Source organism: Lactococcus sp. KTH0-1S, from assembly GCF_052544945.1.
Window position 1 is genome coordinate 2303523 of the sequence record NZ_CP195165.1, and the last position, 57671, is coordinate 2361193.

At 37.0% G+C, this 57671-nt stretch carries 52 protein-coding genes, 8 tRNA genes, 3 rRNA genes and 1 pseudogene (2 of these 64 cut by a window edge); 13 read left to right on the forward strand and 51 right to left on the reverse strand.

The features are described 5' to 3' along the window. A pseudogene (locus ACRYLU_RS11390) lies at positions 1-197 on the forward strand (integrase core domain-containing protein); its annotated part reaches 106 nt to the left of the window's first position; the annotation flags it as partial. A 28-nt stretch (positions 198-225) separates the two neighbouring features. Here the strand turns inward: ACRYLU_RS11390 and ACRYLU_RS11395 are convergent. The 11 genes from ACRYLU_RS11395 to ACRYLU_RS11445 all read right to left on the reverse strand — a co-directional run bounded on the left by ACRYLU_RS11395 (position 226) and on the right by ACRYLU_RS11445 (position 10781). Continuing rightward, positions 226-399 carry a class IIb bacteriocin, lactobin A/cerein 7B family gene (locus tag ACRYLU_RS11395; protein ID WP_445081010.1) on the reverse strand — a complete coding sequence of 58 codons (174 nt, stop codon included), beginning with the start codon at positions 397-399 and terminating at the stop codon, positions 226-228. Positions 400-510: 111 nt separating this feature from the next. Beyond that, positions 511-831: a hypothetical protein gene (locus tag ACRYLU_RS11400; protein WP_445081011.1), complete on the reverse strand. Its 321-nt coding sequence runs from the start codon at positions 829-831 to the stop codon at positions 511-513. Positions 832-881: 50 nt separating this feature from the next. Further along, positions 882-1127, reverse strand: coding sequence for a ComC/BlpC family leader-containing pheromone/bacteriocin (locus tag ACRYLU_RS11405; RefSeq protein WP_445081012.1), 246 nt, complete (start codon positions 1125-1127; stop codon positions 882-884). 185 nt (positions 1128-1312) lie between these two features. Continuing rightward, positions 1313-2197, reverse strand: coding sequence for an XRE/MutR family transcriptional regulator (locus ACRYLU_RS11410; RefSeq protein WP_445081013.1), 885 nt, complete (start codon positions 2195-2197; stop codon positions 1313-1315). Positions 2198-2333: 136 nt separating this feature from the next. Then, positions 2334-3335 carry a Holliday junction branch migration DNA helicase RuvB gene (gene ruvB, locus ACRYLU_RS11415; RefSeq protein ID WP_003131994.1) on the reverse strand — a complete coding sequence of 334 codons (1002 nt, stop codon included), beginning with the start codon at positions 3333-3335 and terminating at the stop codon, positions 2334-2336. Positions 3336-3461: 126 nt separating this feature from the next. Continuing rightward, on the reverse strand, positions 3462-4055 hold the full coding sequence (ruvA, locus tag ACRYLU_RS11420; protein WP_445081014.1) for a Holliday junction branch migration protein RuvA: 594 nt from the start codon (positions 4053-4055) through the stop codon (positions 3462-3464). A gap of 111 nt (positions 4056-4166) precedes the next feature. Continuing rightward, positions 4167-6137, reverse strand: a complete 1971-nt coding sequence (mutL, locus tag ACRYLU_RS11425) for a DNA mismatch repair endonuclease MutL (protein WP_445081015.1) — start codon at positions 6135-6137, stop codon at positions 4167-4169. A gap of 128 nt (positions 6138-6265) precedes the next feature. Continuing rightward, positions 6266-6961 (reverse strand): hypothetical protein, encoded by a 696-nt coding sequence (locus ACRYLU_RS11430; RefSeq protein ID WP_038602492.1) that lies wholly within the window; start codon positions 6959-6961, stop codon positions 6266-6268. Between the two features lie 114 nt (positions 6962-7075). Further along, complete coding sequence (gene mutS, locus ACRYLU_RS11435; protein ID WP_015427219.1) at positions 7076-9598, reverse strand: DNA mismatch repair protein MutS; 2523 nt, start codon at positions 9596-9598, stop codon at positions 7076-7078. A 192-nt stretch (positions 9599-9790) separates the two neighbouring features. Continuing rightward, the gene (locus ACRYLU_RS11440; RefSeq protein WP_012898702.1) at positions 9791-10138 is read right to left on the reverse strand and encodes a RicAFT regulatory complex protein RicA family protein; all 348 of its coding nucleotides are present in this window, start codon (positions 10136-10138) and stop codon (positions 9791-9793) included. A gap of 340 nt (positions 10139-10478) precedes the next feature. Then, complete coding sequence (locus ACRYLU_RS11445) at positions 10479-10781, reverse strand: helix-turn-helix domain-containing protein (RefSeq protein WP_230318011.1); 303 nt, start codon at positions 10779-10781, stop codon at positions 10479-10481. Positions 10782-10916: 135 nt separating this feature from the next. Here ACRYLU_RS11445 and ACRYLU_RS11450 point away from each other — a divergent pair, with 135 nt between their 5' ends. Both ACRYLU_RS11450 and ACRYLU_RS11455 read left to right on the forward strand, forming a co-directional pair. Further along, positions 10917-11231, forward strand: a complete 315-nt coding sequence (locus tag ACRYLU_RS11450) for a hypothetical protein (protein WP_098394237.1) — start codon at positions 10917-10919, stop codon at positions 11229-11231. 11 nt (positions 11232-11242) lie between these two features. Next, positions 11243-11653 (forward strand): DUF6591 domain-containing protein, encoded by a 411-nt coding sequence (locus ACRYLU_RS11455; RefSeq protein WP_260310655.1) that lies wholly within the window; start codon positions 11243-11245, stop codon positions 11651-11653. A gap of 43 nt (positions 11654-11696) precedes the next feature. On the opposite strand, the gene ACRYLU_RS11460 is transcribed toward ACRYLU_RS11455, so the two are convergent. From ACRYLU_RS11460 to ACRYLU_RS11480, 5 genes are all read right to left on the reverse strand, one after another. Continuing rightward, positions 11697-12578: an NAD(P)-dependent oxidoreductase gene (locus ACRYLU_RS11460; RefSeq protein ID WP_445081016.1), complete on the reverse strand. Its 882-nt coding sequence runs from the start codon at positions 12576-12578 to the stop codon at positions 11697-11699. Positions 12579-12619: 41 nt separating this feature from the next. Then, positions 12620-12826, reverse strand: a complete 207-nt coding sequence (locus ACRYLU_RS11465) for a hypothetical protein (protein ID WP_003132002.1) — start codon at positions 12824-12826, stop codon at positions 12620-12622. 71 nt (positions 12827-12897) lie between these two features. Next, a tRNA-Leu gene (locus tag ACRYLU_RS11470) sits at positions 12898-12980 on the reverse strand. A 141-nt stretch (positions 12981-13121) separates the two neighbouring features. Beyond that, positions 13122-13499, reverse strand: coding sequence for a DUF1634 domain-containing protein (locus ACRYLU_RS11475; RefSeq protein WP_058206123.1), 378 nt, complete (start codon positions 13497-13499; stop codon positions 13122-13124). Beyond that, positions 13499-14350 (reverse strand): sulfite exporter TauE/SafE family protein, encoded by an 852-nt coding sequence (locus ACRYLU_RS11480; protein ID WP_445081017.1) that lies wholly within the window; start codon positions 14348-14350, stop codon positions 13499-13501. The genes ACRYLU_RS11475 and ACRYLU_RS11480 overlap by 1 nt, the downstream gene beginning before the upstream one ends. Positions 14351-14535: 185 nt before the next feature. Between ACRYLU_RS11480 and ACRYLU_RS11485 the strand changes: the two genes are divergently transcribed. Beyond that, positions 14536-14715 carry a hypothetical protein gene (locus ACRYLU_RS11485; RefSeq protein ID WP_003132007.1) on the forward strand — a complete coding sequence of 60 codons (180 nt, stop codon included), beginning with the start codon at positions 14536-14538 and terminating at the stop codon, positions 14713-14715. Positions 14716-14785: 70 nt separating this feature from the next. Further along, positions 14786-16297, forward strand: coding sequence for a glucose-6-phosphate dehydrogenase (gene zwf / locus ACRYLU_RS11490; RefSeq protein ID WP_445081018.1), 1512 nt, complete (start codon positions 14786-14788; stop codon positions 16295-16297). A 190-nt stretch (positions 16298-16487) separates the two neighbouring features. Here zwf and ACRYLU_RS11495 read toward each other — a convergent pair whose 3' ends face one another. From ACRYLU_RS11495 to mreC, 9 genes are all read right to left on the reverse strand, one after another. Next, positions 16488-17015, reverse strand: a complete 528-nt coding sequence (locus tag ACRYLU_RS11495; RefSeq protein WP_038602523.1) for a YqeG family HAD IIIA-type phosphatase — start codon at positions 17013-17015, stop codon at positions 16488-16490. A 132-nt stretch (positions 17016-17147) separates the two neighbouring features. Then, the gene (dnaJ, locus tag ACRYLU_RS11500) at positions 17148-18287 is read right to left on the reverse strand and encodes a molecular chaperone DnaJ (RefSeq protein WP_098394240.1); all 1140 of its coding nucleotides are present in this window, start codon (positions 18285-18287) and stop codon (positions 17148-17150) included. Between the two features lie 113 nt (positions 18288-18400). Beyond that, the gene (locus tag ACRYLU_RS11505; RefSeq protein ID WP_445081019.1) at positions 18401-19144 is read right to left on the reverse strand and encodes a C39 family peptidase; all 744 of its coding nucleotides are present in this window, start codon (positions 19142-19144) and stop codon (positions 18401-18403) included. Next, complete coding sequence (locus ACRYLU_RS11510; protein ID WP_058204982.1) at positions 19134-19856, reverse strand: aspartate/glutamate racemase family protein; 723 nt, start codon at positions 19854-19856, stop codon at positions 19134-19136. The genes ACRYLU_RS11505 and ACRYLU_RS11510 overlap by 11 nt, the downstream gene beginning before the upstream one ends. 31 nt (positions 19857-19887) lie before the next feature. Beyond that, positions 19888-21114 (reverse strand): carboxylate--amine ligase, encoded by a 1227-nt coding sequence (locus ACRYLU_RS11515; RefSeq protein WP_038602533.1) that lies wholly within the window; start codon positions 21112-21114, stop codon positions 19888-19890. 11 nt (positions 21115-21125) lie between these two features. Then, on the reverse strand, positions 21126-23003 hold the full coding sequence (gene asnB, locus ACRYLU_RS11520) for an asparagine synthase (glutamine-hydrolyzing) (RefSeq protein WP_038602536.1): 1878 nt from the start codon (positions 23001-23003) through the stop codon (positions 21126-21128). A 122-nt stretch (positions 23004-23125) separates the two neighbouring features. Beyond that, entirely contained in the window at positions 23126-24448 is a 1323-nt protein-coding gene (locus ACRYLU_RS11525; RefSeq protein ID WP_118263632.1) for a CHAP domain-containing protein, read from the reverse strand. Positions 24449-24551: 103 nt separating this feature from the next. Then, complete coding sequence (gene mreD / locus ACRYLU_RS11530; protein ID WP_012898708.1) at positions 24552-25079, reverse strand: rod shape-determining protein MreD; 528 nt, start codon at positions 25077-25079, stop codon at positions 24552-24554. A gap of 90 nt (positions 25080-25169) precedes the next feature. Next, complete coding sequence (gene mreC / locus ACRYLU_RS11535) at positions 25170-26045, reverse strand: rod shape-determining protein MreC (RefSeq protein ID WP_038602544.1); 876 nt, start codon at positions 26043-26045, stop codon at positions 25170-25172. A gap of 292 nt (positions 26046-26337) precedes the next feature. On the opposite strand from mreC, the gene ACRYLU_RS11540 reads away from it, so the two are divergent. After that, on the forward strand, positions 26338-26778 hold the full coding sequence (locus ACRYLU_RS11540; RefSeq protein ID WP_038602547.1) for an NUDIX hydrolase: 441 nt from the start codon (positions 26338-26340) through the stop codon (positions 26776-26778). 29 nt (positions 26779-26807) lie between these two features. On the opposite strand, the gene rpiA is transcribed toward ACRYLU_RS11540, so the two are convergent. The 6 genes from rpiA to ACRYLU_RS11570 form a co-directional block, all read right to left on the reverse strand. After that, entirely contained in the window at positions 26808-27482 is a 675-nt protein-coding gene (gene rpiA, locus ACRYLU_RS11545; protein WP_153241258.1) for a ribose-5-phosphate isomerase RpiA, read from the reverse strand. 83 nt (positions 27483-27565) lie between these two features. After that, entirely contained in the window at positions 27566-28252 is a 687-nt protein-coding gene (locus ACRYLU_RS11550; protein ID WP_012898712.1) for a Crp/Fnr family transcriptional regulator, read from the reverse strand. 82 nt (positions 28253-28334) lie between these two features. Then, positions 28335-29555 carry an MFS transporter gene (locus ACRYLU_RS11555; RefSeq protein WP_445081020.1) on the reverse strand — a complete coding sequence of 407 codons (1221 nt, stop codon included), beginning with the start codon at positions 29553-29555 and terminating at the stop codon, positions 28335-28337. Positions 29556-29617: 62 nt separating this feature from the next. Further along, positions 29618-30055: a universal stress protein gene (locus ACRYLU_RS11560; RefSeq protein WP_003132028.1), complete on the reverse strand. Its 438-nt coding sequence runs from the start codon at positions 30053-30055 to the stop codon at positions 29618-29620. A gap of 19 nt (positions 30056-30074) precedes the next feature. Beyond that, entirely contained in the window at positions 30075-30278 is a 204-nt protein-coding gene (locus ACRYLU_RS11565; RefSeq protein WP_445081021.1) for a hypothetical protein, read from the reverse strand. Between the two features lie 246 nt (positions 30279-30524). After that, positions 30525-34826, reverse strand: coding sequence for an acyl-CoA dehydratase activase-related protein (locus ACRYLU_RS11570; protein WP_445081388.1), 4302 nt, complete (start codon positions 34824-34826; stop codon positions 30525-30527). A 417-nt stretch (positions 34827-35243) separates the two neighbouring features. Here ACRYLU_RS11570 and ACRYLU_RS11575 point away from each other — a divergent pair, with 417 nt between their 5' ends. Beyond that, entirely contained in the window at positions 35244-35858 is a 615-nt protein-coding gene (locus ACRYLU_RS11575) for a TetR/AcrR family transcriptional regulator (protein WP_021723202.1), read from the forward strand. Positions 35859-35942: 84 nt separating this feature from the next. Here the strand turns inward: ACRYLU_RS11575 and ACRYLU_RS11580 are convergent, their stop codons facing one another. Beyond that, positions 35943-36671: a pseudouridine synthase gene (locus tag ACRYLU_RS11580; RefSeq protein WP_025017062.1), complete on the reverse strand. Its 729-nt coding sequence runs from the start codon at positions 36669-36671 to the stop codon at positions 35943-35945. A 95-nt stretch (positions 36672-36766) separates the two neighbouring features. Beyond that, the gene (locus tag ACRYLU_RS11585) at positions 36767-37402 is read right to left on the reverse strand and encodes a hypothetical protein (RefSeq protein ID WP_021723200.1); all 636 of its coding nucleotides are present in this window, start codon (positions 37400-37402) and stop codon (positions 36767-36769) included. Positions 37403-37500: 98 nt separating this feature from the next. Here ACRYLU_RS11585 and mnmE point away from each other — a divergent pair, with 98 nt between their 5' ends. Next, positions 37501-38868 carry a tRNA uridine-5-carboxymethylaminomethyl(34) synthesis GTPase MnmE gene (mnmE, locus tag ACRYLU_RS11590; RefSeq protein WP_445081022.1) on the forward strand — a complete coding sequence of 456 codons (1368 nt, stop codon included), beginning with the start codon at positions 37501-37503 and terminating at the stop codon, positions 38866-38868. Positions 38869-38918: 50 nt separating this feature from the next. Here mnmE and ACRYLU_RS11595 read toward each other — a convergent pair whose 3' ends face one another. The 5 genes from ACRYLU_RS11595 to ACRYLU_RS11615 all read right to left on the reverse strand — a co-directional run bounded on the left by ACRYLU_RS11595 (position 38919) and on the right by ACRYLU_RS11615 (position 43998). Next, on the reverse strand, positions 38919-39665 hold the full coding sequence (locus ACRYLU_RS11595) for a hypothetical protein (RefSeq protein WP_445081023.1): 747 nt from the start codon (positions 39663-39665) through the stop codon (positions 38919-38921). Then, the gene (gene recG, locus ACRYLU_RS11600; protein WP_003131242.1) at positions 39665-41665 is read right to left on the reverse strand and encodes an ATP-dependent DNA helicase RecG; all 2001 of its coding nucleotides are present in this window, start codon (positions 41663-41665) and stop codon (positions 39665-39667) included. The genes ACRYLU_RS11595 and recG overlap by 1 nt, the downstream gene beginning before the upstream one ends. A gap of 109 nt (positions 41666-41774) precedes the next feature. Next, on the reverse strand, positions 41775-42119 hold the full coding sequence (locus ACRYLU_RS11605; RefSeq protein WP_010906411.1) for a zinc ribbon domain-containing protein YjdM: 345 nt from the start codon (positions 42117-42119) through the stop codon (positions 41775-41777). Positions 42120-42188: 69 nt separating this feature from the next. Beyond that, positions 42189-43199, reverse strand: a complete 1011-nt coding sequence (gene gap, locus ACRYLU_RS11610) for a type I glyceraldehyde-3-phosphate dehydrogenase (protein ID WP_003131244.1) — start codon at positions 43197-43199, stop codon at positions 42189-42191. Positions 43200-43476: 277 nt separating this feature from the next. Continuing rightward, a complete protein-coding gene (locus ACRYLU_RS11615; RefSeq protein WP_003131246.1) occupies positions 43477-43998 on the reverse strand; it encodes a DUF536 domain-containing protein in 522 nt (173 codons plus the stop codon). Positions 43999-44126: 128 nt separating this feature from the next. Between ACRYLU_RS11615 and ACRYLU_RS11620 the strand changes: the two genes are divergently transcribed. Then, a complete protein-coding gene (locus tag ACRYLU_RS11620) occupies positions 44127-46820 on the forward strand; it encodes a cation-translocating P-type ATPase (protein WP_445081024.1) in 2694 nt (897 codons plus the stop codon). Positions 46821-46861: 41 nt separating this feature from the next. Here ACRYLU_RS11620 and ACRYLU_RS11625 read toward each other — a convergent pair whose 3' ends face one another. Then, positions 46862-47389, reverse strand: coding sequence for a TetR/AcrR family transcriptional regulator (locus ACRYLU_RS11625; protein ID WP_445081025.1), 528 nt, complete (start codon positions 47387-47389; stop codon positions 46862-46864). A 124-nt stretch (positions 47390-47513) separates the two neighbouring features. Here ACRYLU_RS11625 and ACRYLU_RS11630 point away from each other — a divergent pair, with 124 nt between their 5' ends. The 3 genes from ACRYLU_RS11630 to ACRYLU_RS11640 all read left to right on the forward strand — a co-directional run bounded on the left by ACRYLU_RS11630 (position 47514) and on the right by ACRYLU_RS11640 (position 50018). Continuing rightward, positions 47514-48533, forward strand: a complete 1020-nt coding sequence (locus ACRYLU_RS11630; protein WP_445081026.1) for an SDR family NAD(P)-dependent oxidoreductase — start codon at positions 47514-47516, stop codon at positions 48531-48533. A gap of 302 nt (positions 48534-48835) precedes the next feature. Then, a complete protein-coding gene (locus ACRYLU_RS11635; protein ID WP_445081027.1) occupies positions 48836-49540 on the forward strand; it encodes a lysostaphin resistance A-like protein in 705 nt (234 codons plus the stop codon). A gap of 22 nt (positions 49541-49562) precedes the next feature. Then, positions 49563-50018: a transporter gene (locus ACRYLU_RS11640; RefSeq protein ID WP_104143805.1), complete on the forward strand. Its 456-nt coding sequence runs from the start codon at positions 49563-49565 to the stop codon at positions 50016-50018. A gap of 131 nt (positions 50019-50149) precedes the next feature. Here ACRYLU_RS11640 and ACRYLU_RS11645 read toward each other — a convergent pair. From ACRYLU_RS11645 to rplM, 12 genes are all read right to left on the reverse strand, one after another. Beyond that, positions 50150-50233: transfer RNA gene (locus tag ACRYLU_RS11645), tRNA-Leu, on the reverse strand. Between the two features lie 12 nt (positions 50234-50245). After that, positions 50246-50317, reverse strand: a tRNA-Gln gene (locus ACRYLU_RS11650). Positions 50318-50324: 7 nt separating this feature from the next. Continuing rightward, positions 50325-50397 (reverse strand) — tRNA-His (locus ACRYLU_RS11655). 10 nt (positions 50398-50407) lie between these two features. Beyond that, positions 50408-50478: transfer RNA gene (locus ACRYLU_RS11660), tRNA-Trp, on the reverse strand. Between the two features lie 6 nt (positions 50479-50484). Continuing rightward, positions 50485-50565, reverse strand: a tRNA-Tyr gene (locus ACRYLU_RS11665). 35 nt (positions 50566-50600) lie between these two features. Further along, a tRNA-Val gene (locus ACRYLU_RS11670) sits at positions 50601-50673 on the reverse strand. Positions 50674-50676: 3 nt separating this feature from the next. After that, positions 50677-50792 (reverse strand): 5S ribosomal RNA (gene rrf, locus ACRYLU_RS11675). Between the two features lie 83 nt (positions 50793-50875). Beyond that, positions 50876-53776 (reverse strand): 23S ribosomal RNA (locus ACRYLU_RS11680). Between the two features lie 138 nt (positions 53777-53914). Next, a tRNA-Ala gene (locus tag ACRYLU_RS11685) sits at positions 53915-53987 on the reverse strand. 93 nt (positions 53988-54080) lie between these two features. Then, positions 54081-55627, reverse strand: a 16S ribosomal RNA gene (locus ACRYLU_RS11690). The 16S, 23S and 5S rRNA genes sit together here with 7 tRNA genes alongside, the layout of an rRNA operon. A 405-nt stretch (positions 55628-56032) precedes the next feature. Then, a complete protein-coding gene (rpsI, locus tag ACRYLU_RS11695) occupies positions 56033-56425 on the reverse strand; it encodes a 30S ribosomal protein S9 (protein WP_004254378.1) in 393 nt (130 codons plus the stop codon). Positions 56426-56444: 19 nt separating this feature from the next. After that, the gene (gene rplM / locus ACRYLU_RS11700) at positions 56445-56891 is read right to left on the reverse strand and encodes a 50S ribosomal protein L13 (protein ID WP_010906417.1); all 447 of its coding nucleotides are present in this window, start codon (positions 56889-56891) and stop codon (positions 56445-56447) included. A gap of 369 nt (positions 56892-57260) precedes the next feature. Between rplM and ACRYLU_RS11705 the strand changes: the two genes are divergently transcribed. Continuing rightward, positions 57261-57671, forward strand: partial view of an ABC transporter permease gene (locus ACRYLU_RS11705; protein WP_445081389.1) — the start only. The gene runs 660 nt beyond the window's last position; 411 of the gene's 1071 nt are visible here — the first part of the coding sequence; the start codon lies at positions 57261-57263; its stop codon lies off the right edge, out of view.

The following is a 57671-nucleotide window of genomic DNA, read 5'->3' on the forward strand; positions in this document are numbered from 1 at the left end:
CTGTCACGGAGGTATTTTTTAAGTACCTAAAATTAAGAGAAATTAATCGCAAAAAATTTAATACTGTTCATGAGGTTCAATTGTCTTGTTTTGAATATATTGAGCATTTTTACAATAATTACAACCCACATTCTGCCAATCAGGAACTAACACCTAATCAAAAAGAAGAAATCTATTTTAAAAAGCAGCCAATTTAGTGTCCAAATATTTGATATTTGTCCAATTTTAACCAAAATCAATTTCATAGACACTATCATTATTAATCGTTACAGACCCAGAATGTCCATTGAGCCATTTCAACACATCGTTCATACTTTCCATAACTCCGCCGTTGATATCTTGTAATTCTTCATCCGTAAGCTCTACAAATACTAGAGCATTCATTTTTTCATCAGTCATGATAGACCACCTTTCTGTTTTTGATTTTGTGCTTTAATGATATAGCACTGTTTTAGTCTTTGTATCTATTAATTTATTTGGATATAAAAGCACTCAAAGAACATTAAAAATTCAAAAATAATATTTTTTTAAAAATTTTTCTTTAGATACAACTTTACGATTAGTGATATCTAAATAATCTCCAATATTTCCCATTACATAAACATTGTTCCCTGCCAATCCACCAGCTAAACTTCCAGCAATAGAGCCCATAATTCCTAGCTTTAAAGTACTTTTAGCAGAGGGCTTGATACCATTCAGTAGAATTTTTAATCTATCATCATACCAACAAAGATAATTTTCTTTAAAGGCATCCTTTACCCAATCTGGTTGTACATTCATCCTACTTATTTCCCAGACATCCACAGGCTGACCGTTGTAAATTGCTTTCATGATTATACCTCCTGTTAAATTAGAGAACTTCGATTTTAACGTATTTTTTGTTAATCGTTTAGTGTCCCCCCACTACCATATGGATTATGGTTATAAGCTTGAAATACTGTCACACCGTTTAATTGATTGACTACTTGTTGTGCAGTTTGACCATAATTTACTCCAATTCCTCCTAGCAGTCCTTCTAAAGCAGATGACCAACCACCTGCACCATTTATTTCCATTAATTCTTCATCAGTCAGTTCTTTATACTGTTCCATAAACATTGCATCAAGATTTACGTTTTTCTTAGACATAATAATCAACTTTTCTATTTTTATGATGTCACTAGCAACTTTAAAACTTTACTGACATTTTTATATCATCTTCTTGGCTGCGCTCAGTAGCTTGCGAATTTGTCCATTGGTTTTTCCTCGTTTGTTTTTATTTTTGTCTCCTTAACTTTATTGTAGCACCGATTTCGAAAGCACAAAAAAAAGATTCAAATTGAATCTTTTCCTAGAATATCACTTAACCATTGAGGAAAATTATAGTTTTTCACATATTTATCATAGAGTTTTTGGTAGGTTTTTGCTAAATTTATACTTCCTTCCCAATCAAAAATTTCGATGACCTTTTTCATGCTTTCAATTCCCAGAAGTCGTTCTTCGCCTTGACCATAAAAAATACAATAATAACCTTTAGTAAAGCGATAAATCAATCTAGAATATGCGTCTTTTTCATGACAATATGCTTTGACCAGAGCCAGACATTCTTGCGCTTCCTTTTCTTTCCCTTCTTGGATACAAGTCACTGCTCCGCGACAGGCGATTTGACAAATAATTTTGCGATAACGTGTACGATTGGCTAACCTTTGATGATGATGGCTCAAATCTTGAATAATTGCTTTTATCATTTCTGACGAAAATTGCTCAATGGTATCTGATAAAATGAGAAGTTCATAAAAACTAAATATTTCAATTCCTAAAATAAAAGAACTTAACTCCACCACTTCGCTTTCTGTCAACTTTTCTAAGCGTGCTTTGGCACAAAGAGCAATCAAATGTTCGCCAATTTGCTCACATTGCCAGGTAATGTCTTTTAGTTCTTCAATATTATTATTCGTTGCCGCTTGGTCGATTTTACTAAATATTTCTTCGTAAAAACTATGTTTAAAATTATTGAGATAATAATCATATTCAGAAAGTTCCAAGTGAAGAAATTCAAGCAAAGCATCAATTTGATCAAGATTTAAATAACCTTCTCCACTAAAAAAACGAGAGAGACTACTTTTAGGAATTCCTGTTTTTTTGATAATTTCTTTTTTCGTGATTTCTTTAGCTTCACAGAGTTCTTGAAGTTTTAAACCATAGTATTGATTAACCATTTGTCTTGTCTCTCCAGTCGTAACTTTATGGTCATATTATATACTTTTTTCATTATTGTTACAATGGCAGGAATTTATGTAATATAAAAAAGCCCGTCAAGCTTTGACAAACTTTTTTACTGACAGATACTAACTGTCAATCTTCCTCATTATAAACGTAACCTAGGTGTTCATAGGCTCTTTGAGTCACCTTACGTCCCTGTTTGGTTCTCATCAAAAATCCTTTTTGAATCAAATAAGGTTCATACATATCCTCGACCGTTTCACGGTCTTCGGCAATATTTACCGCCAAAGTTCCAATCCCAACAGGACCACCGTGGTACATTTCAATCATTGTGCGGAGAATTTTTTGGTCAATATAGTCCAAACCAGCGGCATCAACATCAAGAATAGACAAGGCCTTATCGGTAATTGCTTTATCCACTCGGCCATCCCCCATTATTTGAGCAAAATCACGCACTCGTTTAAGTAAACGATTGGCAATCCGCGGAGTCCCTCGACTACGTAAAGCAATCTCTAAAGCGGCATTATCAATAACTTCGACTTCAAAAATATCAGCTGTTCTTTTAACAATTTCTTCCAAATCACGCTCTTGATAATACTCCATATGACTTGAAATCCCAAAACGGGCACGCAATGGATTAGAAAGCATTCCAGCTCTCGTTGTTGCCCCAACTAGAGTAAATGGCGGCAAATCTAAATGAACCGAGCGTGAACCATCACCAGAACCAAGCATAATATCAATGTAGAAATCTTCCATAGCGCTATAAAGAACTTCTTCAACTTGCATTGGCATCCGATGAATTTCATCAATAAATAGCACATCGCCAGGTTCCAATTCATTCAAAATCGCAACTAAATCTCCTGGCTTTTCAATGGCAGGGCCCGCTGTTTGTTTAATATTAACTCCCAACTCATTGGCAATGACAAATGCCATTGTTGTCTTACCAAGTCCCGGAGGACCAAAAAGTAATACGTGATCCAAAACTTCTTCACGCATTTTTGCTGCTTTAATAAAGATTTCTAATTGTTCTTTGACTTTATCTTGACCAATATATTGATTAAAAAATTGCGGACGTAGAGATTTTTCAATACCGTAATCTTCTTCCATTGGCTCTTTGTTTAATATATCGTTCATCTTATCTTATAATTCTCCTTTTAGAGATGATTTTTGATGACTTATGAGAAGCTGTCAGTAAATTTTACTGACAGAAAGACTTGCATGATTGTTTTTGATGTCTGTCAGTTCTTTCTTCAAACTTTTTTATTTCATCATAAGTTTTAAGGCTGATTTGATATATTCTTCGCTGGTCAGACCTGTTTCTTGAGCTAATTTTTTCTCAATTTTCTTCAATTCTGTTGCTTTATAACCCAAAGCTTGCAGCGCTTCAATTGCTTCTTCCAAAGCAAGATTGCCAGCAGGTCCAGCATCAAGAAGAGAAATACCTACAGTTCCTGTCGCATCAAATTTCCCAGCCAAATCAAGCACCATCTGCATGGCTGTTTTTTTACCAACTCCTGGGAATTTAGTTAAATACTTGATATCACTATTGTCAATAGCAGTGATTAAACCTTCGTTATCAGCCGCCGCAATGATGGCCAGAGCTGATTTTGGCCCAATCCCAGAAACGCTGATCAGACGTAAGAATAAAGCTTTTTCGGCCTCGTTAACAAAACCATAGAGACTGTGGGTATCTTCACGAATGACTTGATGAACATAAATTTTTACTTCTGTGTTCATCAAAGCCGACCAAGCGTAAGGGTTAGCTACACTGATAAGATAGCCAATTCCTGCTACATCAATTACAATATTTGTTGGGGAAATTTTTACTAATTTTCCATTAAGATATTCAAACATTTTTTTACTTTTCTAATTTTTTTGATTGACAAACTCCCTTATTCAAGTCTGTCAGTAGTTTTTATCTATTTTTTACTGACCAACTTCATCATTAATCTGTTTAGTCACTTTTTACTCAAAATCTTTCCACGAAGCTGCTTTTGAACGATGCGTTTCTTGGATTCTCCGGAACATTTTTTGAATGTCATCCCCTGAAAAATGAACAATCGTTGGCCGTCCATGCGCACAACTATAAGGATTTTTACAAGTTGCTAATTCTGCGAGTAAAGCTCTAGCTGACTCGGCATCAAGGGGATGATTAGCTTTAATTGAACTTTTACAAGCAACCATTGCAGCTAAATCATGACGATATTTTTTGAGTGAAAATTCTTTTGATGAGAGAATAATATCAATCATTTCATTAATTGATTTCTCTATCTCGGTTTCTTTTAACCAGATTGGATGTTCTCTTAAAATGAATTGATTTTCTCCGTATTCTTCTAAGAAAACACCGGCTTCATGTAACAAATCTTTCTTCTCGGCTAAAACAATAAAATCATTTTTGGCTAAAGTGAACAAATATGGTGCAAGTAAAATTTGTTGCTCCATACTGACCTCACCAATTTTATCTTTCCAATACTCATATTTGATTCGCTCTTGAGCCGCATGTTGGTCAACCAAATAAAGTCCTTCTTTGGACTGACAAAGTAAATAAGTCGCATGCAATTGTGCCAAGTATTCAAGCTGCGGAAAAGTTGATGACTGACTTATCTTTACTTCATTATCAAAATCAATTTCAAAGTTGCTGACAGTATTTTCTAGACTGTTGTCAGTAATTTCAATTGTACTTTCAACAGTTCTGTCAGTCATTTTTTCACTGACAGCATCAGTATTGAGCTGATTTTCTGTAAAATTATCAAAAGTTTGTTCAGTCGAATCATTTGAAGCTTGATTTTTATTGATTTTAAAAGTTGCCTCTTCTCTGACATAAAAATCTTGGCGAATATTATCATAATATAAAGGATTATTTTGCAAAGGAAGTTCCGTTTGAACAGAAAGAATTTCCTTTTCTTTAGCTCTTCCTTGCAAATTTTCCAATGCTTCTGGAATCAAAACACCTTCTGATAAAGCCTCATCAATTGCTTTAGAAATTAAAGCCATCAATTCACGCTCTTTAGACAAACGCACCTCTTGTTTTGTCGGATGAACATTAACATCAGCAAGTGTTGGGTCAATTTTAATCGATAAAATAGCAAAAGGGAACCGTCCCACCATCAATCGATTACCATATCCTTCTAAAATTGCCCGATTCAATAAAAAGTTTTTGATAAATCGACCATTTATTAAAATCGTAATATAATTACGATTAGCCCTTGTCAGCTCTGGTAAGCTGACATAACCTGTTAGTTCAAAATCTAAGTCTGAGCCCTTGATTTGACGCATTTTTTTCGCTGTCCCTATACCATAAATTGCAGCAATAACCTGACGTAAATCACCATTTCCAGCCGTTTTCAAAAATTCTTTACCCTCATTAACTAAAGTAAAGGAAATCTCTGGATGAGCCAGACTCAATCGGTTGATGATGTCTGTGATATGAGAAAGTTCAGCCTGCAAGGACTTGATATACTTGAGTCTTGCTGGTGTATTATAAAAAAGATTAGCAACAGAAATTTTCGTCCCCACGCGCTTAGCAAGTGGTTCTAAAGTTTCGATATTTCCACCTTTAGCAACTAGTTTTGTTCCTGATTCTTCCTCAGCCGTACTTGTTTCAATGGTCATCTGGCTGACAGAAGCGATTGATGGCAGAGCCTCCCCCCGAAAACCGAGTGTTCTAATCCGAAACAAATCTGCCGAATCCTTGATTTTACTTGTTGCATGACGACGTAAAGCCAAAGCCACATCTTCTTTTTCCAAACCCAAACCATTATCAATGACTTCAATTAATCGCAAACCAGCTTCTTCAACATTGATAATAATTTTACTGCTTCCAGCATCAATTGAGTTTTCGACTAATTCTTTGACAACACTAGCAGGCCGTTCAACCACCTCTCCAGCAGCAATTTGATTGGCGAGCGCTTCATTTAGTTCAATAATTTTTCCCATAATAATCTCGCTCTCTTATTTTTTAAAATTAATTCTAATTATAACACAAAAAGCAAGGGCTCGCTTTTCATTTTTTACTGACAAAAAATGATAGACAAGATGAAAATTGTCTATCATTTTTACATTAATTAGTAGTTTCCAAAATTGTGGTAACCATTATCAAAATCATTATAGCTGTTAAAAGCAAAGACTAATACGAAAATAAGAATCAAAATTGCAATCACAAATAATACAATTCCAATGATGAATGCAACGAAACCTGCTCGATTCCAACCGTCCATGACCTTACGGAACTCTTCCTCATCACGATATTTATTATCTCGATTTTCAAGTGCCCATTTTTCGCCATTAAAACCAAAAACAATCATCCATACAATCCCAAAAATCCAACCTATCCATGGGATTAATCCAATCAAAATCAAGAGTCCCAAATAAGCACGGTTGGCAATCCCAAACCACATTGGAAAAGAGAAAGCTCCCCAGTTCCATTTAGTTCTAATTCCTTCTTGACTTTCTAATGAGGGATTCTGAGGAATATCTGCGTAAGCTGATTGTTCGCTCGTTTTCTCTTCGACTTTTGAATCAAGTGGTTCACTAGCAGCAATTACTGGTTCTGCAATCACTGGTTCACTTACAAAACCTTCTGAAACTTCCGCCTTGGCAACTACTGGCTCATCAAGTACAGGCTCTGAGGCATCCCATTCACTAATACCACTCTTAGTTGTTTCTTCTTGAGAAGCAAGATTCTCAGAATTTAATTCTTCAGTTGGCTCCACTTGAGTCTCAGGAATTTCTTGCCCTTTAAGTTCTTTTTCATTTTCCATGTTTAGCTCCTTTTTATGTTAGCTTCTACTCAATTCATCTTTCAATGAATCTCTTTTTAAGTAATTATAGTCTTTTTTCTTAGCTTATTTACAAAATAAGCCTCGCTACCAAGTTCAAAGTGAATCTTTAAGTTCCCACAAGAAATTCAATGCCTCTCTTGCAGTCATATTATCAACATTTTGCCTTTTTATCTTTTCAATAATTTCTGAAGAATTTTCGGCAAAATCAAATAAACTAAGTTGTTCTTGTTCATCAGCAACTTTTTTAGCAGGCAAAGGTTTATTTTCTAACTTCTGCAAAATCAAATCTGCTCGCTCTAACAAAGGCTGTGGTAAACCTGCAATTTTCGCCACATGAATCCCATAGGATTTATCAGCTGGCCCCTCTGTTATTTTATGCAAAAAAGTCACATTCCCATTTTGTTCCAAAGTAGCAACATGGACATTATCAAGATGATCGAGCGCTTCATCTAAGTCTGTCAATTCATGATAATGCGTAGCAAACAAGGTTTTTGCCCCAATATGGTCATGAACATATTCAATAATTGCTTGAGCTAGAGCCATCCCATCATAAGTTGCCGTTCCTCGCCCTAATTCATCAAAAATAATCAAGCTGCGACTGCTTGCCTTTTGAATGGCATGATTGGCCTCAGACATTTCAACCATAAAGGTCGATTCCCCTGAAATCAAGTTATCACTGGCACCAATCCGTGTAAAGATGGCATCAAAAATTGGTAAATTGGCTGTTTCGGCTGGAACAAAAGATCCAATTTGAGCCATAATCACCGTCAAAGCAAATTGACGCATGTAGGTTGATTTACCTGACATATTCGGTCCTGTGATGAGTTGAATATCTGTTTGTTCAGGCAGTTCAATATCATTTGGCACATATTCTTGAGCACCCATGACCGCTTCAACGACCGCATGACGACCGCCTTTAATTTCAACAATTCTTGAACCGTCTGTAAGCGTCGGACGGATATATCCTTGTTTTTCGGCAACGACAGATAGACTTTGTAAACAGTCAATTTCAGCAATTGTTTTGGCTAGAGCTTGTAGTCTGCCAATATATTGCTCCGTTTCAGTCCGAAGGCCCATGAATAAATCGTATTCTAGAGATGATGATTTTTCACGCGCTTCCAACATAATTTCTTCAATTTCAGTTAATTCCTGAGAACCAAAACGCTCAGAATTTTTCAAAGTTGCCTTCCGATAAAAATGTTCAGGAACACTATTCAATTGACTTTGAGTAATATGAAAATAATAACCATCCTTACGATTATAATCAATTCGCAGTGTGGAAATTCCTGTCTTGGCTTTTTCATCTGCTTCCAATTTTGCAATCCAAGAAGTTCCATTTTCAAGCGCCTCTCGATATTTATCTAATTGAGCATTGTAGCCTTTTTTAATAATGCCCCCTTCAGTAATCGTTCTTGAGGCATTCTCACTAATGGCTGAATTAATTAAACCAGATAATTCAGGAATTTCGTCTAATTGGCTTTTTAACTCTTCTAATGGAGCTTCATTAAGCATTCCCAAAATATTTTTGATAGCAGGAACATTGGATAAAGAATTAGCCAGTTGCAAAAAATCAACCGGAACAGCCTTACCAAAAGAAACACGTGAAGCCAAACGTTCTAAATCATAGACCCCTTTTAAGGCTTCTATCAAATCGGAACGCTCAAAGAAATGGTCTAAGAAAATTTGAACAATTTCCATTCGTTTTTGAATGGCTGAATTTGAAACCAAAGGACGGTCAATCCACGACCGTAACATTCTGGTTCCCATCGCTGTTTTCGTCTCATCAAGCAACCAATAAAGTGTGCCATGTTTTTTATTTTCTCTTTTATTTGCCGTCAGCTCTAAAGATGATTTTGTCGCAAAGTCCATTTGCAAAAAGTCTTTAATTTCATAATGTTCAACTTCTTGTAAGTGACTCAAATCACGCATTTGTGTTTCTTTTACGTAAGCCAACAATTTTGAAGCGACTTGATTTTCTAAGGCGGTCAATCCTGACAAATCTATCAGTAAATTTTCAGGAATTTCAATTTGTTCTGAAATCAAAAGATTCATTTGTCTTTCAAAAACTTTTAACTGACTTTCATCTAAAGTAAAACCAGCTACAATTTCCCGCGCCTTGAGTGAAGCAATTTCTCCTACCACCGCTGAAAATTCGCTGAGCTCTGTCACCTTGAATTCCCCAGTTGATAAGTCCATATAGGAAAGAGCATAATGTTTATCTTTGAAATCAATTGCCACCAAGAAATTATTATCAACCGAATTTGCAGTGTCAATCGTTGTCCCCGGGGTAATCACCTGTGTTACTGCTCGTTTAACAATTCCGACCGCTTTTTTCGGGTCTTCCATTTGTTCAGCAACAGCCACTTTGTAGCCTAAATCAACCAATTTATCAATGTATTCAGCTGCTGCATGGTGAGGAACACCAGCCATTGGAATTGGATTTTCTGAATTTTTATTTCTTGAAGTCAGGGTTAATTCTAATATTTGGGCAGCATTCACTGCATCATCATAGAAAAGCTCATAAAAATCACCCATCCGAAAGAGCAAAAAAGCATCGGGATAATCTTGTTTGATGTCTAAATATTGTTGCATTCCTGGTGAAATTTTTTCAGCCATTTTTTCTTCCTATCCCATCTAAATTTTACTGACGAAATTCTTAGCATATCCGTAAGAAAATTTAACACTAAATATCCTAAAACAGAAATTCTGTCAGTATTTTTTTATTATATTTTTACTGACAAAAATTCTAGCTTCTCCATAAGCAAGCTTACATGACATATCTATGCCAGAATTTCTTGTCAGTACTTTTTATTCACCAGTTTCCAACAAAAGATTAACTTTTTCTTCTAATTCACCAGTGATATATTGAACTAAATCATTGACATCCTCTAATTTTGTAGCATAATCTTCTACCAAAGGATGATGCTTAATCCGTTTTTCAATGACTTGAGCCGACTGTGAAGTCTTTTTGTAAGCTTGTATTTTATCAATTTTTTGATATAAAACAGCCTCTTTTTGTAGAGCTTTCATTTCTTCTTGAGCTTTAAAAAGTTCCTGATTAGCCATTAGTGCTGTTTCAGCTTGTTGAAAATCTTTAACATAATCAAGACTTTTTATTTTTTCAACAAGCAAATCCACTAAGTCATCATAGTGCATCTCAAGTCCTCCTTAAAATTTCATTAATTACTAATTATTTCTTTCATTAAAACTCTTAGACTTTATAAGATAATTATAACATTTTTTCAATCAATCCATAGCTTGTTTTTTTATCTTCAAAAAAAAAAGCCTAAATATTTCAGGCTTTATAATTCTTACTTTTGATTCATTCGCTTAAATTCAGCAATCATTTCTTTAATTAATTCTCTTTGTGAGGCTGTTAAATCTGTAATATCAATCATTTTTTTACCCATGATGAATTCTCCTTTCATCATAGGACTTGTAAAACTTGCGATTTTCAAACAAAAATTACTGACAGAGTTTTTGTCAGTAATTTTAATTATTTTTCTTTAAGTACATTAAACTGCTCAAACTCATTAATCAGCCTCAAAACAATCTGTAACTGTTCATCTGTCAAAGTGGATGTATTAAAGTTTTTGTCATCAGACAAGCCAAGCAAATAATCCGCTGACACGTCAAAAATTTGGCAAAGTTGAATCAATACCTCGACAGACGGGTACTGTTTGCTTTTCTCATAAGAAGAGACCGAAGCCCCAACAATGCCTAGTCGAGCGGCTAAATCATTCTGTGTGAGTTTTTTTTCCATACGTAAAGCACGAAGTTTATCTCCAAAGTATTCCATCCCCATTTATTTACCTCTTTTTTGGATTTTAACAAAGAGAAATCAATTTTAATTTTATTTATTAGATTAAAATTGACTTTTGGGTTAAGTTTAGTTACAATTAAGAAAATAACTAAACTCAAGGAGAATACTCTTATGAAATCTAAAGCACTCGCCCTTACCAATGGAATCGTTGGACTTGCCGGGGGAATCCTTCTCGTTCTATGGCCACTTTTAGTCGCTTTTGGTACAAATTTTAATATCGTTCTTCGATTAGCTTTGATTGTACTAGCTATTATCGCCATCATCTATTACAAAGAAACAAAACTAGTCAAAATAGCTGCTCATGTCTTACTTATCGTTGGTGGAGCCGTTGCCTTTATTCCATTTTTGGGCTGGGTTGGAGGAATCATTGCGATTGTTGGTGGTTCACTTTATTTAGCGAGTCTAAAAAATTTCAAAAATGAATAGAGAATTTGCACATGAAAAAAATAATTTTACCTTTCCTTAGTCTTTTTTCACTTCTAATTCTTGTCGGATGCACCCCCTTAACCAAAACCAGTCAAAATTCAGAAAGTGAGAATTCCACTAGTCAATCTAGTCAAAAAACCTTGACCTCTACTTCTGAAACTTCAACTGACCCTGAACTAAAAGACTGGTTAGCAAGCTATAGTACTTTCGTTGACACTTACTCTGATTTCGTTGACCACTATAAAGCAAACCCTAATGACCCCGATCTTTTAAACAAACTCTCCGAAATGACAACCCAAGAAACCCAATGGGTGACCGACTCTTCCAAATACAAAAATCAACTCTCTGGAAAAGATTTAGTAGAATACACCAACATCTCTACCAGACTTTTGCAAGCTGTCGAAAAACTAAGTCAATCATAAAAATAAAACTCGTAGCCAACTAGACTATGAGTTTTTATTTTTATTATTTTGGAAGTTTTCCATCTTCCCACCAAAGTTTAATCAAAGCTTGAGTGCCGTCATTTTCAAAGCCTTTATCAGCTAGTTTTTCATAAAGTTCCTTTGCTCCTCTAGTTGCCGGAAGTTCAAGATTCATTTTTTCTGCCTCAGAAAGAGCAATTCCTAAGTCTTTGATAAAATGCTTAACAAAAAATCCGGCACTATAATCTTCACGAAGAATTCGAGGGCCGTAATTTGCTAAGGACCAAGTGGCACCTGAACCTCCACCAACAGTATTTAAAACTTTATCCAAATCTAAACCAGCCTTTTGGGCATAAGCGAGAAGTTCAGTCATTCCAGTCATTGTACCCGCAATACAAATTTGGTTAGCCATTTTGGTGTGTTGTCCACTTCCAGCCGTCCCTTGATGAGTAATAGTTTTTCCCATTTTTTCAAATAAAGGCAAAGCTTTCTCATAAGTTTCTGAATCACCACCAACCATAATAGTCAGTGTCGCATTTTTTGCACCCAAATCTCCTCCAGAAACAGGGGCATCAAGTGCGAATGATCCAACTTTTTTAGCTTCTTGATAAATTTCTTGTGCTAAAGTTGGCTCAGTCGTCGTCATATCGATAAGAACTTTTCCTGAACAATCATTTTTGAAAATTCCTTCTGCACCAAAATAAACTTCGCGGACATCCTTAGGATAACCAACAATTGTAATCACAAACTCAGCTTGAGCCGCAGCCTTTTGTGGATTTTCAGCATAAGTTGCACCACGTGCCACAAGACCGTCCGTTTTTGATTTTGTCCGATTATAAACAATTAAATCATGACCAGCGTCCATAAGATGACCAGCCATTGCGGCTCCCATCACACCCGTACCAATAAATGCTATTTTTGACATTTCTTCTCCTTTATTTAGCAGATTTATAAAATCTGTTTCGTCTAATTTTGGTAATCACGACGTTTACGGGCTTTATCTCCCCGCAACCGTTTGATTTTTCGGTTACGATATTCATCCAATTGATAAGTTTTTAGCCATTTTTCAATAGCCACTCGTGAATTTCCTGTTTCTTCGCCAATGCTTGATAAAGAGCGTAAAGGATTTTCATCAATGATTTTCTCTAGTTCTTCTCTTGTTAATCTAGTCATATTTCTCCATCTCTTAAAAAGCTCAAAAGAGCAAAAAACGGCCAGCTTCCAGCCAACCGTCCACTTAATCATGGGGAAGAAGGGATTTGAACCCTCACGCGATTTCTCGCACATGCACCTGAAGCATGCGTGTCTGCCATTCCACCACTTCCCCGGCGGGTGCATAACCTTGTCGTTTTACGTAAGTCGCTAAAGCGACTACTACAAAGGCACTTCCCCTACGGGTCATAACACTTTTCTATAATATCAGTTTAATAGAAAAAATGCAAGTTGAAAATCCGCTATGACGCCCTATTTAAGCACCTCCGTGACCTACAAACATTGCAACAATTAATATAATCAAAACCAAAGTTGTAATTGCCACATAGAGTTTATCTCCTTCTTTTGCAAAAGCCACAATTGAAGCAACTACTCGCAAAACAGGAGTCAAAATTAAGAGAAATAATCCAGTCATCAACCAAGCCAATGCTTTAAATTCAACTAAACCACTTAAAATTTCATTAAATTTATCTGGCCAAACCCCTTCAGCATAACCTGAATGTCCGCTTAGGAGAAACATCAAAATTCCAATAATAATGACTGTAGTACTAAGAAATACACCAATCCGAAGAATCTTTCCGATATTTCGCTCTATTTTGAGTAACTCTTCTTTTGTTAATTCTTTATTTACCATTAGAGCGATACCCCCAATCCTTTAAGCAACATTTGCAATGCCATAATTAAAATAACTGGAATGAAAATCAATCGAATTGTTTTCGCTGGTAACTTAGGCATAATTTTTGAGCCCAAAGCTGCACCAGCAACAATTCCAATCGCAATCGGACCTGCTAAACTTGGATTAACATAGCCATTAAAAAAATAAACCGTTGCAGAAGCCGCAGCTGTTACCCCAATCATCAAATTTGAAGTCGCTGTTGAAGCTTTTAAAGGCATTTTCATCATTGAATCCATCGCCATCACCTTAAAGACTCCAGAACCAATTCCTAAAAGACCTGACGCAACACCAGCACCAAGCATTACAGCAGCACCACCTGGAACCTTTTCTACTTGATAAGGAATTTCTTTGCCAAGCTGTTTATCATAATAGCTTGAGTTTAATTTTAATTTCTCAGCAATCTCGTCTGACTCCACCTTTTGAACAACTTCCTCACCTTTATGCATTTTCCGCCACATATTGTAGCCTTGGAAAATCAAAAGACAACCAAATAAAATATTTAAAATCGTAGCATCAAAAAATCCCGCTAAAATTGCACCAACTAAACCGCCAATTGTGGTAAATATTTCCAAAAACATAGCGGTACGAACATTAATCATATCATCTTTCAGATAAGAAATGGCCGCACCAGAACTTGTTGCAATAACGGCAACAATACTTGCCCCAATGGCATATTTAATATCAACACCAAAAAATGTCGTAATAATAGGCGTGATAATAATTCCACCCCCAAGACCCAAAATTGAGCCAAATACCCCTGCGACGAAACCAAGAAGTAACATCAACAGAGTAAATACTAATAAAGACATGTGTTTCTCCAATCTAATAATCCTATTTTACCAAAAACTTTTTAAAGCTGCTTGTTCCTTTGATTAAGATACTTTATCAAGAACATTTAAATCCTATTCTATTTTTTACAACCCTAATTTATGATATAATTCTTATAAGATTAATGCTTCACAAGAGTTTTTGAGGCAACTTATTGGAGGTTAAAATGAATAGACAAGAACTTGAGACACGACTTCGTCAAGAGCTAGCAATTCCCTTTTATAATGCTAAAATAGCCGAGCGCGATTATAGCGAGTCCGAATTTCAAGAAATGAAAGCTGAACTCAAAGCAGATATTGAACAGTACGCTCACGATTACGTCAATGAAACTAATACAAATGGTTAAATTTTACTGACAGAAATTCTAAATCAGTCTGTCAGTAAATTAATTATTGTTTTTTAATAAAGGAAAAAATATGACCGAACAAAAACAAGCACTTTTCACCATCTTCGGAGCAACTGGTGACCTCGCTAAAAGAAAGCTCTACCCTTCACTCTTTCGCCTTTTCAAAAAAGGTGAACTAGCTGACAATTTTGCAGTCATTGGTACTGCTCGCCGTCCATGGACAAACGAATATTATCGTGAAGTTGTTTTAGAGTCTATCAAAGATTTAATGAACTCAAAAACAGAAGCAGAAAATTTCGCCAGTCATTTTTATTATCAAAGTCACGATGTTAGCGACAGCTCACATTACGTTAACTTAAAAGATTTGGGTGAAAAATTGCGTAAACAGTATAAAACTGCTGGCAATCAAGTCTTCTTTTTAGCGATGGCTCCTCAATTTTTTGGTACTATCGCTGAACACCTTAAATCAGAAAATATTTTGACAGGTGAGGGTTTTGAGAGAATCGTTATTGAAAAACCATTTGGAACAAGCTACGATACTGCAAAATCACTTAATGACAGCCTCGTAAAAGTATTTAGTGAAGAACAAATTTTCCGAATTGACCACTACCTTGGAAAAGAAATGATCCAGGCCGTTTCTGCCGTTCGTTTTGCCAATCCAATCTTTGAATCTCTTTGGAATAATCAACACATTGATAACGTTCAGATTACTTTTGCCGAATTTATCGGTGTCGAAGACCGTGGCGGTTACTACGAAACTTCTGGTGCTTTAAAAGATATGATTCAAAACCATGTCTTACAAGTACTCAGCCTCATTGCCATGGAAAAACCTGAAAAATTTGATGAATCTTATATTGTAAAAGAAAAAGTTAAAGCCCTTAATGCCATCCGTCAATACTCTTCTGAGGAAGCTTTAGAAAACTTCGTGCGTGGTCAATATACTGCAGGACGTTTTGACGGTGAAGATTATCTAGGTTATCGCGAAGAAGATTCTGTTGCAACAGACAGTCGAACTGAAACTTTCGCTGCTGGAAAATTTGTCATTGATAATGAACGTTGGTCAGGTGTCCCTTTCTATGTTCGCTCAGGAAAACGTATGACTGAAAAAGGAACTCGTATTAATATCGTTTTCAAAAAAGATAAAGACAATCTCTTTGCAGAAAATTGCGATGACCAATCTGTTCAAAATGTTTTGACCATTTATATTCAACCAACTGAAGGTTTTTCACTTTCAGTAAATGGAAAAGCGGCCGGTCAAGGCTTCCATTTAGAGCCTTTGCGCTTAAATTTCCGACACGATAGTGAATTTCTTGGAAACTCTCCTGAAGCATATGAAAAACTTTTCCTAGATGTGCTTAATGGAGACGGAACAAATTTCTCACATTGGGAAGAAGCGGCTCGCGCCTGGGAACTTATTGATGTTATTCGAGAAGCTTGGGATAAAGAAACTTCTGAGCTTCCAACTTATGCGGCTCGCACAATGGGACCTAAGGCTGCATTTGACTTACTAGAAAAAAATGGTCACGAATGGGCTTGGCAACCTGATTTATGGTATCGAGAACGTGGTTACTACAATAAATAAAGAAAAAACCTGTCTTACCGATAGGTTTTTTATCTTTTCCACAAACTTTTACACAGTTTTCCACATATTTGTGGAAAGACTTCACAATTCTGTGGAAAACTTTCTGTTTTTATCCGTAAAATAAGATAAAAAAAGGGTTTTACTTGTGAATTTATTTTTCCACAGGTAAAATTCTTTTTTGAAATCTATTTTATAAACTTGTTTTCCACACAGGCTCACCATCTCGAGCAATCAATTTTTTCCAAACACGACGTTCACGCCAACGATTCACTTGTGTACTCCAAGAGTCTGATGCAACTAAAGGTTTGACCAAAATACTCCTGACGCCAGCACGATGAGCAGCTCTAATATCCGTCATCAATTGATCACCAACCATAATCACATTTTCAGGACGCTCATCAAGCAATCTCAATGCTTTTTTTATTCCCCAAGCAAAAGGTTTCATTGCCCGCCAAATATATTGAACACCAAACTTTTCCACAGCACGAGCAACTCTTGCTTGTTTATTATTTGATACAACCACCACTTTTAAACCATTTTCTTGCATATCCAAAAGCCAAGCCAAAAGCTCTGGAGTTCCGTCAGGATTATCCCAGGCAATTAAAGTATTGTCCAAATCCACCATTACAGCACGAACATTCAAGGCTTGCAGACGTTTAGGGTCTAGTTGATAAACTGCTTCCACTAAATAATCAGGTTTATAATTATCAATTTTCATGCCCCTATTATATCAAAAACTTACAGAAATTCCTGTTTTCTTCCCTAAAAATACTGGCAAACTTGTCAGCAAAAAAATAGAGAACAAAATTACTGCCAGAACAAAAAAAGCCGCCAAAAGCGACTTTTACTTTTATTTAAACTTATCAAAGAAACCTTTTTTACCTGAACCAGAAACTTCAACACCACTTGCTTTAGCAAAAGCTTGGAGCGCTTCTTTTTGAGCTTGATTCAAATTCTTAGGAGTGACAATATTGATAATAACATATTGGTCACCATTACCAGAACCACGGAGTTTTGGCGCACCTTTACCTTTTAGACGGAAATTAGCCCCCGTTTGTGTTCCAGCAGGAATTTTCAACTTCACATTTCCATGAACAGTCGGAACCTCAATTTCATCACCTAAAGCAGCTTGAACAAAGTCCATTGGCATCTTGTAGTAAATTTCTGCACCATCACGCTCAAACTTGTCTGAAGCTTCCACTTGGAAAACAACATACAAATCACCATAAGGTCCACCATTTATACCAGCATCACCTTGTCCTTGCAAACGCATTTTTTGTCCAGTTTCAACACCAGCAGGTACAGTAACCTTAACAGTATGTGCCACTTTTTCATGACCTGAACCATGACAAGTTTCACATTTCTCTTTGATTTCTTTACCTGTTCCGTTACAAACATCACATGTTACTTGTGTTTGCATCCGTCCAAGCGGTGTATCACGAACAACATTAATTTGTCCACGACCACCACATTTATGACAAGTTTCTGGATGTGTGCCAGCTTTCGCTCCAGAACCTCCACAAGTGTGACAGAGTTCTTCACGATTATATTTGACTTGTTTTTCCACACCAAAAATAGCTTCTTCAAATTTTAAGTTTATCCGATACTGTAAGTCATCTCCTTGACGGGGTGCATTAGGGTTAACTTGTGCACCACCTCCTCCAAAGAAACTTGAGAATATATCTTCAAAACCACCAAAGCCACCTGAGCCGCCGCCGAAACCAGAGAAACCAGAAGCTCCGCCGAAGCCACCGCCACCAAAGCCACCATTGGCTCCAGCTTCACCATATTGGTCATAAGCAGCACGCTTTTGTTCATCCGAAAGCGTTTCGTATGCTTCTTGAACTTCTTTATATTTTTCTTCAGCACCCTCTTCTTTATTTAAATCGGGATGATATTTTTTGGACATTTTACGATAAGCTTTTTTTATTTCATCTTGACTGGCATTTTTATCGACACCTAGTCGTTCATAATATTCAGTATTATTCATTTCTAAATTACTCACTTCCTTTACTAAATCAATTTTTCAATAGCACTATTTTACCACGTTTTTTCATTTTTGGCAAAAAAATTAGCACTCTTTTTATAAGAGTGCTAATTACACTATAAAAATTCTATCGCAAATTGATTTGTTCCACTATAAACCGAATCAACTGTAGATTCAGCCAACCAATATTTTCCTTTTATTGGATCAGTAACATGAAACTCATTTTTCTTTTCGTTATATCCATCTAAAATAACAGCATGCGTATTAGCTACAACCTTATAACCGTAATAATCATCGTAAGTGATATTGGGTTCAGCAAAATCAATCGTCACCCACATTTCAACTAAATGTTCTGATAAAACAGCATCTTTAATCTCGCTAATACTTTTTCCAGATAAGTCAGCAACTTGGATATTATTTTCTTGAGCAAAACTCATCAAAGCTGTGGGCCAAATCGTTGGAAAACCACCATCCGGAATGTCTTCATCAGACGTCCAAGGATTCCCAGCATAACCACTTCCTGGATCACCTCCCCAACCCACATAAGGCAAAGATTCAATCCAATCAGTAACCGTCCTACCCTGAGTTTTATCCAAATAGACCAATGCATTGTAAAAAGAAACAATTTCACATCCTTGGTAGGCTCCGATTGTCATTTGATTAACATCACCAGTTTTCATCAAAACATAATCATACTTACCATGACGATCGGTTTGGACGAAAGTTTTTGATGCAGATGTTAATTTTTTATCTTCTTGATTCTTAGGATTTACAATTAGAGTGAAAATAAGTAGACAGGCCACAAGAACAAATAAAATTACGATTCTTTTTTTAAAAAGTTTTTTCTTTTTAATAGTCATCTAATAAATCTTTTTTTCCCATCATAGATATTGTTCGATGTACTGTTTCAGCTTGTGCATCTATTATATTGTACTCTTTTGTCAAATCATAGGCTTCATATAAGACTGACAATTCTGTACAACCTAAAATGGTTACTTCACAATTCATTTCTGACGCGACATCAGACAAAATTTCCTTATAAAGCTCAAAATTAAGATTTCTATTTTCCTTAACTTCTTGATAAATCAAGCGATTTACCTTTTCTTGCAATTGATCATCTGGAATTACTGCTTCATATCCTTGTTCTTCCAAGGCCTCACGATAAACCCCCGTCAAAATCGTTCCTTCAGTCGCTAGCACGGCCACCCTCTTAGCTTTTGGAAAGTGATGGCTAATACTATCAATGGCAATGCGTGGCATATGTAGAATTGGAATTTCTGTTGCTTTTTGCATCTCATCAAAATAATAATGAGCCGTGTTACAAGGAACAACAAAAAATTTTGGTGAAAGTTGACTGTGAATCTTAATATCATCAATCAATTTTTCTTCTGGATTTTCCAACGAAGGATTCTTGATATAATCTGTTCGGTCAGGAATTGTCGCATGATTAACTACGATATAATTCAAATAATCTTGGTCACGATAAGCCTCTGTTCGTTCATTCAGCGTATGAATAAAACTTTCAGTCGCAAGAGTACCCATCCCCCCCAAGATTGTAAAGAAGTTTTCCATTATATCCCCCTGTCCTTCTTATTCTTAATTTTTATTTGTGAAAGTACGTTTTAAATGCCCCAATATAGCGATGGAATGCATATTTCATCAAAAGATAACGTTTTGGTGAGTTATCCTTAGAATAAAATAGAGTTGTCCCATAGTTTCCTGAATTAATAAAACGACGAATTTCTTCTTTAAAACTAGGATTTACATATTTGAGCAATACTTTTTTAGGAACCCCTAACCAAAGTTTTGAACCTTTTCCATAAATTGTCTCAGTAAACGGTTCATTGTTAATACGGTCAGCAACTAAATAGCGTGTCAAATTGTAACCATTTAAAGTAACATAAAAGGAGCTTCGCCCTTGACGTAAGTTAATTTCAAAAAGTTTATAAGAGCCATCGCGCGGGTCATATTTCATATCAAAATTAGCAAAGCCTGTATATTCAATTTTTTCAAGAAAATCCTGAATTTGTTGATAAACTTGTTGATTATAATCAGGCAAAATCGCCACATAATTCCCAATCGCTTTTGGACTTGGATCCTCAAGTAAGGGATGACCCAAACACATCATGCGAACTTTATGATTTTTGTCTACATAAGCGTTCAGAACACGCATATTTTCATCCCCTCCAGGAATGAAATCTTGAATAATCATCTCATCAGGATAACCAGCTTCATAACAACGATGCAGCATCAACTTCATTTCTTCGTTAGATGCAATCGTGAACGCTTTTTTCTGCCCTTCAAAGTGCACATCTAAATAAGAAATAGAATTCCCTGGCTTTAAAATCATTGGATAAGGGAAAGTTAACTCATCTACCAAAGTATCTATTTCTGATTTTGGATTAACTAATACCGTTTTTGGATAAGGTAAATTATATTGTTCACAGATATTATAAAAATCAGGTTTATTTTCTAATTGACGATAAAGTTCGTAGTCAATATAAGGCACTTCAAAAAATTCCGAAAGCTCCTCACGATATTTTGAAGCAAGTAGGGCATAACCGTCCCCACAAGCTACTAAAAGATATTTCTTCTTACTGTCTTTATGTTTACTTGCAAATTCACGAAGCACCTGAATAAAAGTTTCTTCATGGTCAAAATTCTCATGAGTTTGTACTTCAACAATTTTTGAATACTTTGTTGGAGCTAATCCAGAAGCACTTAAAGCAAGAGAAGTAATTCCAAATTCTTCATGAAATGAACGAGCCATTCCATAGACATTGATATCAGAACCTAACAAGATAGGTTGAAATTCATTTGTTTGTGACACAAAAACCTCCCTTAAAAATTAACCACAGCAGGTTTTTCACCATTATTGATGAAGTAAACATCATACCAAGTCAAGAATGAATATATTGTCCAGAGTTTACGGCGTGCATCATTTTTATCTGCAAAGTTATCATCCAACATCTTCAGAAGTTTTTCTTGATCGAAGAATTCAGCAACAAAATCTTGTTCAAATAATTGACGAACAACCTTATAATATTTTTCTTCTCGCAACCAGTCTTTAATTGGTACTGGGAAACCTAATTTTTTACGATTTGACCATTCTTCTGGTAAATGACGACGAGCTGCTTGACGGAAAGCATACTTTGTATTATGTTCATTCAAAAGATATTTTGTAGGAATTTGTTCCGCTGTATGCATCAATTCAATATCAAGTAATGGAACACGCAATTCAAGTGAATGTGCCATTGCCATCTTATCAGCTTTAAGTAGGATATCTCCTGGCATCCATTGGTGCATATCAAGATATTGCATTTTACGAAGTTCAGAACCTTCTGGGGCCTTTTTGTAAGTTTTTCCAACAATATCTTTAACAGTTGGAGCTGCATTAAATTCTTCTTTCAAAAGCTCTACTGATTCAGACTCATCAAATACTTTCGCTTGACCGATAAAGAAATCTTCAGCAGGCGCAAGTGATTCATAAAGATGTTTTTGACCTTTGAAATGTTTATTTTCAATACCACGAGCAATTGAGAAACGTAAAGATTTTGGTAATTTCTTCAAACCTTCTGCGAAAACACGAACCGCACGAGAATTTGTACTAAACCCATAAGACTCATAACCAGCAAAAAGCTCATCTGCACCTTCACCGCTCATTACAACACGTACATCACGTGCTGCTAATTCTGCGAGGAAAAAGAGTGGCACACAAGAAGGATTTGAATCTGGTTCATCTAAATAGTATTGAATTTGTGGGAAATACTTGAACGCTTCATCTCCATGGATTTCACGAGAAGTATTATTCAAACCAATCATATCAGTCAATTGTTTGGCTTGTTTAGATTCATTGAAAGTTCCTTGACCAAAACCAATAGAATAAGTATGTTCAGGACGAAGCGTTGAAGCAACATAACTAGAATCGACACCACTTGATACAAAAGCTCCAACTTCTACGTCAGCAAATTTATGAGCGTCTACAGAACCTAAAACGGTCTTGTCAATCAAATCAATTGATTCTTCCAAGCTCATATCTTTTTCATCAACTTTCATATCCCAATAAGGTTTGATATCCAAGACCCCATCTTTATAAGTAAAGTAATGACCTTCTTTAATGCGGAAAACATTTTTAAAGAAAGTTTCATCAAGAGCAGAGTATTGGAAAGTCATGTAAGGTTTTAAAGCTTCTTTATTTAATTCTTTTTTGAAGTTTGGATGTTTCAAAAAACTTTTAATTTCTGAACCATACATGAAAGTTCCACCCATTTGAGTATAGTAAAGTGGTTTGATACCAAAATGATCCCGAGCACCAAACAATTCTTGTTTTTCTCTATCCCAAATAACAAAAGCGAACATTCCACGAAGTTTTTGAAGAAGTTCTACACCATATTCTTCATAACCATGCAAAAGAACTTCTGTATCAGCATGAGTTGTAAAATCATGACCTTTAGAGATAAGGTCCTCACGTAATTCGCGGAAGTTATAAATTTCACCGTTAAAAGTAATCAATTTACTTTTATCTTCATTGAAAATGGGTTGATCTCCACCTTCAAGGTCAATAATACTCAAACGACGAAAACCAATTGCAGCACCTTCATCAATAAATTCACCTGAACTACTTGGACCACGGTGAACAATAGTATTCATCATTTCTTCTAAAGTTTTTGATTTATCATTTTGATTCATCCGGTCAATAAAGCCGACAATTCCACACATTTGTATCTATCCCCTTATCATTTTCCTTATTATTATACCACAATAATAAAAAATGATTTGACAGAAGGAAAATAATTCCCCACTATCAAATCACTATTTTTTTTATTTATTAAGGCTTTTCTCTAGTTTGGCATCAAGAAAGTTACACCAGACGCACTTACAGTACGCTCATGTCCCCACCAAGTTGTGCCATATCCACCTTCTTTAATAGTAATTGTACCATTTGAATTCACAGATTTTACAATAGCTACGTGACCGTAAGGTGAGTTTGCGTATCCAACAAAATCAGCTGAAAAGCTTGATGCGATTACACCAGGAGCAGCTCCTACAACATGGAGTACACCTTGTGCAGGTCCGTTAGTTGCCCATTGACCACCATTACCTGGCATGATATTTCTGATGTAGATCCCTTGTGCAGCAAAGTATTGCCATACATAGTCAGTACATCCACCACCAGCATACGGATTAGCAATTGGTGTGCTATTAATGCCACTACTACTGCTACCACCGCCTGGTGTTGGTGTTGGTGTTGGTGTTGGTGTTGGTGTTGGTGTTGTATCATTGTTAGAGCTTGAGCTACTTGATGAAGTAGAGTTACTTGATGAAGTAGAGCTGTTTGAACTTGATTGTGAAGCTTGACTAGATGAAACAGTTGAAGTTGCTGCTTCTACCGCTTTAGTTGTTGCTGCTGTAGAAGCTGCTTGAGCCTTAGCGGCCTCTTTTTGTTGTGCTTCATAAGCTGCTTGTTTTTTAGCTGCTTCTTGAGCTGCTTTTTCTGCGGCTGCTTTTTCATCTAATAAAGATTGTTTTTTATCTTGCGCAGTAGCAATTGTTGCTTGATAATTCAAAGTAGCAACTTTAAGTTCAGCTTGTTGTGAAGTCAACTCTTGAGCTTGAGAATCTAAACTTTGTGAAAGAGAAACGAACTGGTTATAGTTCTTTTTAACAGTTTCTGATTTTTGACTAAGTTCTTTTTGCTCTTTTTCTTGTTGTTCCAACATTTGTTTGTTGGCACTAGAAACTGTAGCAATCGCTGTTACTTTTTGAATAACATCTGTCAAAGATTTTGAATTAACAACAGCATCCATATAATTTGTTGCTGAGCTGTTAACCTGAGCACTACGTGCTTGAGCTTCCAATGTCTTTGTACGTTCTGCGATACTTTCATTCAATGTTGCAATTTGTGCGTTGAGCGCTTTTGCTTCACTTTCGATTTTAGCAATTTGAGCTTTTGTACTTGCTTGTTTTTGTTGTAAGCTATCAACTTTTGATTGTAAGCTATCAACTTGTGCTTGGGCTTGAGCCTTTGCAGACTGCGCACTTGAAATAGTCGCATCTTGTTTAGCAATATCTGAATTTGTGTCAGCGTAAACACCTGACAACGGGGCTGCAGCAGAAAGTACCACTGTAGACATTAAAATAGCTGAGATAATCTTTTTTTTCATAACTGTAATTTTTTAATTTTTCCTCCCATTAAGTTCGGTTGAATAAACATATTATACTATTCTTACCCCGGCGAAATATTTCTTTACAGTTACAAAACACTTTCTAATTGTATCTTCCATGACTTTTTTTTAATCTGTAGAAGATTTCTAAAGGAATTTGCAAGGCTGTAGCCAAGATAATATTGAGCAAAAGTGTAGGCGCTAATTGGTAAACAACAAAATTAATAAAGTTTAAATGTGCAAATCCAAAAGCTGCCATAATGATTGCACTAAAAACTTCAAAAGCCGTTACAATAATAATTGTTGTAAATAACCGTGTCCAGCGGTTAGTAAATATGGTTATCTGTATATTATATATGAAAAGAGCAATAAGTGGGAACAATAAGGTCGCTATCCCATAAATCCCTAGATAATAACTATCATATATTGCCCCCAAAACTGCAGCTAAGATGATGATATAGCTTGGTCTGTGCTGAGTGACACTGTACATCAGAAATATCAAAAATAAATGACTCACTGGTACCCACGTCCCGCTGCTAACCCCGGTTAATATATGGGTAATTTGACCGTCCAAAATCATTAGTAAAAAAAGAATAATTGGACTAAAAAATTGAAATGTAAATCGACTCACTACTTAATTCCTTATATTCTAGTTGGTTTTAACAAATTAATGCTTTATTTTCCATAAGCAAAATAATAATTAATACTTATCTAGCAAAAACTACTGACCGTCAATTTTGCTTTTGACCACAAAGACGAATCTAATATCATAGAGATTTGTTTCTGGTTTGATATAAACCATTTTACCAAGGCCATCACTATCTTGCTTTTCACCGATAACCTTTCCTATAAGTAAACCACTTGGTGCTCCACCTTGACTGCCAGAATTCGTTCCCAGACCACTAGTAAATACGGAATCTCCATTTTTAAATTTCCCTTGTGAGTCGATATTTTTAACTACATAAGCCTCTTGTTGGGAATCATAGCTACTTAAAATGCCATAAATAGGTGAGCCGTCACTTTCAATTCTTACAGGAATTTTATTATCAATTCCTTTAGAAGAACTCAAAAGTGCAACTTTTGAACTATTCTTATTCACTTGAGTTACTCGACCAACAACGCCACCATTTGCCATAACAATCATACCTGTTGTTAAGCCATCCTTACTACCACTATCAATCACCAATGTATCATTCCATGAAGAAGGTTCACGAGTAATCACATTTGCAGCAACCGTTTGATAATCGGTTAAAGTTTCTTGAAGTTTTAAAGCCTTTTTCAACTCTTTATTTTCTGACTCAAGGCCGCTTAGTTTATTATCATCATCTTTTGACTTTGCCAATTGTGTTTTCAAACTTTGGTTTTGTTGGTAGGTGTCCATCAGATTCGACAATTCATTAGCCTTGTCTTGAACAAAGTGGATAGGTGCCACAAGTACTCTGTCAACAAAACTTGTCCCATCATTAATTGTTTGGGTCATTGCTGACGGATTACGGTTAGACTTAAAATTTTTGGCAGAGATAAAAATTGCTGACATCGCTGCAATAATGATAATGAGTGCAATAATAATAAGCTTACTTAAGTTAATTTTTTTCACTATTCTATGTTCCCTTCGGTAATATGTTTCAAACTCTCTAAATTAAATTTGAAAGCTCTGTGATTTCACATAGCCCTTTGCATAAGCAAAAGCAATTCTTATATCGTTTATCTCTTTGAACTAATCTTCACTTTCAATCCGATAGTCGTATAAGTTCTTCTTACTCGTACCTTATTTTATCAAATTTGACAGAATTTTGATAGAATAGTAGTAATAAATTTCTGTAAGCGGTTTTTAACTATTTTAAAACAGTTATGTTTATCATAATAATCAGTATTGGGGAGAATTTTTTATGAATCATATTCCAGTTTTCGGTGAAAAAAATGAAGAGAAAAATTATCAGGCAAGATATGGTGTCTATTCGATTGTCGCAAGAGAGAATAAAGAAATTTGTCTCGTCCAGGCACCCAATGGAGCTTATTTTCTTCCTGGAGGGGAAATTGAAGCGGGTGAAGATCAAGAAAAAGCACTTCATCGTGAACTCATGGAAGAGTTAGGAGCTACCGCTGAAATTGGAGAATTTTTAGGGCAAGCAGATGAATATTTTTATAGTTCGCATCGTGATAAATATTTTTATAATCCCGCCTATATTTATAATACTAAGAATGTCCGCTTTGATTCCGAACCTCTCGAGGATTTTAATCATATTAGCTGGTTTGACCCAGAAACAGCTATTAGTAAACTCAAACGTGGCTCTCACAAATGGGGAGTCCAAGAGTGGTTAAGTAAATAAAAAAATCGTCAATCAGACGATTTTTTTATTTACTTATTTATTATTCTTACGCCTTCGTTGCCAGCAACAATCACTTTTTTAACCATGTTATTAAAGAGGCCGTGTTCAACAACTCCAACCATTAAATCAAGCTCCTCAGCAAGTTTTTCTGGTTCTTTAATTTGAGAGATATGAAGGTCAATAATAAAGTGATGCATATCCGTTATCAATCTCTCGTTTTCCTCATTTAGACGCCATGTTGGAGCATAACCAGCCGCTTCAAATTTTTTAAAAACTTGTTGTGAGCCATAAGGAATAACTTCTACGGGAATTTTAAAGGAGCCTAGATTTTCTGATAATTTACTTTCATCAACAATCCAAATATAGTCTTTTGAATAGGTTGCAACAATTTTCTCCATCAGAAGTGCTGCTCCACCACCTTTAATACCATTTAGTGAAGAATCAATTTCATCTGCGCCATCAACTGTTAAATCAACATAATCTACTTCGTCAATAGAGGCTAAAGGAATTCCAAGAGCTCTGGCTTGGCTACTTGTTACATTGGACGTTGTTACACCCGTAATTTTCAATTGTTCTTCGGCAATTCTTCGACCCAATTCTTCGACAAAATAGGCTGCTGTTGACCCAGTTCCTAAACCAACGACCATTCCCGATTTAACAAATTCAGCCGCTTTTATGCCAACTTGTTTTTTTAAATTATCCATTTTATCTCCTTGAACACTTTGATATCATGCTGACCTAATTATAACAAAAAAGCTACCTAAAGTAGCTTTTTTATCTGTTTATATTAACTAATATATTCTTCCAAATATTGAGGATTATAAATCATGATCTTATTATCAATCACATCAATTACTTTCTCATCCTTTAAATCGTGGAGAATACGATTGACACTGTTTCTTGTAGAAATACCACAGAAGCCTGCAATATCCTCATTAGTGACTGTGAAATCAATCAAAATTCCATCTTTCTTACGAATGCCAAAATCATCAATTAAACTATGGAGACAAGCACAAACTGCTCCTTTTTTACCATTAATTGTCATTTTTTGAAGAATTTCTAAATTAAGTGCCAATCTTCTTTTATAAAAATCATCAACAACTCTAAATAAATTTAAATCTTCACGTACCCAATCCCAAAAATCGCTCCGTGAAATTTTATAAAAATTAGCCGTTGGAGATTCCACTCTGACATTAAATAATGCTGAGATTCCATCATTTTGTTTTTCTTCCAATAAAGAAACAAAATCTGGCTGCGCAACATACGCGATATTAAATTCACGACCATCTCTTAAAATATTGCTAATCTTCGCTACACCATCTTTAAGGACATAGATATATTCTGACTCAATTCCTTGATACATAATATAGCTATGCTTTTTACGTGTTACGACACTGACTTTTTTTTGCTCTAGTGTATTGATTAGATATTCAATGTTTACGTTTGCCATTTCTTCCATCTTATTAAAACTCATCTACTCGCTAATTTGTTCATTTATTCGCCTATATAAGGCTGTAGCCATTTCATTATATCATTTTTTATGTAAATCATTAAAATCAAACTTTAGAACTTGATTTTTGATGTTTACCATGAATGAGATAGTATATAATCCAAACAATTACAACTGCGGGAGCACTGTAAAGATACAAATTTCTGAAACCAAGCATACCATTTCCAAGCATTGGAATAATTGCTCCAAGAACAATAGGTCCTCCACCAACACCTAAATCTAAAAATCCAAAGAAGGTAGAAGTTGCAACACCGATACGGTCTTTACTTGAATCACGAATAGCAATTGCTTGACCAAATGGGGCAACCCCACCATAACCAAGACCGAAGGCTCCACCAGCAATTAATAAGACAACAAAGCCAATAGCTGGGCTAAAGAAACCGGCTAAGCCAACAAGAAGCATTGCCACTGCAAAGAAAATAAATGTTGGATTGAAAATCCAGTTATCCCCTTTAGTATCGAATAAACGACCTGTGAATGGACGTGAAACAAAGATTAATACGGCATACATCGTGAAGAATAATGATCCCGCAAGTGGAATTTTAAGATCTGTTGAAAATGAACCCATTCCTGTTAAAATAGCTGAGTCAATAAATCCGGCTAAAAAGGCAATAATTGAAATAGGGAGGGCTGATTTTTCAATATATCGTTCGACACCTTTAGGCTCATGCGCCAGGGCATAGGCACGCTCTTCTGCAGAAAATTCTTTGACACGAACAAAGAAAATTAATATGAAGGTAATAACCAACAAACCAAGAGCAATTCCAAGTAAAGAACCAAAACCAAGTGAAGAGTAAATCATGATTGAAAGGGCTGGACCAACTGCAGCTGCCAAGGTGACAGATAAAGCGTAGTAGCCAATCCCTTCACCACGACGTGAAGCAGGAACAACATGACCTGCAATTGTTCCTGAGGCTGTTGCACCAATCCCAAAACCGGCTCCTTGAATCACTCGAATCAAAAAGAGTAAGGAAATATTAGTTGTCAAATAATAACCAAAAGTTAAAACAAGAAAAATAAGTCCACCAATATAGAGCAATCGCTTCATTCCGATACGTGTGATATTAATCCCCGTCCAAACCCGACCAATAAGGGCTCCAATAACAAAAACGCTTGATAAAGAAAGACTAACAACTGTTGATTGATGAAGTTGTTGAAGCGCATAAGTCCCTATTGAGGAGGTTAAGACGTAAAAAACAATATAAAATAAAAAACTAATAAGCGTGTTAATAACGAAAGTAGGAGTAAAAATACTTTCTTTTTCCATGATTTTTTCCATTTCTAAGTAAAAGAGGCTCTGCTCTTTTTATGAGTAACTAAGTAAGACTGTTATTTTCTAACGATGAGTGTATTGCATGTGGCATGATTAACAATATAAGATGCAACTGAACCAACAACTACACGCTCTATATAACTAATCCCTGTTGCGCCAATTACAATCAAATCAACATTTTCTTGCTTAGGAATTTTTGTTGCCATTGCTACTTTAGGTGAACCATATTCCAAAAGTGTTCTAACATTTGTTAGTCCTTCATCCAATGCTTCCTTAGCAAATTGTTGCAATAAAAGTTTTGTTCCATTTTCATGCTGTTCTTCGGCAATTGTGTCGTAAGTATTTACGGCAAGAAATGAACGTTTTTCAATAACGTTGGCTAAGATGAGCTCAGCGTCATTGCGTTTAGCAACTCTGACTGCTTCATCAAATGCTTTAAGTGATTCTGCTGAACCATCCATACCAACTAAAATTCTTGAATATTTTTGTTCCATGCTAACTGTCCTTATCTAATTAACCGATAGCTGAGATATTTCTTACTTCAAAAGCAAATTTTCCATCTTCAGTTTTTATAAAACCGTGGTGATTTGAAACAAATTCAATTGCTTCATCCATGTTAGCGAAGTCTTGAATGACACTGCGTACTTTAGTATCGCCTACATAGTTTGGTGTTGAATTTTCTTCATATGAAGAAAGTCCTTTAAATTCAAATTTCATTTCGAAATTCCTTTCTTAAATAACAATAATTTCTATTTTTGAGAAACGGGAATCTTGTTGTTCTCAAATGTTTTTAAGTTACTCAATTATTTTAAACAAAAGCGATACGAAGCGCGACCACAATTTTTGATACCAAGCATTGATAACCAGTATTGATATTAAGCATTGATACCCATCATTGATAACATTTGTTACTCTTTATATAAAAAAATACTGACAGATTTGTCAGTATTTAATCTTTATTTTTTAATAAGCTTGAGCAGTTTCCATTTCTGACTCTCTTTCTGATTCTTCGACTGAATTGGAAGTAGTGTTCATTCTCTTTTTAGCCGTGGTCATCATTAAGCGGATCCGATTCAATTGATTGACCGCAGAAACTCCTGGGTCATAATCAATGGGAGCGAGATTGGCTCCTGGGTACTGACGACGAAGTTCTTTCATCATTCCTTTACCAACGATATGGTTAGGAAGACAACCAAATGGTTGAAGACAAATGATATTGTTCACCCCTTTTTGCAAGAGTTCAATCATTTCGCCGGTGAGGAACCAACCCTCACCAGTATGATTCCCAATTGAAATCACTTCTTCAGTTGATGCTGCAATATCATAAATTGATTCAATAGAATCAAAGCGTTTTGAGGCTTTCAAGGTTTTATTCATTGGTTTTTCTAACATATTAATAATACCAATGAAAGTTTTAGCCATGAGTTTATTTTTCTTACTAAAGCCAATCTCATCTGCTTTCCAGATTTGATTGTACAAGCTGTAGTTCATGAAGCCAATTAAATCAAGAACGACTGCTTCGCCACCCTCTTCTTCAATTATTGACACAATATCATCATTTGCTGTTTTACTATATTTAACCAAAATTTCACCGACAACACCCACTCGTGGTTTTTGAATATCCAAAAGTTCAATTTGGTCAAATTCGGCAACAATTTTTTTCATGTTGCGATTAAATTCAAAAATTGATCCAGATTCTACATTTTTCCGAGCCTTTTCTAACCATTTCGCATGTAATTCATTGACAGAACCTTCAGTGGCTTCATATGGTCGAGTACGATAAACGACTCTTTCAAATAAATCTCCATAAAGAACTGCAATCATAAAGCGTGTTAAAAGTGGAACTGTGAATTTAAATCCTTTTTCTGTTCCTTGATTCCCCATTGATAGAGAAACGACGGGTACTTGTGGGAAACCTGCATCAATTAGAGCTTTACGCAATAAAGGAATATAGTTTGTTGCGCGACATCCCCCACCTGTTTGAGTCATCATGACCGAAGTATTATCAAGGTCATACTCTCCTGACTGGAGAGCTTCAATGAGCTGACCTATTGTAATAATCGCTGGATAACATGAGTCATTATTAACAAATTTCAACCCATTATTGACAGAAGTATTGCTTTCTGGTAGAGAAACGACATTATATCCCGCAGCGGCAAAAGCTGTATCTAATAGCCCTTCTTGGTGAATTGGTGACAACATTGGTAAAAGAAGAGTGTGTTTTTTTGCCATTTCTTTTGTGAAAGCTGGTGTTTCTTGTACTAATTCGTGAACTTCGGTGCTTGCTTCAATATTATGACGCACGCGCTCTGAAACTGCTGCTTTCAGACTACGTAAACGAATCCGAACAGCTCCCATGTTTGATCCTTCGTCAATTTTCAAGACGGTATAAAGCTTATTGTGTCTACGCATGATTTCTTCTACTTGGTCTGTCGTTACGGCATCAAGACCACAACCAAAGGAATTAAGTTGAACAAGTTCTAGATTTTTATTTTTACAAACAACATTTGCAGCCGCATAAAGGCGGCTATGGTAAACCCATTGATTGACCACACGCAGACCAGAAACTTCGGCTAAATGACTAATAGAATCCTCAGTCAAAACGTGGAAACCTTCTTGAGTGATGATGTCAGCAATTCCATGATTGATTTCTGGGTCCAAATGATACGGACGTCCAGCGAGAACAATGGCTTTTTCATTATTTAAATTAATTTGCATGAGCAGATCTTCGGCTTTAAGGCGCAAATCTTCTTTAAATTTATCCATTTCTTCAAAGCCATGTTGGACGGCAGCTTGTACTTCCGTAAGATTGACAGAAATCCCTTGGGCGTTTAAAGCCTTATGAACATTAACAGCTACTCCTTCCGGATTGGCTAGATTAATGAAAGGATGAAGATAATTAACTTGCCCTTCACGAATTTCATCGATATTATTTTTAAGAACTTCAGGGTAAGATTGCACAATCGGACAGTTGAAATGGTTTTGAGCATTTTTTTGTTCTTCTTGTTCAAAAAGGACAGATGGATAGAAGATATTTGGAACGCCCTGCTTAATTAAAGCCATAATATGTCCATGACTCATTTTGGCTGGATAGCATACCGTATCTGAAGGAATGGTTTCAATCCCCTCTTCAAAGAGTTCTTTGTCAGAGCGAGGGCTTAAAACAACACGGAATCCAAGGTCTGTCAGCATCGTGTGCCAAAGCGGATAGTTTTCATACATATTGAGTACACGTGGTATCCCAATTTCTCCTCTGGTTTGTTTTTTCTTGCTTAAGCTATGGTAACGGAAAAGTTTTTTATACTTGTAATCAACTAAGTTAACTTTTTTATCTTTTTTAGCGACTTTAACTTTTGTAGCTTCTTCGGCACCACGTTCGCAACGGTTCCCAGTTACAAACTTATTCCCATCATTGAAGACCGTTAGGGTCATTTTACAGTTATTTTCGCAAAGACCACAGACCATAAATTCTTTATGAGTTGTGAATTTTTCCAATTCATCAAGTTTTAGAATTTCTGATTCTTTATTTGCTTCTTGGTTATCTAAGGAAATCAAAGCACAACCGTAAGCTCCCATTAATCCCGCGATACTTGGACGAACCACTTCGCGCTCAGAAATTTTTTCAAAAGCACGTAGAACGGCTTCATTGTAAAAAGTTCCCCCTTGAACAACGATTTTCTTACCAAGTTCTTCTGGACGTTTTACTTTTATAACTTTATAGAGGGCATTTTTAATGACACTGTATGAAAGACCTGCGGAAATATCTCCAACAGTCGCTCCTTCTTTTTGAACTTGCTTTACTTTTGAGTTCATGAAGACGGTACAACGAGAACCCAGATTAACTGGATGCTCAGCCAAAAGTGCTTTTTGTGAAAATTCACGAACATCATGTTTTAGTGAATGGGCAAAGGTTTCAATGAATGAACCACAACCTGATGAACAAGCTTCATTAAGTTGAATACTTGATAGAGCACCATCACGAATTCGCATAGCTTTCATATCTTGTCCACCAATATCAAGAATGAAATCTACTCCTGGATTGAAATAATCAGCGGCCTTATAATGAGCCATTGTTTCAACTTCACCATAATCAACATGAAGTCCTGCTTTAATCAGGTGTTCTCCATAACCAGTCACTATTGATTTTGCAATATAGACGTCTGCTGGAAGTTTAGCATAGACATCTTTTAAAATATTAATGACAGATTCAAGCGGTTCTCCATTGTTAGAACCATAATGGTCATAAAGAATATTTCCTTCATCATCAATAAGAACAACTTTTGTTGTGGTTGAGCCGGCATCAATTCCTAAGAAGGCAGCTCCATGATGTCCAGACAGGTTCTTATAGTTAGCAGTTGCTTTGGCATGACGCGTCCGAAATTCATCAAGTTCTGCTTGATTTTCAAAAAGTTTATCCATTGTATCTTGTGGAATTAAGCTGTCTGAATCATCATTTTCTAAACTATGAATTAAATCAGTTGCTGTTTTCAGACTTGTTTCTTCATAGAGCGCAGCTCCCATTGCCACAAAAAGTTGTGGATTTTCTGGGAAAATAATATTTTCCTCTTTTAAATCCAAGGTTTCGATGAAACGTTTGCGTAATTCACTCATAAAGAAAAGCGGACCGCCTAGAAAGGCTACATTTCCTTTGATTTTTCGTCCACTTGCTAAACCAGCAATGGTTTGATTGACAACGGCTTGAAAAATACTAGCAGCAATATCTTCACGACGCACTCCTTCATTTAACAGCGGTTGAACGTCGGTCTTGGCAAAAACGCCACAGCGTGATGCTATCGGATAGAGTTTTTCGTAGTTTTTAGCTAACTCATTGACACCATTGGCATCCACTTTCAAAAGGGCTGCCATTTGGTCAATGAAGGCACCTGTCCCACCGGCACATGTTCCGTTCATGCGTAATTCTTGAGTCCCGTTATCAAAAAAGGTCATCTTGGCATCTTCACCACCAAGCTCAATCATCACGTCTGTTTGGGGAATGAATTTTTCAATGGTAATTGATGAAGCGATAACTTCTTGAACAAAAGGAACATCAATGACTTCCGCAAGTCCCATTCCTCCTGAGCCGGTAATGGCTAGTTCTAAATTTAAATCTCCATATTCTTCAATAAAATCTTTGAATACTTTGATGGTTGCTGCTTTAACATCTGAAAAATGGCGCTCATAGCGTGAGAAAATGAGCTTAAAATTTTCGTCAAAAACGACTAGTTTTACTGTGGTTGACCCAACGTCAATCCCTGTTTTATAAATTTGTGTCAAGATGGTCTCCTAGTTATGTGAGAAATATCACTTGAACAAGTCCGCTAAGTTCTTAATATTTTTTTCGACAAGTTAAATCTGAAATCTAACTTATCTTTTCGACGCAGAATTTTGATAAAAAGTAATTTAGACGGTCTGTTGCTTATCTTATTATATGTTCATTTTATCATTTGTCATAAGAAAATCAACCAGCAAAAAGGGCGTGGTTGTCACATAAACGACAATTCAAAACAAGCTGTTGATTATGTTAAAAGACTTTGACATCGAATGACAAAATGTTTTGACTAAATTCTTTAATGACTTTAGTCTATTTTTTGATTATAATGGAGTTAAATAATACAATGTGAAAAATTAGACAAAACAGTCTATCGGGACTGGGTCTTTTTAAAACTGGAAAGATGGTTTTTTATGGTTAAATCAGATGATTTACGTGTGAAACGAACAAGAAAATTGATTAGTCAGGCTTTTTTTGGTTTGTTACGCAAGAAAAAATTTGAAAAAATTTCAATTCAAGAAATTGCCGATTCAGCCATGATTAATCGGGCAACTTTTTATGCTCATTATGCTGACAAACAAGATTTATATGATAGTTTGATTGACCAATTTTTAGCTAGCTTCACTGGCATTCTAGATGAACAAAATTTGGTTGACGGTAACAATGTTCATGTCAAAGAAATTGAAACTGTTCTGAGTCGTTTCTATGAATTTGTTCGCGATAATCCTGAAATTGCACAAATGATTACTGACAGAGCGCATGATCAACGGTTAAAAAATCGATTTCTGGATATTTTATCTGAACGCTATACCGAGTTATTTGAAAAATTGGAAGTTAGAGAAAAAGATGTTGTGGTTCCCAATGATTTTGTAATTTCTTATATCAGCTCAATTTTGGTGGGAACTTTAGACTGGTGGGTCAGCACTTCTACACAAATGTCTGCTGGAGATTTTTCTCATTTGATTATCAAATTGATTTCTAATGGTCATTTGACCGTCCTTGGGGTCAATATTAATCGTGAAAATTAAAAAAGTTACTGATGAAAAATTCTGTCAGAAGATAGCCATTGCTTTTTAGCTTACGGATACCTTCGAGGTTTCATCAGTAACTTTTTATTTTTTCAAATTTTCTATTTCTTCGGTTGTTAAAGGACGATAGGCCCCTAGCGCTAAATCTGAATCCAATGCTAAATTGCCCATCCGAATGCGTTTGAGATAGAGAACATACATTTCAACGGCTTCAAACATCCGTTTAACTTGATGAAATTTTCCTTCATGAATAATCACACGAATTTCACTAATCCAGCCAGATTGACTCTCCCCTTTGTAAATATTTTCGATGAATAATTCTCCTGGTCGTGCTTTTTCTCCATTTTTTAGAGTCAAGCCCTCAGCAAATTTATTGACAATTTCGTCAGTAACTTTTCCATCAATTCGCGCAAAGTATTCTTTTTCAACATGCTTTTTGGGTTGAGTTAAATCATGCCCCAATGCTCCGTCATTCGTTAAAATTAAAAGTCCCTCAGTATTTTTATCTAAACGCCCGACTGGAAAAATATCCTCACGAAAATCTTTTTCCGATAATAATTGAACAACTGTCTTAAAAAGATTATCTTTTGTTGCAGAAACAAGACCTTGCGGTTTATTTAATAAGTAATAATAATATTCTTGGTAATCTAAAATCTCACCATCAAAGGCGACTTGTCTAGAATTCTTATCTACTTGAAACCTGCCGTCTCGCTGAACTTCCCCAGCAACTGTCACGCGCCCTTTTTTCAATAGAATTTTGACTTCACTACGGCTTCCGAGGCCACTTTCTGCTAAAAATTTATCTAGTCTCATGTCTTTTATTATATCAGATTTTGCTGACAGGTCTGTCAGTAAAATAATGGAAAAAAAGTTACTGACAGAATTTCTGTCAGTAATTTTTCTCATTCTTATTCTCCATAAATATCTGCATCTGTCAGCTTAAAAATAATCATTGTTTCTGGTGGATAAGCTGCCAATTGATTGGCAAAACTGTCATCATCATCTTTTTTGACTTTTGCTTTGATATTAATGGTCACTTTTTGATGTTCTTCAACAAGTGCGTCATAAAGTGTTTTTAAATCGGCAATATCTTGGCTGCTGGCTTTGGGTAAAATCGTATATTTGGTGTAATCTTTATCAAACCAAGAACCTTCTTTTTCAAAATCAACTGATGAATTTTCACGAATTTGCAATTTAGCTGAGATATCATAATCATAATCTTGCTGTTCAATCATTTTAGCAATTTTTACCATTGATTCATAATCACCACTTGCTTTTAATTTCAAAGTGGCTTTATAAGGAATCCCAGCAAGCTCTAAGCGACCCGCAATCATAAATGGGTCTGGCTCAATTCCCTTGTCATCAAGTTGAGGTGGAGCAAAATTGACTGAGATTGAATAACCTTTTGTCAGTAATTGCTCATATTGCGTGATGACTTCTTCTAATTCGAGTCCATCAATAAACTCATTAAATGTACGCTCAGTAAGTTTGTTATTTTCAGCAGCTTCTTCTTTTGGATAGATAATTTTTACTTGATAGGTCATGTCTACTATTATATCATGTTAATAGTATTTTTATTTTTTATAAAAAAATAAATTAAATAGGCTAGGAAATTCAGCCTTTTTGCGTTAAAATAGTCTTTATGACATTAACACAAGAATTTGATACGATTGCGGCGATTTCCACACCGCTTGGTGAAGGAGCAATTGCCATTGTTCGTTTATCAGGGACAGATGCCCTAAAAATTGCTCAATCTGTCTATAAAGGAAAAAATTTAACTCAAGTTGCTAGCCATACGATTAATTATGGCCATATTTTTGAAGAAGAACGTCTCGTTGACGAAGTCATGGTTACAGTCATGCGTGCGCCTAAAACATTTACACGCGAGGATATTGTTGAAATAAATACGCATGGTGGAATTGCAGTCACACAAGAAATTTTGCAATTACTTTTACGTAATGGCGCAAGACTCGCTGAACCTGGCGAATTTACCAAACGTGCCTTTTTAAATGGACGAATTGACTTGGCTCAGGCTGAATCTGTCATGGATTTAATTCGAGCTAAAACTGACAAAGCTGCCAACATTGCCGTAAAACAACTTGACGGAAGTCTTTCAAAAATGATTAATAACATTCGTCAAGAGATTCTCGAAAGTTTGGCACAAGTCGAGGTCAATATTGACTATCCAGAGTATGATGATGTGGAAACAATGACTTCACAAATGCTCCTTGAAAAAACGGCTCATTTTGAACAGCTTTTGGAAAATCTTTTATCAACAGCTAAACGCGGAAAAATTTTAAGAGAAGGTTTAAAAACGGCGATTATTGGTCGGCCAAACGTTGGAAAATCAAGTTTACTTAATCAATTGCTTCGTGAAGAAAAAGCCATTGTCACTGATATCGCTGGAACAACACGAGATGTCATTACTGAATTTGCCAATATTGGCGGTGTTCCTCTTGAACTAGTGGATACTGCTGGTATTCGTGAAACAGATGATTTAGTTGAAGCGATTGGGGTTGAACGTTCTAAAAAAGCTTTGGCTGAAGCTGATTTAGTTTTACTCGTTTTAGATGCCTCAAATGAATTGACTGACAAAGATTTAGAGCTCTTAGAACTGTCTAAAAATTCAAATCGCATTGTTCTACTCAACAAAACCGACCTGCCAGAAAAAATTGATAGCACTCAAATTTCTGGTGATTTTATCCGAATTTCAGCTCTTAAAAATGAAAACTTAAATGCTGTGGAAGAAAAAATCAATCAAATTTTCTTTGCCGGTGAAATTGAAGCCAAAGATGCAACGGTATTATCTAATGCCCGCCACATTTCAATTGTTGAAGAAGCTTTGAAGGCTCTTAAAGAAGCAAACTCTGGGCTTGCTCTGGGCTTACCTGTTGATTTAATTCAAGTGGATGTCACACGTTGTTGGCAATTACTTGGAGAAATCACAGGGGAAGCTGCCCCAGATGAATTGATTACACAACTTTTTTCACAATTTTGTTTGGGAAAATAAAAAAGAGTTCAAATGAACTCTTTTTTTTACTGACAGAAATTGGTCAATCATCAAATCATCCCTTTAATTTCTGTCAGACATTTTCTAACAAACTGGTCAGTCATTCCACCGAAATAAGTTCCTTGAAAGTTTCGACCGTTAATCACGATTAATTTTTTATCGACACGATAAGCTCGAACGTATTTGGCAGCTTTTCCTACTTCTTCTTTATCAAATATTTCTTCGATTTCAGTTCCAGCATTTTTAAGTAAAATTTTTAAATTACTTACTGACAGACTTGTCAGTAAAATATCTGGTTCTAAAAGTTGCAAAAGTTGCGGAAATTTCATCTTAAATTGTTCTTGTTGGCTCTTAGCTAAACCTGGCCAAACTGGATGTGTCGCAATTGGGGTAAACAAATCAATGTGTAAGGCTCGATTAATTTGATTTTCAGATTCTTTATAAGCTGAATCAAAAACAGGTAAAAATTTTGCTAACTGATTGAACCAAGGACTAGGATTGTATTCAAAATACCGATTGAGATTTGACTTGTAAGTTTCCAAATTTACTGACGAAAATTCTGTCAGTAATTTTTCATAACGTTGATTTTCACCAAATTCTGCATAAGAAGCATTTTTACTGACCGTCAGTATTTTTAAGTCTGATTTTTCATATTTGACTAAGTCACCAGACCACAACAGAGGCATACTATTTGGAATCAAAACTTCTGACAGCTCAGCCTTATTTTTTAAGTCAATAAAATCTGTCCACATTTCTAAAATCAAGTGGTCTAATTTTTCATTATCCATTTTACTCATCAATCAAAGCCCCCGTCAACATTAACTTGAGCAATCAAATCAGGAAACTCATCTGCATTTTTAAAAATTTCAACTGCTTCTTTTCTAGCCACTTCTAAAATATTATAATCATTGACTAAATCAGCCGCAATAAATTCTGGAAGTCCTGACTGACGAAGTCCAAAAATCTCTCCAGAACCACGCATTTTCAAATCTTCTTCGGCTAAAATAAATCCATTTTGTGTTTCTGTCATAATTTTCATCCGTTGTTTTCCTGAATCGGACTTAGGATTTGCTACTAAAATGGCATAAGATTTTTTTGTTCCCCGACCAACACGACCACGCAATTGGTGAAGCTGTGAAAGTCCAAAGCGGTCAGCATCCATAATCACCATAATGGTAGCATTAGGAACGTCAACTCCCACCTCAATCACTGTTGTTGAGACCAAAATATCTAATTTTTTAGCCTTAAATTCTTGCATGATTTGGTCTTTTTCATCATTTTTCATTTTTCCATGTAAAAGACCAATTTTGGCAAATAATCCAAAGTATTCATTTAATTCCGCAAAAAGAGCTTCTGCGTTTTTCAGGTCCAACGTTTCACTTTCCTCAATTAAAGGTGAAATAAAATAAACCTGTGAATCTTTAGCAACCTCTGCTTTTATCCAACTTAAAACTTCGGAAAATTGTTCATGTTTGACCCACCTTGTAGTAATGGGTTGACGTCCCTTGGGTAGTTCATCAATAATTGAAACATCCATATCACCAAAAGCCGTAATTGCAAGCGTTCTTGGAATAGGTGTAGCTGTCATCATTAGAACATCTGGATTTTGCCCTTTTTCTCGTAAAATTTTTCGCTGATTAACTCCGAAACGGTGTTGTTCGTCTGTAATCACAAGACCCAAATTATAAAAATCGACCCCTTCTTGAATTAGTGCATGAGTTCCAACTACCATATGTGTATGACCACTAACTAAATCAGCCAAAATCTCGCGGCGCTCTGCCACTTTCAAACCCGAAACCAAAAGTGAAATTTGCAATTCTGGAAAAAGAGCTTTCAAGTTTGCAAAATGCTGACGGGCAAGGATTTCCGTTGGTACCATAATTGCTGCTTGAAAATTTGCTAAACAAGCCGCGTACATGGCAAGGGAAGCAACAACTGTTTTACCAGAACCCACATCACCTTGCAAAAGTCGATTCATGTGATAAGGAGATTTCATATCCGTCAGAATCTCTGACAAAGCGCTTAATTGAGCACCTGTCAGTTCAAAAGGTAATTCAGAAATCTTCTGATCAATTTCTCCTTGCTCAAAAACAACTTCTAATCCTGCTCGGCCCGACTTTTCTTTATTTTTTAAGGCCTGTAATTTCAACTGAAACATGAATAATTCTTCAAATTTTACACGACGTAAAGCCTGCTTATGAGCTTCCATATCTTCAGGAAAATGCATAGCCAAAACGGCTTCTTGCCGGTTCATCAGACGATATTTTTTAATCAAAAATTCTGGTAAGTTCTCAGGTAATTCTGATAGAAGGTCTGATTCAAAAACCTGATGAATTACTTTGACCAATTGACTTTGTTTCATACCCGCTGTCAAATGATAAACAGGTTCTAAGCCATCGTCCACCTGAGCCACAACTTTCATTCCCATCAGTTGTTGCTTTGCCTGCTCCCATTTTCCGTAAACTGCAATTTCCTTACCAACTTCCACTTTGTCAGCCAAATAAGGTTGATTAAAAAAGCTGACAGCAACCACGGCCTCACCTTCTTTAATTTTAAATGAAAGTCGATTACGTTTAAATCCGTAATACTGAACATTAGCTGGTGTCACTACCGTTCCAATAATTGTTGCTTTTTCTCCGTCAACAAGTTCAAAAACCGAACGACTTGCGAAATCTTCATAACGAAAAGGGAAATAAAGCAATAAATCTTGAACCGTGAAAATTCCTAACTTATGGAAATTTTCCACAGACTTCGGTCCCACACCTTTTAAAAATTGCACTGAATCTGTTAATTTCATACTTTTATTATACCAATATATAAGGTTAAATGCTTCAAAAATCAAATATAATTTACTGACAGAAAACTCTGTCAGTAAAAAAATAATCAGAAATTACTCTGATTACTTTTTATGCTTTCTTAACAACTGAACCCTTCAAAGCAATTGCTCCAAAGCCCGGAATTTTTGAATCAATAAAATGTTCATTTTTCCCTTCTGGATTAATGCGAATGTTTTTCACTTTTGTTCCCTGCTTAATTGGTTTTGGCATTCCCTTAACTGGCAAATCTTGCACAATAACAAGGTCATCCCCAGTTTCTAACTCATTTCCTAAACTATCAAGGACAATAAATTTTCCAGCTGCCTCAATTTCCTCAAGAGTAAATTCATTTCCACATTCAGAACAGCCAAAGCTCGTATCTGATAATTCATAAGTATATTCACTTGAACAATGAATACATTTTGGTGTTTCCATCTTCTCTCCTTTATTAAATCAAAAAAAACCAGCCCGAAGACTGGTTTTTATACCGTTAAAATCGGAAAATTATTTAGCGATTTTAGCGAAGTATGCAAGTGTACGAACAAGGTTTGAAGTGTATGACATTTCGTTATCGTACCAAGATACAGTTTTAACAAGTTGAGCTCCATCAGCTGAAGTAACTTCAGTTTGAGTAGCATCAAAGAGTGAAGAGTTTGAGATACCAACGATATCAGATGAAACGATTTGGTCTTCGTTGTAACCAAATGATTCATTTGAAGCAGCTTTCATAGCTGCGTTGATTTCGTCAACTGTAACTTCTTTGTTAAGGATAGTAACAAGTTCAGTCAATGAACCAGTTGGAACTGGTACACGTTGAGCATGTCCTTGAAGTTTACCTTGAAGTTCTGGCAATACAAGACCGATAGCTTTAGCAGCACCTGTTGAGTTAGGTACGATGTTTTCAGCTGCAGCACGTGCGCGACGGAAGTCTCCACCACGGTGTGGGCCATCAAGAGTCATTTGGTCACCAGTGTAACCGTGAACTGTAGTCATTGTACCAACTTTGATACCGAATTGTTTGTTCAAAGTATCAGCCATTGGAGCAAGACAGTTAGTTGTACATGAACCAGCTGAAATTACTGTTTCAGTTCCATCAAGTACTTCGTGGTTAGTGTTGAAAACGATTGTTTTAACATCAGATCCACCAGGTGCAGTGATAACAACTTTTTTAGCACCGTTAGCGTGCAAGTGTTGTTCAGCTTTTTCTTTAGTTGCGAAGAAACCAGTTGCTTCAAGAACGATTTCTGCACCAACTTCAGCCCAGTTGATGTTAGCTGGGTTAGATTCAGCAGTAACTTTAACGAATTTACCGTTAACTTCAAAACCACCATCTTTAACTTCAACTTTACCATCAAAACGACCTTGAGTTGTATCGTATTTAAGCAAGTGAGCAAGCATTGCTGGATCTGTCAAGTCGTTGATTGCAACAACTTCAACACCTTCAACATTTTGAATACGACGGAAAGCAAGACGACCGATACGACCGAAACCGTTAATACCAACTTTAACTACCATTAGTAGTTTCCTCCTTATAGGGATTAGATTTTATAAAAGGCTTACCTTTTAAATTGACTAAGTTAACAATTTAACTTACTCTTTTATTTTAACACTTTTTTTAAAATTTGCAAACATAAACTCCCTTAGAAAGCGCTCTACAAAAGCAAAAGAAGTCCACTTTTCTTGAAAGCGTTTAACATTAAAAAAGCTCGTACTTTTAAGAATAATTTCTTCTTCCACCTCTATAAAAAGCAATAAAAAAATTTACTGATGAAACGCTCAGCAAATTTATGATTTATTTCTTACCAAATAAACGCCCAAAAAAGCCCTTATTGTCAGTGGTTTTTAGCTGTTCTTGCAAATCCGTAAAAAATTGTTTTTGGTCTGTCAAAGCTTTTTCCATTAACTCTTGCTGTTTTTTAATCTGTACATCTTTTTCAGCAATTTGAGCATCTTTTACATTTAATTGTTGATCTTTGGAGATAAGTTGACTGTTTAAACGTTCAATCTCAGCGTTTTTATCTTTCATCAAAGCGCTAATCATTTCGTAAGCGGCGGATGTTGCATCATCTGTCTTAAGCGCAACCTCAGAACCTTTGTCAGCATTTTCTTCCAAAACCTCTGCCTTGGCAGTCACCACTTTTCCGTATAATCCCTCAAGTTCATGAATTCCCTCAGCATTAACGACTGTTACATTCTTCTCATTTTTTTCAACAAATTTAGTATCTAGCGACTTAACACGTTTATTCATCGCTTGGCGAGTCACTCCAAAAAGCTCTGCCAATTCACTTACTGTTTTAGTTTTCATATCATCCATAATACCATATTTTCGGCTAATTATACAGACTTTTGTAAAAATTTTATTTGCATATTGTTCTAGGAATTATTAAAAATATATTATAATTATATTATAATGTAAATTTCCAAAAGAAAGGGCTAAAAAATATGAACTATAAAACAGAATCCATTGATAATATAAAAAAATTCTATGATATTAATAGTAAAACTGGTCTCAATCCAACTCAAGTTACAAATTCACGAATAAAATACGGTCATAATAACTTTGAAGAACAAAGGGGACCAAATATTTTTCAAAAACTTCTTCATCACCTCTTAGAAGTCATGAATATTATTCTTATTTTAGTTGGTGTTCTCTCAGCCTATTTGGCTTATATCAGTAACGGAAACTATACTAAAACAATTGTTGTTTTACTTATCGTTGCCATCAACGTTTTCGTTTCAATCTTCCAAGAAAATAGGGCGGAAAATGCACTTGCTGCACTAAAAGAGCTTTCCTCACCAACATCAACTGTTCTTCGTTCTGGAAAACGCCAAACTATTCCTTCAAGTGAATTAGTCTGCGGTGACCTCATTGAACTGACGGCCGGCATACAAGTTGGAGCTGATATTCGCTTACTCACAAGTAATAGCCTGCAAGTTGATGAATCTTCACTGACAGGCGAATCAGAACCCATTGACAAAAATGCTGACCTTGATATTACTGACGAAGTTCCTCTTGGAGATCAACTGAACATGGTTTTCTCAGGAACAAATATCCTTAACGGAACAGCCGAAGGAATCGTTGTCGCAGTTGGTTCCGCATCTCAAATGGGACAAATTGCCACACTTATTGGCGAACAAATAAAAGGAAAAACTCCTCTTCAAAAAAGAATCGATAAACTTGCCAAACGCTTAGCAATCATTGCCTTTGCCGCCGGAATCTTAATCTTTGTCATTAACCTTTTGTATGGAAAAGTTCCTTTTGTTGATAATTTAATGACCGCCGTTGTTTTAGGAGTCGCTGCCGTTCCAGAAACACTTCCAGTTATTGTTACCCTCAGTTTGATTTACGGTGTAGAAAATATGGCTCAGAAAAAAGCCATTATCCGAAATGTCCCTGCCGTTGAAACTCTTGGAAACGCGACAGTCATCGCTTCTGACAAAACCGGAACACTCACACAAAATCAGATGACCATTCAAAAACTTTGGCTATCTGGACAAGAGAGTTGGTCAGGAGGTCAATTATCAAACTCAGAAGTTTCCTTGATACAAAATTTTGCATATGCCTCAAACGCCAGTGCACAAATTGTTGACGGTGATTGGGAAATCCATGGTGACCCAACTGAAGCAGCAATCATTCGCTTTTTAATCACTCATGACCTTTATGAACCCGAAAAAAATCCAAAACGCCTTGCTGAACTTCCTTTTGATAGTTCACGCAAAAAAATGACCGTTGTCATTCCACATCCGCAAGATAATGAAAAATATCTCGTACTGACCAAAGGCGCTTTTGATAGACTTGCACCAAGCAGTCAACATCAAGCCCAACATCCACAGCTCCTTTCTTCAAATAACAAGGAAACTTCCACTCACTTATCAAATGATTTATTGAGCCAAGCCCAAAAAACACATGATATTTTTGCTGACCAAGCTCTACGTGTTCTTGCTCTTTCTTACAAAATCATCGATAAAGTCCCAGAAGATTTAACTGAATTAGAAAATAATCTTACCTTTCTTGGAATCGTGGGAATGATTGACCCTCCACGCTTAGAATCAAAAGCCGCTGTTCAAGAAGCAAGGGCTGCTGGTATTAAACCAATCATGATTACAGGGGACCACGCGCTTACAGCAAAAGCAATCGCTCAACAAATTGACATCTATCGTGACGGAGATAAAGTTATTGATGGCTTGACGCTCAAATCAATGACAGATGATGAACTTAGCCAAATGATTCAACAAATTTCGGTCTATGCCCGAGTAAGCCCTGAAGACAAACTTCGTATTGTAAAAATCTGGCAAGAAAAAGAACAAATCGTCGCCATGACAGGAGACGGAGTCAATGACGCACCCAGCTTAAGAGCAGCCGATGTCGGAACTGCAATGGGAATAGCTGGAACAGAAGTTGCCAAATCTGCTTCTGATATCATTCTTGCTGACGATAACTTTGCAACTATCGTCGCTGCCATTCGCGAAGGACGTCGCGTTTACACCAATATCAAAAAAACAATTTATTACCTTCTCTCAGCAAACGTAGCTGAAATTCTAACAATGCTCATTGGAGCAATTGTCGGTTGGGGAATGCCTTTTACAGGAATTCAACTCCTTTACATCAATGTCCTTGCTGATGGAATTCCCGGATTTGGACTTTCACGTGAAAAAGCCGACAGTCATATCATGGAACAACCACCTGTTGGAGTCAAAGAAAGTATCTTCTCAAGAGGAGTCAGCTGGCGTATCGCCATTTGTTCTACAGCATTCATCATTACTGCTCTAGTTGGTTTTTATCTCGGTAGGTTTATTGAAATCGCCGGATTGACACCCAACCATCAACTCGGACAAACAATGGCCTTTGTGATATTAACCCTTGCTTCTACAATAAATATCTATAATGCTAGAAGTAATGAATCCATCTTCACAAGAGGAATTACCACTAATAAAATGATTTTTGGTACCACACTATTATCACTAGGAATAACCGTGCTATTTACAAATGTTCCTATTTTGATGAACATCTTAGAAGTTGCTCCTTTATCAATGACACACTGGCTAATAGCTATCATCTTAGCTTTAATCCCAACCCTTGTCATTGAAATTACAAAAGTGATTCTTAATAAACAAGGGAAAAAATTTATTGGCTAAAAGAAAGGCTCAAAATAACTTGAGCCTTTTTATTTGTCCACTTATTTATGGAATTCTACAACCATCTTCACTACTTCATCATAAGACTCTTGACAGCCATTTTTCACCCAATTTCCTAAAACATAAAATAAACCAGCAGCCATAAAATCGTTCCAAAATTTTTGCTTTGTCCCTAGATAATCAGCCCAAGTCGTTGTTTCATTATAAAAAATAGTCATCTTTTGAGCAAATACCTGAAAAATCAGCGAATAATAATTCCCCTTGACAGCTTTTTCTATTTCTTCTTCTTGCTCAACAAATAGTCCCACCAACTTCTCACTTAAAATAAGTGAGTTAATACTTTCTAGCTCCAAAAGTTCTTTAAGAAATTTATCATAGATTAGCTCAAAATACTCTAATACGACTTCTTCCTTATTTTTGAAGTGCCGATAGAAAGTCATCCGACTCACCCCGGCTTTTTTGCAAACTTCTGTCAATGGTAATTCATTGATTGTATATTTCTCTAAACACAACATCGTTCCTTCAATAATAAAGTCATGAAAATCTTGATATTGCTCTTTTCGCTTCATTTCTGTTACACTTTCATTTTGTTGTCACTTTTAAAGACAAACCGTCCAAAGTTAATTGTAAAAGTTCTTTTTTACTGTTACACTTGTATCACATAAATATTATAACACAAAGGAAAATTTTATTATGATAAACCAAGAACCAATAGCAAACTACAAATTTAATTATAAAACAACAGCAAATAAAGTTATGAAAAATATTAATCTTTCAGGAAAAACAATCATCATCACTGGTGGGTATTCTGGTATTGGTTTAGAGATGACCAAACAACTTTCACATGCTGGAGCAAAAATTATTGTTCCTGCCCGAAGAATGGAAGTAGCCAAGAAAAATTTATCTAAAATAAAAAAGATTGATATTCTTCCCCTTGACCTCACCAATCCAGAAAGTATTCATCAATTTGCTGAAAGTTTTCTGCAAAATAATTCAAAACTAGATATTCTTATTAATTCCGCTGGACTAATGTATCTTCCTTTAAAAAGAAATTCTCAAGGAATAGAATATCACTTTGCCACAAACCATCTAGGCCACTATCAATTAACAATGGAACTTTTACCCGCTTTAAAAAATGCAAAAAACTCAAGAGTTATAAATTTATCCAGTCGTGCTCAACAAATGACACCATTACTAGAAGATTGGAATTTTGAAAAAATAGAAAACTATAATCCCCAAATAGGCTACCAACAATCTAAAACTGCCAACGTTTTATTTTCAATAAAACTAGATGAATTAGGAAAAAAATATGGAATTAGAAGTTTTGCCGTCCATCCTGGTATGATTCCAATGACAAATATTGGTCGTCAAAATTCACCTATTACACCTTGGCTCCGCTACCTAGCCGACTATTTTAAATTAATTCACATCCCCGTATTTTTTAATGCACTTAAATCCGGCTTTGACCGAAGTAAATATCGCTATTTAAAAACAATAGCTCAAGGTGCCGCAACACCTCTTTGGGCCTCAACAAGCCCTGATTTAGAAGGTAAGGGTGGTCTTTATTGTGAAGACCTTAATATTGCTAGACTTATGACATCAGAAGAAGCTAATAATTTTGCTGGTGGCTTACGTCCGCATGCAATAGACCACAATGACGCAGATAGACTTTGGCAGATTTCAAAAAATATAACAGGTCTAGATTTTGAATAAACCCTTACTATAAAATAAAACTGACCTATTTATAATAGGTCAGTTTATCTATTTTTTAGTAGATGAAACTTATTATACATACTACTTTTGATTAAATAATGGTATTTATATTAAAAATACACACAAATTTCTTTGACATGTTATTGATCAAGTGCTAATATTATGCTATATATTCAAAATAGTTTGAATATATAGTTTTTTATAATTAAGGAGATGCTTATGAAGAAGAATTTAAATGAACTTCAAAAATTTATAGTGATGAACCTGCAACACTCACTAAAAATTTTTACAAGAGAACAGCCATGATTTTAAAAAAATACAAAATTAATATTTTAGGAATTCTATTTTTTCTTTTATTAAACATTCTTTATCAATATCCCCTTGTTTTAGTTTTTGCCTATTTCTTTAATAAAAGAATCTTTTTCTTTACCGATTTTTTATATACTAATTCTTCTTGGACCTTCCCACTATTAATGACTGTGGTATTAATACTCATTTTTATAATTGCTTGGAAGCTTGGGTATCTAAAAAACACACTTAAAAACTGGCATTTAAAGCGTATTTTTGGGCTGATGGGGATTGTGTTTTTCACTTTAACAATTAATTATCTAGCAACAGTATTTGTCCTAAAAACACAAATTATTTCTTCCGTGACGAGTGATACTGGTATGTCGGATATTTTAGGCCAACTACCAACCATTTGTCAAAAATATATACTAGGAATTATTGTTCCACTTTCGGAAGAGCTATTGTTTAGAAGTTATGTTTTTGGTTCAATAACTAATAAAAAGATTGCCTTTCTAATCTCTTCTCTACTTTTCGCTCTTGTCCATACAGGATTTTCTTGGTACTTACTTCCATATCTCATCCTTTCTTTTATTATTACTTGGGTTTATTCAAAAAGAAATAATTTCATCGAGAGCGCGATTGTCCATAGCTCAGTGAATCTTTTTAGTGGATCTGCAATCAAACTACTAGACACATTTTTTAAACTATTACCTTATTAAAAATAATGTAAAAAGGAGAACTATGAAAAATTTTATAAACAAACCAAATAATATTAAAAGATGGATTTTATTTTTATATTCCATTCTTTCGCTACTTATTACCATCACTTATATTGCCTTAAACCATACTTTTTTTAAAGTAGATTGGCAACGGTATGATATTGATGGGACTTACAGAGGAAAGGTGGATGAGATACTAAAACATGGCGTCTTCTGGATAAATGGTAATCTAACAGCAATCAACTCTACACTACTGATTTTAATTCTAGCTGTGGGAGCAATTCTTTCACTATTAATTTTCTATTTAGCCTGGCATAATCTAGCAACTAGAACATGGACCCCAATTCTGTGCTTAGCAGGATTTTTGATTCCTCTAATCGTTCATGGCGACGGAAATATTCTCAAATCCTTGATTATTGGCTATATTTTTATCATTGTTGGAGCAAGCTTTTCAGTTCAGACTTTACGCTTTTACTGATTTTAAAAACGCATTTAATATAACAAAAAACTACTGAATTCAATAATTTTCAGTAGTTTTTTGTTAACTATAAAATAATCCAATTAATTATATAAAAAAAGCTAACAATAGGCATGTTAGCTTTTATGTTATGCCGAAGGCCGGGGTCGAACCGGCACTCCCGTGAAGGAACCAGATTTTGAGTCTGGCGCGTCTGCCTATTCCGCCACTTCGGCGAAACATAACAACTGGGGTAGCTGGATTCGAACCAACGCATGAGGGAGTCAAAGTCCCTTGCCTTACCGCTTGGCTATACCCCATTAAAAAGGCGGATGACGAGGATCGAACTCGCGAGTGCCGGCGCCACAAGCCGGTGTGTTAACCACTTCACCACATCCGCCATAATGAAACACGGGCAGCAGGAATTGAACCCACACTAAAGGTTTTGGAGACCTTTGTACTACCTTTATACGATGCCCGTTTTCTATGGAAGGGGAGGGATTCGAACCCCCGAACCCGAAGGAGCGGATTTACAGTCCGCCGCGTTTAGCCTCTTCGCTACCCTTCCAAACTCTTTATTCACTTAATGGCTGAAACAACCAATGGGAGTTAACGGGATCGAACCGCTGACCCTCTGCTTGTAAGGCAGATGCTCTCCCAGCTGAGCTAAACTCCCAAAACTTGGCCACTCGCCTATCTCCCAGGGGGCAACCCCCAAGTACTTCCGCCGTAGATGGACTTAACTTCTGTGTTCGACATGGGAACAGGTGTATCTCCATCGCAATGATGACCAAATCATTAAATGTTACCTTGAACATTCAAAACTAAATAACAATTCTTCTAACTTTTAAACCATAAGCCTATTATATTTGACTCTTTTGGTAAAGTCCTCGAGCGATTAGTACTGGTCCGCTCCAAGTCTCGCAACTCTTCCACTTCCAGCCTATCTACCAGATCATCTCTCTGGGCTCTTAATTCTTACGAATGGGTAATCTCATCTTGAGGTGGGCTTCGCACTTAGATGCTTTCAGCGCTTATCCCTTCCCTACATAGCTATCCAGCCGTGCTCCTGGCGGAACAACTGGTACACCAGCGGTAAGTCCATCCCGGTCCTCTCGTACTAAGGACAGATCCTCTCAAATTACCTACGCCCGCGACGGATAGGGACCGAACTGTCTCACGACGTTCTGAACCCAGCTCGCGTGCCGCTTTAATGGGCGAACAGCCCAACCCTTGGGACCGACTACAGCCCCAGGATGCGACGAGCCGACATCGAGGTGCCAAACCTCCCCGTCGATGTGAACTCTTGGGGGAGATAAGCCTGTTATCCCCAGGGTAGCTTTTATCCGTTGAGCGATGGCCCTTCCATGCGGTACCACCGGATCACTAAGTCCTAGTTTCCTACCTGCTCGAGTTGTAGCTCTCGCAGTCAAGCTGGCTTTTACCTTTACACTCTACGATTGATTTCCAACCAATCTGAGCCAACCTTTGAGCGCCTCCGTTACTCTTTAGGAGGCGACCGCCCCAGTCAAACTGTCCGTCAGACACTGTCTCCCTGGCCGATTATGCCAGCGGGTTAGAGTAACCATAAGTCAAGGGTAGTATCCCAACAACGCCTCAATAGAAACTAGCGTCCCTATTTCAATGGCTCCTACCTATCCTGTACATGACTTACAGGTACTCAATATCAAACTACAGTAAAGCTCCATGGGGTCTTTCCGTCCTGTCGCGGGTAACCTGCATCTTCACAGGTACTAAAATTTCACCGAGTCTCTCGTTGAGACAGTGCCCAAATCATTACGCCTTTCGTGCGGGTCGGAACTTACCCGACAAGGAATTTCGCTACCTTAGGACCGTTATAGTTACGGCCGCCGTTTACTGGGGCTTCAATTCATACCTTCGACTTACGTCTAAGCACTCCTCTTAACCTTCCAGCACCGGGCAGGCGTCACCCCCTATACATCACCTTGCGGTTTAGCAGAGAGCTGTGTTTTTGATAAACAGTTGCTTGGGCCTATTCACTGCGGCTGGCTTTTACACCAGCACCCCTTCTCCCGAAGTTACGGGGCTATTTTGCCGAGTTCCTTAACGAGAGTTCTCTCGATCACCTGAGGCTACTCGCCTCGACTACCTGTGTCGGTTTGCGGTACGGGTAGATATGACTTTACGCTAGAAGCTTTTCTTGGCAGTGTGACATCAGAGAGTTCGCAACCGTAGTTGCTTCCCCATCACAGCTCAATGTTAAAGAGAAATGCATTTGACACATCTCACACCTCACTGCTTAGACCAGAATCCATTAACTGGCATCTCTTAGCCTACTGCGTCCCTCCATCACGATCATATCTAGTACTGGAATATCAACCAGTTGTCCATCGACTACGCCTTTCGGCCTCGCCTTAGGTCCCGACTAACCCAGGGCGGACGAGCCTTCCCCTGGAAACCTTAGTCTTACGGTGGATAAGATTCTCACTTATCTTGCGCTACTCATACCGGCATTCTCACTTCTTAACGCTCCAGCACTCCTCACGGTATACCTTCATCGCGGTTAAGAACGCTCTCCTACCATTGATAAAATATCAATCCAAAGCTTCGGTAATATGTTTAGCCCCGGTACATTTTCGGCGCAGGGTCACTCGACTAGTGAGCTATTACGCACTCTTTGAATGATAGCTGCTTCTGAGCTAACATCCTAGTTGTCTGTGCAACCCCACATCCTTTTCCACTTAACATATATTTTGGGACCTTAGCTGTTGGTCTGGGCTGTTTCCCTTTCGACTACGGATCTTAGCACTCGCAGTCTGACTGCCGAACATGTGTATTAGCATTCGGAGTTTATCTGAGATTGGTAATCCTAGACGGACCCCTCACCCAAACAGTGCTCTACCTCCAATACACTTACATTTCGACGCTAGCCCTAAAGCTATTTCGGAGAGAACCAGCTATCTCCCAGTTCGTTTGGAATTTCTCCGCTATCCACAAGTCATCCAAACACTTTTCAACGTGTCCTGGTTCGGGCCTCCAGTGCGTCTTACCACACCTTCACCCTGCTCATGGATAGGTCACTAGGTTTCGGGTCTACATCATGATACTAAGTCGCCCTATTCAGACTCGGTTTCCCTACGGCTCCGTCTCTTCAACTTAACCTCGCATCATAACGTAACTCGCCGGTTCATTCTACAAAAGGCACGCTCTCACCCATTAACGGGCTCGAACTTCTTGTAGGCACACGGTTTCAGGTGCTATTTCACTCCCCTCTCGGGGTTCTTTTCACCTTTCCCTCACGGTACTGGTTCACTATCGGTCACTAAGGAGTATTTAGGGTTGGGAGATGGTCCTCCCGGATTCAAACTGGATTTCGCGTGTCCAGCCCTACTCAGGATACTGCTAGGTATAAGCGCTATTTCGTCTACGGGATTATTACCCTCTTTGATTAACCTTCCCAGGTTATTCGACTATAATGCTTAAGTCCACGTTGCAGTCCTACAACCCCAAGAAGCAAGCTTCTTGGTTTGCCCTTCTTCGCGTTCGCTCGCCGCTACTTACGAAATCGTTTTTACTTTCTCTTCCTGCAGGTACTTAGATGTTTCAGTTCTCTGCGTTACCTTTACATGAGCTATGTATTCACTCATGAATAACTGCTAGTAGCAGCTGGGTTTCCCCATTCGGAGACCTAGGGATCAAGGCGTACTTACTGCTCCCCCTAGAATATCGTCGTTAGTCACGTCCTTCATCGGCTCTTAGTGCCAAGGCATCCACCGTGCGCCCTTATTAACTTTGCCATGATGATTTATAATCATCGTTTTTCAAGTATAAGTTTGTAAATTCTTTAAAATTCACAGCTTTTGGTTTATTTATCGTTATTAGATATTGTTATTTAGTTTTCAATGTTCAAGTGATTTTAACGTCTTGTCTGACAATGGAGCCTAGCGGGATCGAACCGCTGACCTCCTGCGTGCAAAGCAGGCGCTCTCCCAGCTGAGCTAAGGCCCCACAATCAAGAATTTGATTCTTGCTTAGGTTTATCACTAAACCCCTCAAAACTGAATAAAGTTGAATGCTCACGTCTTTGTATATATTCCTTAGAAAGGAGGTGATCCAGCCGCACCTTCCGATACGGCTACCTTGTTACGACTTCACCCCAGTCATCGGTCTTACCTTAGGAAGCGCCCTCCTTGCGGTTAGGCAACCTACTTCGGGTACTCCCAACTCCCGTGGTGTGACGGGCGGTGTGTACAAGGCCCGGGAACGTATTCACCGCGGCGTGCTGATCCGCGATTACTAGCGATTCCGACTTCATGTAGGCGAGTTGCAGCCTACAATCCGAACTGAGAATGGTTTTAAGAGATTAGCTAAACATCACTGTCTCGCGACTCGTTGTACCATCCATTGTAGCACGTGTGTAGCCCAGGTCATAAGGGGCATGATGATTTGACGTCATCCCCACCTTCCTCCGGTTTATCACCGGCAGTCTCGTTAGAGTGCCCAACTTAATGATGGCAACTAACAATAGGGGTTGCGCTCGTTGCGGGACTTAACCCAACATCTCACGACACGAGCTGACGACAACCATGCACCACCTGTATCCCGTGTCCCGAAGGAACTTCCTATCTCTAGGAATAGCACGAGTATGTCAAGACCTGGTAAGGTTCTTCGCGTTGCTTCGAATTAAACCACATGCTCCACCGCTTGTGCGGGCCCCCGTCAATTCCTTTGAGTTTCAACCTTGCGGTCGTACTCCCCAGGCGGAGTGCTTATTGCGTTAGCTGCGATACAGAGAACTTATAGCTCCCTACATCTAGCACTCATCGTTTACGGCGTGGACTACCAGGGTATCTAATCCTGTTTGCTCCCCACGCTTTCGAGCCTCAGTGTCAGTTACAGGCCAGAGAGCCGCTTTCGCCACCGGTGTTCCTCCATATATCTACGCATTTCACCGCTACACATGGAATTCCACTCTCCTCTCCTGCACTCAAGTCTACCAGTTTCCAATGCATACAATGGTTGAGCCACTGCCTTTTACACCAGACTTAATAAACCACCTGCGCTCGCTTTACGCCCAATAAATCCGGACAACGCTCGGGACCTACGTATTACCGCGGCTGCTGGCACGTAGTTAGCCGTCCCTTTCTGGGTAGTTACCGTCACTTGATGAGCTTTCCACTCTCACCAACGTTCTTCTCTACCAACAGAGTTTTACGATCCGAAAACCTTCTTCACTCACGCGGCGTTGCTCGGTCAGACTTTCGTCCATTGCCGAAGATTCCCTACTGCTGCCTCCCGTAGGAGTTTGGGCCGTGTCTCAGTCCCAATGTGGCCGATCACCCTCTCAGGTCGGCTATGTATCATCGCCTTGGTGAGCCTTTACCTCACCAACTAGCTAATACAACGCGGGATCATCTTTGAGTGATGCAATTGCATCTTTCAAACTTAAAACTTGTGTTTAAAGTTGTTATGCGGTATTAGCATTCGTTTCCAAATGTTGTCCCCCGCTCAAAGGCAGATTCCCCACGCGTTACTCACCCGTTCGCTGCTCATCCAGTCGGTACAAGTACCAACCTTCAGCGCTCAACTTGCATGTATTAGGCACGCCGCCAGCGTTCGTCCTGAGCCAGGATCAAACTCTCAAATAAAGTATTTAAGTCACCTAGGTGACTGGCTTGTCTTTCATTATTGATTGACAGATTTTTGATGTATCTTACTACATCACATGAGTCATTCTTCTTTATTCAGTTTTCAATGGTCTAGCTTATCGCTTCAAGACCCTCGTCTCTTGCGACAACTATTATATTCTATCAAACCTACTTCTCATTGTCAAGAATTAACTGTGACTTTTATCCCTTTTTTTATCTTACATCCGGAAAACCCCGCGGTTGTCATGTTTTGAACTGTACATTTTTATAGAAAATGTAATTTATTAGTTTATTTATTTTTGTCATTTGGATATTTCGGGAGAGTTCACAGGTTTTTTAGGTGTAAACTTAATAAAAAAAGCACCTCCATACGGAAGTGCTTTAAACATTGATATATGAATAATATTAACGTTTTGAGAATTGTGATGCTTTGCGGGCTTTTTTGAGACCTGGTTTTTTACGTTCAACCATACGAGCGTCACGTGTAAGAAGTCCAGCGCGTTTCAAAGCGCTACGGAAGTCTGGATCTACTTGGAGCAATGCACGAGCGATTCCGTGACGGATAGCCCCTGCTTGACCTGATACTCCACCACCGTTTACGTTTACGAGTGTATCGTAGCTACCTTCTGTTTGTGTAGCTGCAAATGGTTGGTTGATAACGAGACGCATGTCTGCGTGTGGGATGTAGCTTTCTACTTCACGTCCGTTAACTGTGATTTTACCAGTACCAGGTACGAGACGTACGCGTGCTACTGCATTTTTACGACGGCCTGTGCCGGCATATTGTACTTGTGCCATTATGTTCGTTCCTTCCTGATTAAATCAAACCTGTGATGTCAAGGACTTCAGGTTTTTGAGCTGTATGTGTGTGTTCTGCGCCAACAAACACTTTAAGTTTCATGCCTTGAGCACGTCCAAGTGTGTTGTGTGGAAGCATACCTTTTACTGATTTTTCAATCAAACGTACAGCATTTTTTTCACGGAGTTCACCAGCAGTAACTGATTTCAATCCACCTGGGTGAAGTGAGTGTGAGTAATATACTTTATCAGTTGCTTTTTTACCAGTCAATTTGATTTTTTCAGCATTAACAACGATTACGAAATCACCTGTGTCAGTATGTGGTGTGTATGTTGGTTTGTTTTTTCCGCGAAGTACGCTTGCGACAACTGCAGAAAGACGTCCAAGAGGAACATCAGTTGCATCGACGACGTACCATTTACGGTCAACGTTTTGAGCGTTAGCCATGAATGTAGTTTTCATCATTTTGGTTATTTTCCTTTTACTAGAATTTGTTTACAGCAGGTGTAAGAGTCCTGCAAAGTATTTTTGGGTTTCCGGGGCCACAAAAATGGGGTAAACAATACCGTTTATCATCATATCATATTATTCCTGGGTTTGTCAAGACATTTTAGGGATTATATCCCCTTTATTTACTTCTTTTCGTGGATTATGTATTTTTTAGTTTTATATCCTTTCAAATGTTTCTTTGTGGTTTTTGCCACAAGCATTATGGTAGCACTTTCACTTGAACTATGATAGGCTTTTTTAAAAGGGGTTTATATAATACAAGTCCTTTTATTCAGTTAGTCCTCGGAAATTTGGGGGATTTATATAGAAAATAGGAGCTCAATGATGTTTTTAGCAATTAATGAAATTAAACATTCAAAATTAAGATATGCTCTCGTAATTGGTGTCATGTTTTTGATTTCCTATCTTGTATTTTTCTTATCTGGTTTAGCCTATGGTTTAGCCCAAGAAAATAGGATGGCAGTTGATAAATGGAAAGCAACTGATATTTTTTTATCTGAGAAAGCCAATGATTCTCTCAATATGTCAATGATTGATTCAGATATTGCCAGTCAGGTGAAGGCGAAAGAAAAGGCTGTTCTCGCTCAAACTGCTGGGATTGTTTATGATGCCAATGATGAAAGTAAAAAAAATAATGTCAGTTTTTTTGGAATTAATTCAAATGAATTTTTAAATCCCAATATTATGGAAGGAAGGGATTTTAAAAATAGGGGCGAGGTAGTGGCTGATATTAGT

What these genes read in the sequence shown, in the direction of transcription:
- ruvB (WP_003131994.1), bottom strand. Translation starts at nt 3,335, where the DNA reads ATGAACGATATATTAAACAAAGAGCCAATGGAAGAAGATTACGGTATT.
- recG (WP_003131242.1), bottom strand. Translation starts at nt 41,665, where the DNA reads ATGAAATTAACAGATTCAGTGCAATTTTTAAAAGGTGTGGGACCGAAG.
- gap (WP_003131244.1), bottom strand. Translation starts at nt 43,199, where the DNA reads ATGGTAGTTAAAGTTGGTATTAACGGTTTCGGTCGTATCGGTCGTCTT.
- mutL (WP_445081015.1), bottom strand. Translation starts at nt 6,137, where the DNA reads ATGGGAAAAATTATTGAACTAAATGAAGCGCTCGCCAATCAAATTGCT.
- ACRYLU_RS11400 (WP_445081011.1), bottom strand. Translation starts at nt 831, where the DNA reads ATGAAAGCAATTTACAACGGTCAGCCTGTGGATGTCTGGGAAATAAGT.
- ACRYLU_RS11605 (WP_010906411.1), bottom strand. Translation starts at nt 42,119, where the DNA reads ATGGAAACACCAAAATGTATTCATTGTTCAAGTGAATATACTTATGAA.
- ACRYLU_RS11580 (WP_025017062.1), bottom strand. Translation starts at nt 36,671, where the DNA reads ATGAGACTAGATAAATTTTTAGCAGAAAGTGGCCTCGGAAGCCGTAGT.
- asnB (WP_038602536.1), bottom strand. Translation starts at nt 23,003, where the DNA reads ATGTGTGGAATTGTCGGCTTTATTGACCGGATGAATCAAAATGATAAA.
- ACRYLU_RS11575 (WP_021723202.1), top strand. Translation starts at nt 35,244, where the DNA reads ATGGTTAAATCAGATGATTTACGTGTGAAACGAACAAGAAAATTGATT.
- ACRYLU_RS11410 (WP_445081013.1), bottom strand. Translation starts at nt 2,197, where the DNA reads ATGGTTAATCAATACTATGGTTTAAAACTTCAAGAACTCTGTGAAGCT.
- ACRYLU_RS11505 (WP_445081019.1), bottom strand. Translation starts at nt 19,144, where the DNA reads ATGACTATTAAAAAGAAAAAACTTTTTAAAAAAAGAATCGTAATTTTA.
- rpiA (WP_153241258.1), bottom strand. Translation starts at nt 27,482, where the DNA reads ATGGATAATTTAAAAAAACAAGTTGGCATAAAAGCGGCTGAATTTGTT.
- ACRYLU_RS11510 (WP_058204982.1), bottom strand. Translation starts at nt 19,856, where the DNA reads ATGGAAAACTTCTTTACAATCTTGGGGGGGATGGGTACTCTTGCGACT.
- ACRYLU_RS11485 (WP_003132007.1), top strand. Translation starts at nt 14,536, where the DNA reads ATGAATAGACAAGAACTTGAGACACGACTTCGTCAAGAGCTAGCAATT.
- mnmE (WP_445081022.1), top strand. Translation starts at nt 37,501, where the DNA reads ATGACATTAACACAAGAATTTGATACGATTGCGGCGATTTCCACACCG.
- ACRYLU_RS11635 (WP_445081027.1), top strand. Translation starts at nt 48,836, where the DNA reads ATGATTTTAAAAAAATACAAAATTAATATTTTAGGAATTCTATTTTTT.
- ACRYLU_RS11465 (WP_003132002.1), bottom strand. Translation starts at nt 12,826, where the DNA reads ATGACTAGATTAACAAGAGAAGAACTAGAGAAAATCATTGATGAAAAT.
- rpsI (WP_004254378.1), bottom strand. Translation starts at nt 56,425, where the DNA reads ATGGCACAAGTACAATATGCCGGCACAGGCCGTCGTAAAAATGCAGTA.
- zwf (WP_445081018.1), top strand. Translation starts at nt 14,786, where the DNA reads ATGACCGAACAAAAACAAGCACTTTTCACCATCTTCGGAGCAACTGGT.
- ACRYLU_RS11615 (WP_003131246.1), bottom strand. Translation starts at nt 43,998, where the DNA reads ATGGATGATATGAAAACTAAAACAGTAAGTGAATTGGCAGAGCTTTTT.
- rplM (WP_010906417.1), bottom strand. Translation starts at nt 56,891, where the DNA reads ATGATGAAAACTACATTCATGGCTAACGCTCAAAACGTTGACCGTAAA.
- ACRYLU_RS11480 (WP_445081017.1), bottom strand. Translation starts at nt 14,350, where the DNA reads ATGTCTTTATTAGTATTTACTCTGTTGATGTTACTTCTTGGTTTCGTC.
- dnaJ (WP_098394240.1), bottom strand. Translation starts at nt 18,287, where the DNA reads ATGAATAATACTGAATATTATGAACGACTAGGTGTCGATAAAAATGCC.
- ACRYLU_RS11525 (WP_118263632.1), bottom strand. Translation starts at nt 24,448, where the DNA reads ATGAAAAAAAAGATTATCTCAGCTATTTTAATGTCTACAGTGGTACTT.
- ACRYLU_RS11460 (WP_445081016.1), bottom strand. Translation starts at nt 12,578, where the DNA reads ATGTCAAAAATAGCATTTATTGGTACGGGTGTGATGGGAGCCGCAATG.
- ACRYLU_RS11555 (WP_445081020.1), bottom strand. Translation starts at nt 29,555, where the DNA reads ATGGAAAAAGAAAGTATTTTTACTCCTACTTTCGTTATTAACACGCTT.
- ACRYLU_RS11395 (WP_445081010.1), bottom strand. Translation starts at nt 399, where the DNA reads ATGACTGATGAAAAAATGAATGCTCTAGTATTTGTAGAGCTTACGGAT.
- ACRYLU_RS11475 (WP_058206123.1), bottom strand. Translation starts at nt 13,499, where the DNA reads ATGGTAAATAAAGAATTAACAAAAGAAGAGTTACTCAAAATAGAGCGA.
- ACRYLU_RS11450 (WP_098394237.1), top strand. Translation starts at nt 10,917, where the DNA reads ATGAAATCTAAAGCACTCGCCCTTACCAATGGAATCGTTGGACTTGCC.
- ACRYLU_RS11445 (WP_230318011.1), bottom strand. Translation starts at nt 10,781, where the DNA reads ATGGAATACTTTGGAGATAAACTTCGTGCTTTACGTATGGAAAAAAAA.
- ACRYLU_RS11630 (WP_445081026.1), top strand. Translation starts at nt 47,514, where the DNA reads ATGATAAACCAAGAACCAATAGCAAACTACAAATTTAATTATAAAACA.
- ACRYLU_RS11565 (WP_445081021.1), bottom strand. Translation starts at nt 30,278, where the DNA reads ATGAAATTTGAATTTAAAGGACTTTCTTCATATGAAGAAAATTCAACA.
- ACRYLU_RS11595 (WP_445081023.1), bottom strand. Translation starts at nt 39,665, where the DNA reads ATGAGTAAAATGGATAATGAAAAATTAGACCACTTGATTTTAGAAATG.
- ACRYLU_RS11585 (WP_021723200.1), bottom strand. Translation starts at nt 37,402, where the DNA reads ATGACCTATCAAGTAAAAATTATCTATCCAAAAGAAGAAGCTGCTGAA.
- ACRYLU_RS11560 (WP_003132028.1), bottom strand. Translation starts at nt 30,055, where the DNA reads ATGGAACAAAAATATTCAAGAATTTTAGTTGGTATGGATGGTTCAGCA.
- ACRYLU_RS11405 (WP_445081012.1), bottom strand. Translation starts at nt 1,127, where the DNA reads ATGTCTAAGAAAAACGTAAATCTTGATGCAATGTTTATGGAACAGTAT.
- ACRYLU_RS11540 (WP_038602547.1), top strand. Translation starts at nt 26,338, where the DNA reads ATGAATCATATTCCAGTTTTCGGTGAAAAAAATGAAGAGAAAAATTAT.
- ACRYLU_RS11550 (WP_012898712.1), bottom strand. Translation starts at nt 28,252, where the DNA reads ATGAGTTTTAATAAGATGGAAGAAATGGCAAACGTAAACATTGAATAT.
- ruvA (WP_445081014.1), bottom strand. Translation starts at nt 4,055, where the DNA reads ATGTTTGAATATCTTAATGGAAAATTAGTAAAAATTTCCCCAACAAAT.
- ACRYLU_RS11440 (WP_012898702.1), bottom strand. Translation starts at nt 10,138, where the DNA reads ATGCACTATGATGACTTAGTGGATTTGCTTGTTGAAAAAATAAAAAGT.
- ACRYLU_RS11640 (WP_104143805.1), top strand. Translation starts at nt 49,563, where the DNA reads ATGAAAAATTTTATAAACAAACCAAATAATATTAAAAGATGGATTTTA.
- ACRYLU_RS11455 (WP_260310655.1), top strand. Translation starts at nt 11,243, where the DNA reads ATGAAAAAAATAATTTTACCTTTCCTTAGTCTTTTTTCACTTCTAATT.
- ACRYLU_RS11625 (WP_445081025.1), bottom strand. Translation starts at nt 47,389, where the DNA reads ATGAAGCGAAAAGAGCAATATCAAGATTTTCATGACTTTATTATTGAA.
- ACRYLU_RS11430 (WP_038602492.1), bottom strand. Translation starts at nt 6,961, where the DNA reads ATGGAAAATGAAAAAGAACTTAAAGGGCAAGAAATTCCTGAGACTCAA.
- ACRYLU_RS11620 (WP_445081024.1), top strand. Translation starts at nt 44,127, where the DNA reads ATGAACTATAAAACAGAATCCATTGATAATATAAAAAAATTCTATGAT.
- mutS (WP_015427219.1), bottom strand. Translation starts at nt 9,598, where the DNA reads ATGGCTGAAAAAATTTCACCAGGAATGCAACAATATTTAGACATCAAA.
- ACRYLU_RS11495 (WP_038602523.1), bottom strand. Translation starts at nt 17,015, where the DNA reads ATGAAAATTGATAATTATAAACCTGATTATTTAGTGGAAGCAGTTTAT.